At 59.7% G+C, this 54,625-nt stretch carries 58 protein-coding genes and 1 pseudogene (1 of these 59 cut by a window edge); 37 read left to right on the top strand and 22 right to left on the bottom strand.

Annotated features, from left to right (window positions below):
• The 9 genes from A7K61_RS12385 to A7K61_RS12345 all read left to right on the top strand — a co-directional run.
• A protein-coding gene (locus A7K61_RS12385; RefSeq protein ID WP_069557660.1) for an NAD(P)-dependent oxidoreductase crosses the window boundary here: on the top strand, window positions 1–587 show its 3' portion. Its footprint begins 412 nt before the window's first position; 587 of the gene's 999 nt are visible here — the last part of the coding sequence; its start codon lies off the left edge, out of view; the stop codon is at window positions 585–587.
• Window positions 588–714: 127 nt separating this feature from the next.
• Window positions 715–1,539 (top strand): ATPase, encoded by an 825-nt coding sequence (locus tag A7K61_RS12380; RefSeq protein ID WP_069557659.1) that lies wholly within the window; start codon window positions 715–717, stop codon window positions 1,537–1,539.
• Window positions 1,540–1,772: 233 nt separating this feature from the next.
• Window positions 1,773–3,032, top strand: coding sequence for an AGE family epimerase/isomerase (locus tag A7K61_RS12375; RefSeq protein WP_069557658.1), 1,260 nt, complete (start codon window positions 1,773–1,775; stop codon window positions 3,030–3,032).
• A 104-nt stretch (window positions 3,033–3,136) separates the two neighbouring features.
• Complete coding sequence (locus A7K61_RS12370; protein WP_003193767.1) at window positions 3,137–4,423, top strand: ABC transporter substrate-binding protein; 1,287 nt, start codon at window positions 3,137–3,139, stop codon at window positions 4,421–4,423.
• 167 nt (window positions 4,424–4,590) lie between these two features.
• Window positions 4,591–5,499: a carbohydrate ABC transporter permease gene (locus tag A7K61_RS12365; RefSeq protein WP_003193765.1), complete on the top strand. Its 909-nt coding sequence runs from the start codon at window positions 4,591–4,593 to the stop codon at window positions 5,497–5,499.
• A complete protein-coding gene (locus tag A7K61_RS12360; RefSeq protein WP_034128525.1) occupies window positions 5,492–6,337 on the top strand; it encodes a carbohydrate ABC transporter permease in 846 nt (281 codons plus the stop codon). The genes A7K61_RS12365 and A7K61_RS12360 overlap by 8 nt, the downstream gene beginning before the upstream one ends.
• A 2-nt stretch (window positions 6,338–6,339) precedes the next feature.
• A complete protein-coding gene (locus A7K61_RS12355; protein WP_044267736.1) occupies window positions 6,340–7,500 on the top strand; it encodes an ABC transporter ATP-binding protein in 1,161 nt (386 codons plus the stop codon).
• 204 nt (window positions 7,501–7,704) lie between these two features.
• A complete protein-coding gene (locus A7K61_RS12350; RefSeq protein WP_003193760.1) occupies window positions 7,705–9,051 on the top strand; it encodes a carbohydrate porin in 1,347 nt (448 codons plus the stop codon).
• A gap of 98 nt (window positions 9,052–9,149) precedes the next feature.
• Complete coding sequence (locus A7K61_RS12345) at window positions 9,150–9,995, top strand: D-hexose-6-phosphate mutarotase (RefSeq protein WP_047711647.1); 846 nt, start codon at window positions 9,150–9,152, stop codon at window positions 9,993–9,995.
• A gap of 113 nt (window positions 9,996–10,108) precedes the next feature.
• Here A7K61_RS12345 and A7K61_RS12340 read toward each other — a convergent pair whose 3' ends face one another.
• A complete protein-coding gene (locus tag A7K61_RS12340; protein ID WP_169856377.1) occupies window positions 10,109–10,969 on the bottom strand; it encodes a MurR/RpiR family transcriptional regulator in 861 nt (286 codons plus the stop codon).
• Between the two features lie 220 nt (window positions 10,970–11,189).
• Between A7K61_RS12340 and zwf the strand changes: the two genes are divergently transcribed.
• The 3 genes from zwf to A7K61_RS12325 are packed head-to-tail and all read left to right on the top strand — an operon-like array spanning window position 11,190 to window position 14,039.
• Window positions 11,190–12,656 (top strand): glucose-6-phosphate dehydrogenase, encoded by a 1,467-nt coding sequence (gene zwf, locus A7K61_RS12335; RefSeq protein ID WP_044267731.1) that lies wholly within the window; start codon window positions 11,190–11,192, stop codon window positions 12,654–12,656.
• Window positions 12,643–13,356, top strand: coding sequence for a 6-phosphogluconolactonase (pgl, locus tag A7K61_RS12330; RefSeq protein ID WP_032895576.1), 714 nt, complete (start codon window positions 12,643–12,645; stop codon window positions 13,354–13,356). Before zwf ends, pgl begins: the two co-directional genes overlap by 14 nt.
• A 17-nt stretch (window positions 13,357–13,373) precedes the next feature.
• Window positions 13,374–14,039 (top strand): bifunctional 4-hydroxy-2-oxoglutarate aldolase/2-dehydro-3-deoxy-phosphogluconate aldolase, encoded by a 666-nt coding sequence (locus A7K61_RS12325; RefSeq protein ID WP_026067364.1) that lies wholly within the window; start codon window positions 13,374–13,376, stop codon window positions 14,037–14,039.
• A gap of 203 nt (window positions 14,040–14,242) precedes the next feature.
• Here the strand turns inward: A7K61_RS12325 and A7K61_RS12320 are convergent, their stop codons facing one another.
• Entirely contained in the window at window positions 14,243–15,418 is a 1,176-nt protein-coding gene (locus A7K61_RS12320) for an aminotransferase class V-fold PLP-dependent enzyme (protein WP_069557657.1), read from the bottom strand.
• Between the two features lie 11 nt (window positions 15,419–15,429).
• Window positions 15,430–15,666, bottom strand: a complete 237-nt coding sequence (locus A7K61_RS12315) for a DUF3820 family protein (protein WP_008056784.1) — start codon at window positions 15,664–15,666, stop codon at window positions 15,430–15,432.
• A gap of 204 nt (window positions 15,667–15,870) precedes the next feature.
• On the opposite strand from A7K61_RS12315, the gene A7K61_RS12310 reads away from it, so the two are divergent.
• The gene (locus A7K61_RS12310) at window positions 15,871–16,338 is read left to right on the top strand and encodes a PA2169 family four-helix-bundle protein (RefSeq protein WP_034128518.1); all 468 of its coding nucleotides are present in this window, start codon (window positions 15,871–15,873) and stop codon (window positions 16,336–16,338) included.
• A 115-nt stretch (window positions 16,339–16,453) separates the two neighbouring features.
• Here the strand turns inward: A7K61_RS12310 and A7K61_RS12305 are convergent, their stop codons facing one another.
• Both A7K61_RS12305 and A7K61_RS12300 read right to left on the bottom strand, forming a co-directional pair.
• Complete coding sequence (locus tag A7K61_RS12305; protein WP_069557656.1) at window positions 16,454–16,924, bottom strand: MaoC family dehydratase; 471 nt, start codon at window positions 16,922–16,924, stop codon at window positions 16,454–16,456.
• 56 nt (window positions 16,925–16,980) lie between these two features.
• On the bottom strand, window positions 16,981–17,925 hold the full coding sequence (locus A7K61_RS12300; RefSeq protein ID WP_069557655.1) for an alpha/beta hydrolase: 945 nt from the start codon (window positions 17,923–17,925) through the stop codon (window positions 16,981–16,983).
• Between the two features lie 219 nt (window positions 17,926–18,144).
• Here A7K61_RS12300 and fadD2 point away from each other — a divergent pair, with 219 nt between their 5' ends.
• A complete protein-coding gene (gene fadD2 / locus A7K61_RS12295) occupies window positions 18,145–19,833 on the top strand; it encodes a long-chain-fatty-acid--CoA ligase FadD2 (protein WP_069557654.1) in 1,689 nt (562 codons plus the stop codon).
• Window positions 19,834–20,626: 793 nt separating this feature from the next.
• Complete coding sequence (fadD1, locus tag A7K61_RS12290; protein ID WP_032895580.1) at window positions 20,627–22,318, top strand: long-chain-fatty-acid--CoA ligase FadD1; 1,692 nt, start codon at window positions 20,627–20,629, stop codon at window positions 22,316–22,318.
• Between the two features lie 114 nt (window positions 22,319–22,432).
• Here fadD1 and A7K61_RS12285 read toward each other — a convergent pair whose 3' ends face one another.
• Window positions 22,433–22,810, bottom strand: coding sequence for a hypothetical protein (locus tag A7K61_RS12285; RefSeq protein WP_003193739.1), 378 nt, complete (start codon window positions 22,808–22,810; stop codon window positions 22,433–22,435).
• A gap of 201 nt (window positions 22,811–23,011) precedes the next feature.
• Between A7K61_RS12285 and A7K61_RS12280 the strand changes: the two genes are divergently transcribed.
• The 3 genes from A7K61_RS12280 to def all read left to right on the top strand — a co-directional run bounded on the left by A7K61_RS12280 (window position 23,012) and on the right by def (window position 24,867).
• Window positions 23,012–23,197: a CsbD family protein gene (locus tag A7K61_RS12280; protein WP_003193737.1), complete on the top strand. Its 186-nt coding sequence runs from the start codon at window positions 23,012–23,014 to the stop codon at window positions 23,195–23,197.
• A gap of 180 nt (window positions 23,198–23,377) precedes the next feature.
• The gene (locus tag A7K61_RS12275; protein WP_032895581.1) at window positions 23,378–24,331 is read left to right on the top strand and encodes a YihY/virulence factor BrkB family protein; all 954 of its coding nucleotides are present in this window, start codon (window positions 23,378–23,380) and stop codon (window positions 24,329–24,331) included.
• Window positions 24,328–24,867 (top strand): peptide deformylase, encoded by a 540-nt coding sequence (def, locus tag A7K61_RS12270; protein ID WP_044273159.1) that lies wholly within the window; start codon window positions 24,328–24,330, stop codon window positions 24,865–24,867. The genes A7K61_RS12275 and def overlap by 4 nt, the downstream gene beginning before the upstream one ends.
• 120 nt (window positions 24,868–24,987) lie before the next feature.
• Here def and A7K61_RS12265 read toward each other — a convergent pair whose 3' ends face one another.
• Window positions 24,988–25,410 (bottom strand): GNAT family N-acetyltransferase, encoded by a 423-nt coding sequence (locus A7K61_RS12265; protein WP_069557653.1) that lies wholly within the window; start codon window positions 25,408–25,410, stop codon window positions 24,988–24,990.
• A 302-nt stretch (window positions 25,411–25,712) separates the two neighbouring features.
• On the opposite strand from A7K61_RS12265, the gene A7K61_RS12260 reads away from it, so the two are divergent.
• The 6 genes and pseudogenes from A7K61_RS12260 (at window position 25,713) to A7K61_RS34210 (ending at window position 30,639) form a co-directional block, all read left to right on the top strand.
• A complete protein-coding gene (locus A7K61_RS12260) occupies window positions 25,713–26,642 on the top strand; it encodes a fatty acid desaturase (protein ID WP_069557652.1) in 930 nt (309 codons plus the stop codon).
• Window positions 26,643–26,651: 9 nt separating this feature from the next.
• Window positions 26,652–27,443, top strand: coding sequence for a phosphate/phosphite/phosphonate ABC transporter substrate-binding protein (locus A7K61_RS12255; RefSeq protein WP_047711640.1), 792 nt, complete (start codon window positions 26,652–26,654; stop codon window positions 27,441–27,443).
• Window positions 27,444–27,551: 108 nt separating this feature from the next.
• Window positions 27,552–28,073, top strand: coding sequence for a sigma-70 family RNA polymerase sigma factor (locus A7K61_RS12250; RefSeq protein ID WP_069557651.1), 522 nt, complete (start codon window positions 27,552–27,554; stop codon window positions 28,071–28,073).
• Window positions 28,074–28,183: 110 nt separating this feature from the next.
• The gene (locus A7K61_RS12245; protein ID WP_047711639.1) at window positions 28,184–29,134 is read left to right on the top strand and encodes an aliphatic sulfonate ABC transporter substrate-binding protein; all 951 of its coding nucleotides are present in this window, start codon (window positions 28,184–28,186) and stop codon (window positions 29,132–29,134) included.
• 185 nt (window positions 29,135–29,319) lie between these two features.
• Window positions 29,320–30,093 (top strand): annotated as a pseudogene (locus A7K61_RS34215) (PAS domain-containing protein); the annotation flags it as partial.
• Window positions 30,094–30,213: 120 nt separating this feature from the next.
• Window positions 30,214–30,639 (top strand): methyl-accepting chemotaxis protein, encoded by a 426-nt coding sequence (locus tag A7K61_RS34210; protein ID WP_371321886.1) that lies wholly within the window; start codon window positions 30,214–30,216, stop codon window positions 30,637–30,639.
• A gap of 146 nt (window positions 30,640–30,785) precedes the next feature.
• Here the strand turns inward: A7K61_RS34210 and A7K61_RS12235 are convergent, their stop codons facing one another.
• The 7 genes from A7K61_RS12235 to A7K61_RS12205 all read right to left on the bottom strand — a co-directional run bounded on the left by A7K61_RS12235 (window position 30,786) and on the right by A7K61_RS12205 (window position 36,985).
• Entirely contained in the window at window positions 30,786–31,247 is a 462-nt protein-coding gene (locus A7K61_RS12235) for a hypothetical protein (RefSeq protein ID WP_069557650.1), read from the bottom strand.
• Window positions 31,248–31,379: 132 nt separating this feature from the next.
• A complete protein-coding gene (locus A7K61_RS12230; protein WP_069557649.1) occupies window positions 31,380–32,786 on the bottom strand; it encodes an MFS transporter in 1,407 nt (468 codons plus the stop codon).
• An 84-nt stretch (window positions 32,787–32,870) separates the two neighbouring features.
• Window positions 32,871–33,503 carry a glutathione S-transferase family protein gene (locus tag A7K61_RS12225; protein ID WP_044273168.1) on the bottom strand — a complete coding sequence of 211 codons (633 nt, stop codon included), beginning with the start codon at window positions 33,501–33,503 and terminating at the stop codon, window positions 32,871–32,873.
• A gap of 164 nt (window positions 33,504–33,667) precedes the next feature.
• Window positions 33,668–34,084, bottom strand: a complete 417-nt coding sequence (locus tag A7K61_RS12220) for a hypothetical protein (RefSeq protein WP_044273169.1) — start codon at window positions 34,082–34,084, stop codon at window positions 33,668–33,670.
• 277 nt (window positions 34,085–34,361) lie between these two features.
• Window positions 34,362–34,601 (bottom strand): DUF6124 family protein, encoded by a 240-nt coding sequence (locus A7K61_RS12215; protein ID WP_044273170.1) that lies wholly within the window; start codon window positions 34,599–34,601, stop codon window positions 34,362–34,364.
• 655 nt (window positions 34,602–35,256) lie between these two features.
• Entirely contained in the window at window positions 35,257–35,667 is a 411-nt protein-coding gene (locus tag A7K61_RS12210) for a hypothetical protein (RefSeq protein WP_069557648.1), read from the bottom strand.
• A 286-nt stretch (window positions 35,668–35,953) separates the two neighbouring features.
• A complete protein-coding gene (locus A7K61_RS12205) occupies window positions 35,954–36,985 on the bottom strand; it encodes a LacI family DNA-binding transcriptional regulator (RefSeq protein ID WP_161793224.1) in 1,032 nt (343 codons plus the stop codon).
• A gap of 212 nt (window positions 36,986–37,197) precedes the next feature.
• Between A7K61_RS12205 and A7K61_RS12200 the strand changes: the two genes are divergently transcribed.
• Both A7K61_RS12200 and A7K61_RS12195 read left to right on the top strand, forming a co-directional pair.
• Window positions 37,198–37,731 (top strand): gluconokinase, encoded by a 534-nt coding sequence (locus tag A7K61_RS12200; protein ID WP_044273172.1) that lies wholly within the window; start codon window positions 37,198–37,200, stop codon window positions 37,729–37,731.
• Between the two features lie 83 nt (window positions 37,732–37,814).
• Window positions 37,815–39,167: a GntP family permease gene (locus tag A7K61_RS12195; protein ID WP_069557647.1), complete on the top strand. Its 1,353-nt coding sequence runs from the start codon at window positions 37,815–37,817 to the stop codon at window positions 39,165–39,167.
• Window positions 39,168–39,302: 135 nt separating this feature from the next.
• On the opposite strand, the gene alaC is transcribed toward A7K61_RS12195, so the two are convergent.
• Window positions 39,303–40,514, bottom strand: a complete 1,212-nt coding sequence (gene alaC, locus A7K61_RS12190) for an alanine transaminase (RefSeq protein ID WP_044273173.1) — start codon at window positions 40,512–40,514, stop codon at window positions 39,303–39,305.
• A 194-nt stretch (window positions 40,515–40,708) separates the two neighbouring features.
• On the opposite strand from alaC, the gene A7K61_RS12185 reads away from it, so the two are divergent.
• The gene (locus A7K61_RS12185; protein ID WP_069557646.1) at window positions 40,709–41,191 is read left to right on the top strand and encodes a GyrI-like domain-containing protein; all 483 of its coding nucleotides are present in this window, start codon (window positions 40,709–40,711) and stop codon (window positions 41,189–41,191) included.
• A 66-nt stretch (window positions 41,192–41,257) separates the two neighbouring features.
• Here the strand turns inward: A7K61_RS12185 and A7K61_RS12180 are convergent, their stop codons facing one another.
• On the bottom strand, window positions 41,258–41,749 hold the full coding sequence (locus tag A7K61_RS12180) for an N-acetyltransferase (RefSeq protein WP_069557645.1): 492 nt from the start codon (window positions 41,747–41,749) through the stop codon (window positions 41,258–41,260).
• A gap of 145 nt (window positions 41,750–41,894) precedes the next feature.
• Between A7K61_RS12180 and A7K61_RS12175 the strand changes: the two genes are divergently transcribed.
• From A7K61_RS12175 to A7K61_RS12165, 4 genes are read left to right on the top strand one after another with little or no spacing between them, the layout of a single operon-like run.
• Complete coding sequence (locus A7K61_RS12175) at window positions 41,895–42,314, top strand: nuclear transport factor 2 family protein (RefSeq protein WP_044273176.1); 420 nt, start codon at window positions 41,895–41,897, stop codon at window positions 42,312–42,314.
• Between the two features lie 42 nt (window positions 42,315–42,356).
• Window positions 42,357–42,710, top strand: a complete 354-nt coding sequence (locus A7K61_RS12170) for a YciI family protein (protein WP_003193695.1) — start codon at window positions 42,357–42,359, stop codon at window positions 42,708–42,710.
• 25 nt (window positions 42,711–42,735) lie between these two features.
• Window positions 42,736–42,861, top strand: a complete 126-nt coding sequence (locus tag A7K61_RS33700; protein ID WP_256557798.1) for a hypothetical protein — start codon at window positions 42,736–42,738, stop codon at window positions 42,859–42,861.
• Entirely contained in the window at window positions 42,858–44,081 is a 1,224-nt protein-coding gene (locus tag A7K61_RS12165; protein ID WP_069557644.1) for an RNA polymerase sigma factor, read from the top strand. Before A7K61_RS33700 ends, A7K61_RS12165 begins: the two co-directional genes overlap by 4 nt.
• Before the next feature lie 112 nt (window positions 44,082–44,193).
• On the opposite strand, the gene A7K61_RS12160 is transcribed toward A7K61_RS12165, so the two are convergent.
• Entirely contained in the window at window positions 44,194–45,048 is an 855-nt protein-coding gene (locus A7K61_RS12160; protein WP_047711630.1) for a LysR family transcriptional regulator, read from the bottom strand.
• Window positions 45,049–45,136: 88 nt separating this feature from the next.
• Between A7K61_RS12160 and A7K61_RS12155 the strand changes: the two genes are divergently transcribed.
• Window positions 45,137–45,574, top strand: coding sequence for a multidrug/biocide efflux PACE transporter (locus A7K61_RS12155; RefSeq protein WP_047711629.1), 438 nt, complete (start codon window positions 45,137–45,139; stop codon window positions 45,572–45,574).
• 108 nt (window positions 45,575–45,682) lie between these two features.
• Here A7K61_RS12155 and A7K61_RS12150 read toward each other — a convergent pair whose 3' ends face one another.
• Window positions 45,683–46,441: an SDR family NAD(P)-dependent oxidoreductase gene (locus tag A7K61_RS12150; RefSeq protein ID WP_044273181.1), complete on the bottom strand. Its 759-nt coding sequence runs from the start codon at window positions 46,439–46,441 to the stop codon at window positions 45,683–45,685.
• A 106-nt stretch (window positions 46,442–46,547) separates the two neighbouring features.
• Here A7K61_RS12150 and A7K61_RS12145 point away from each other — a divergent pair, with 106 nt between their 5' ends.
• Window positions 46,548–47,444, top strand: coding sequence for a LysR family transcriptional regulator (locus A7K61_RS12145; RefSeq protein WP_044273182.1), 897 nt, complete (start codon window positions 46,548–46,550; stop codon window positions 47,442–47,444).
• On the opposite strand, the gene A7K61_RS12140 is transcribed toward A7K61_RS12145, so the two are convergent.
• Entirely contained in the window at window positions 47,441–48,358 is a 918-nt protein-coding gene (locus tag A7K61_RS12140; protein WP_044273183.1) for a LysR family transcriptional regulator, read from the bottom strand. The two genes, A7K61_RS12145 and A7K61_RS12140, sit on opposite strands and share 4 nt — an antisense overlap.
• Window positions 48,359–48,463: 105 nt before the next feature.
• Here A7K61_RS12140 and A7K61_RS12135 point away from each other — a divergent pair, with 105 nt between their 5' ends.
• The 3 genes from A7K61_RS12135 to A7K61_RS12125 are packed head-to-tail and all read left to right on the top strand — an operon-like array spanning window position 48,464 to window position 51,128.
• Window positions 48,464–49,222 carry a 5-oxoprolinase subunit PxpA gene (locus tag A7K61_RS12135; protein WP_069557643.1) on the top strand — a complete coding sequence of 253 codons (759 nt, stop codon included), beginning with the start codon at window positions 48,464–48,466 and terminating at the stop codon, window positions 49,220–49,222.
• A gap of 56 nt (window positions 49,223–49,278) precedes the next feature.
• Window positions 49,279–50,157 (top strand): allophanate hydrolase subunit 1, encoded by an 879-nt coding sequence (locus A7K61_RS12130; RefSeq protein ID WP_069557642.1) that lies wholly within the window; start codon window positions 49,279–49,281, stop codon window positions 50,155–50,157.
• Window positions 50,154–51,128, top strand: coding sequence for a biotin-dependent carboxyltransferase family protein (locus A7K61_RS12125; protein WP_069557641.1), 975 nt, complete (start codon window positions 50,154–50,156; stop codon window positions 51,126–51,128). Before A7K61_RS12130 ends, A7K61_RS12125 begins: the two co-directional genes overlap by 4 nt.
• A 57-nt stretch (window positions 51,129–51,185) precedes the next feature.
• Here the strand turns inward: A7K61_RS12125 and A7K61_RS12120 are convergent, their stop codons facing one another.
• From A7K61_RS12120 to A7K61_RS12110, 3 genes are all read right to left on the bottom strand, one after another.
• A complete protein-coding gene (locus tag A7K61_RS12120) occupies window positions 51,186–52,205 on the bottom strand; it encodes a transporter (protein WP_069557640.1) in 1,020 nt (339 codons plus the stop codon).
• Window positions 52,206–52,350: 145 nt separating this feature from the next.
• Window positions 52,351–52,656, bottom strand: coding sequence for a PepSY domain-containing protein (locus tag A7K61_RS12115; RefSeq protein WP_014719623.1), 306 nt, complete (start codon window positions 52,654–52,656; stop codon window positions 52,351–52,353).
• 94 nt (window positions 52,657–52,750) lie between these two features.
• Window positions 52,751–53,878 (bottom strand): glycerophosphodiester phosphodiesterase family protein, encoded by a 1,128-nt coding sequence (locus A7K61_RS12110; RefSeq protein ID WP_044273186.1) that lies wholly within the window; start codon window positions 53,876–53,878, stop codon window positions 52,751–52,753.
• A gap of 232 nt (window positions 53,879–54,110) precedes the next feature.
• On the opposite strand from A7K61_RS12110, the gene A7K61_RS12105 reads away from it, so the two are divergent.
• The gene (locus A7K61_RS12105; protein ID WP_032895610.1) at window positions 54,111–54,434 is read left to right on the top strand and encodes a DUF2025 family protein; all 324 of its coding nucleotides are present in this window, start codon (window positions 54,111–54,113) and stop codon (window positions 54,432–54,434) included.
• The last annotated feature ends 191 nt before the right edge of the window (window positions 54,435–54,625 follow it).

Raw genomic sequence — 54,625 nt, 5'->3', positions numbered from 1 at the left:
ATGCCGCCACTAAATACCTGGCTGAGCAGAAGGTCTTTGGCGCCCAAGAGTTCGGCCTGCAAGTGATAGCCCTGCGCCCACGGTTTGTTACCGGGGCCGGCGATATGAGCATCTTCCCGCGCCTGCTGAAAATGCAGCGCAAGAACCGCCTGGCGATCGTCGGCGACGGCTTGAACAAAGTCGACTTCACCAGTGTGCACAACCTTAACGAGGCGCTGCTCAGCAGTTTGCTCGCCACCGGCTCGGCGCTGGGCAAAGCCTACAACATCAGCAACGGCGCACCGGTGCCGATCTGGGATGTGGTGAACTACGTGATGCGGCAAATGGAGCTGCCCCAGGTGACCCGTTACCGCTCCTACGGTGTGGCCTACAGCGTGGCGGCCTTGAATGAAGCCTTCTGCGCGATGTGGCCGGGGCGGCCGGAACCGGCATTGTCGCGCCTGGGCATGCAGGTGATGAACAAAGATTTCACCCTCGACATCAGCCGCGCCAGGCATTATCTCGACTACGAGCCCAAGGTCAGCCTGTGGGCCGCGCTCGACGAGTTCTGCAGCTGGTGGAAAGCCCAGGACCCGGGCCGCCAATAAGCTCATAACCAGCAACACTTCGGGAACCCAATTCCAGGTTCCGAGTCGATCCATGCGCCGGGAGTGCGGTTTATACTCCTGCCGCTCGGCTTTGCAGCCAGCCATCTCATTGATTCAGGGTAGATTCATGCGTAACGATGCTAAAGACGACTTCGACAACGTTCCCAGCCTGCGGGCCGATATTGGGGATGACGATGATTTCGTGCCGACCGCCGCGACGTCGGTGCGTTCGCGAACGACGCCCGTGGTCAAGGTCAAGAGCGCCAGCACCGGCCCGTTGTGGGCACTGGTCGGCGCGCTGTTGATCGCCTTCGCGGGCCTGGCCTGGTGGAGCTTCCAGCAGATCTCCCTGATGGGCCAGCAGTTGGTCGCCACCCAGGAGAGTTTTGCCCGCATCAGCGAAGAAGCGGCCGGGCGCCTGCAGGCGATTTCCGGCAAGGTCGTGGCCAGCGAAGCCAATGTGAACAACGGCAGCGAAGCCTTGAAACTTCAGATCAAGCAGCTGGAAGCCCAGTTGCAGGAGCAGGGCAAGCAACAGTTGGGCGTCGCGGGGCAGGCCACCGAACTGGACAGCCGCCTGGCGCAGATGAGTGCCAGCACCACCGAACTGACAGCGGCCAACACCAAGCTGCAAGGCCAGGTGCAGGCCCTCACTGACGCGGTCGCCAGCCTTACGGCAGCGCAGGCCGAGGTCAAGGGCCTGGCCACCGATGTGGCGGCCTTGAAGAAACAAGGCAACCCAAGCGCGGCCATCGCCCGTCTCGAGCAGGACCTGCTGGTACTCAAGAGCGCCCAGGAAAACCAGCCGGCCAACGTCGACGCACCGACCAACAAGGAATTCGACGTGTTCCGCATCCAGACCACGCGCAATATCACCACCTTGCAGAGCCAGGTGCAGAACTTGAATCAGCGCCTCAATGCGCCGGCTGCGGCCACACCGCTGGGCCAATGACCGCAAATCGTCCTCTGTAGGAGCGAGCTTGCTCGCGAAAAACGTTAACGATCACGCGGGTTTCCTGGATAAGCGTGGCGCTTGTTGGCTTTTCGCGAGCAAGCTCGCTCCTACATTAGGATTAGGGTGTTGATTGTCACCACTTGGTGACATTTGCCATCCCTTTCGTTACTTGCCCATCCCACGCCCTTGTTTAGACTCCGGTCATCCCAAAAAAACAATAAGGGCCACCCATGACCACCCATCCACTGCCTGCCAGCAGTTGGCTGAATGCACCTGCCCATCACGCTTGGCTCGCCGCCGAAGGCCAGCGGCTGCTGGCGTTCGCCAAGGCATCGCGCCTGCCGGACGGTTTCGGCAACCTTGACGATAAAGGCCAGTTGCCGGCCAATGCCCGCGCCGAAACCATGAACACCGCGCGCATGACCCACAGCTTTGCCATGGCCCATGCCATGGGGTTGCCGGGTTATGCCGAGTTGGTGGCGCACGGTGTGGCGGCGCTCAGCGGCCCGCTGCGCGACAGCGAGCACGGTGGCTGGTTCGCCGCGCCCCACGCGGCTGATGGCAACACCGGCAAGGCCGCCTACCTGCACGCCTTCGTGGCCCTCGCGGCCAGCTCTGCCGTGGTGGCCGGCGCGCCGGGTGCACAAACATTAATGAACGACGCCATCCATATCATCGAACAGTTCTTCTGGAGCGAAGAGGAGGGCGTCATGCTCGAATCCTTCGCCCAAGACTGGGGCGGCGTCGAAGCCTATCGTGGCGCCAACAGCAACATGCACGCCACCGAAGCCTTCCTGGCGTTGGCCGATGTCAGCGGTGATACACGCTGGCTGGACCGCGCGCTGTGCATTGTCGAGCGAGTGATCCACACCCACGCCGCCGGCAACCAGTTCATGGTGATCGAGCATTTCGACGCGCAGTGGAAGCCCTTGCTCGGTTACAACCAAGACAACCCCGCCGATGGCTTTCGCCCTTACGGCATCACACCCGGCCATGGTTTTGAATGGGCGCGGTTGCTGCTGCACCTGGAAGCTGCACGCCTCAAGGCCAAGCTGGCCACGCCGGACTGGCTGGTGAGCGACGCCAAAGGCCTGTTCGCCAGTGCCTGCGAGTACGCCTGGGCGGTGGATGGTGCGCCGGGCCTTGTCTACACTTTGGATTGGAACCAGCGCCCGGTGGTACGCGAGCGCCTGCACTGGACCCATGCTGAAGCCAGCGCCGCCGCTCAGGCGCTGCTCAAACGTAGCGGCGAGCTGCATTACGAAACCTGGTACCGGCGCTTCTGGGAATTTTGCGAAACCCACTTCATCGACCGGCTCCAGGGCAGTTGGCATCACGAACTCAGCCCGCACAACCAACCCAGCAGTAAAATCTGGGGCGGCAAACCTGACCTGTACCATGCCTGGCAAGCGGTCGTGCTGCCTGCATTGCCCTTGGCACCCAGCCTGGCCAGTGCATTGGGCAGCGGATGCTATGTCACCAAGTGGTGACATTTGTGCGTCCCTTTGTTACCTGCGCCCTGAAAATCCATGTTTAAACTCCGTGCAGCGCAAGCTCTAGACTTGCATGCATAACAACAAGAAAAGGTACTCAGATGAACGCGATTAATCGCCTCGCCGTCGCTATTTCCATTGCCTCGTTGTTCCCCCTCAGTGCATTTGCCGCCGACTCCAAAGGTACGGTGGAAGTGGTGCATTGGTGGACCTCCGGCGGTGAAAAAGCGGCTGTGGATGTCCTGAAGGCCCAAGTTGAGAAAGACGGCTTCACCTGGAAAGACGGTGCTGTAGCAGGCGGCGGTGGCGCCACTGCCATGACCGTGCTCAAAAGCCGCGCGGTCGCCGGCAACCCGCCAGGCGTTGCCCAGATCAAAGGCCCTGACATCCAGGAGTGGGCGTCGACTGGCCTGCTCGACACCGACGTGCTCAAAGACGTCGCCAAAGAAGAAAAATGGGATTCGCTGCTCGACAAGAAAGTCTCCGACACCGTGAAATACGACGGTGACTACGTCGCCGTGCCGGTGAATATCCACCGTGTGAACTGGCTGTGGATCAACCCGGAAGTCTTCAAGAAAGCCGGCATCACCAAGAACCCAACCACCCTCGAAGAATTCTACGCAGCGGGCGACAAGCTCAAGGCTGCAGGCTTCATTGCGCTCGCCCACGGCGGTCAGCCTTGGCAGGACAGCACCGTGTTCGAAGCGGTGGTGCTCTCCGTGATGGGCGCCGATGGCTACAAGAAAGCCCTGGTCGACCTGGATAACGGCGCATTGACTGGCCCGGAAATGGTCAAGGCCCTCACCGAGCTGAAGAAAGTCGCGACCTACATGGACGTCGACGGCAAGGGCCAGGACTGGAACCTGGAAGCGGGCAAGGTCATCAATGGCAAGGCCGGCATGCAGATCATGGGTGACTGGGCCAAGTCCGAATGGACCGCCGCCAAGAAAGTCGCCGGCAAGGATTATGAGTGCGTAGCGTTCCCGGGCACTGATAAAGCCTTCACCTACAACATCGACTCCCTGGCGGTGTTCAAGCAGAAAGACAAAGGCACTGCCGCGGGCCAGCAGGACATCGCCAAAGTGGTGCTGGGTGAAAACTTCCAGAAGGTGTTCAGCATCAACAAGGGCTCGATCCCTGTGCGTAACGACATGCTGACCAAGATGGAATCCTACGGTTTTGACTCCTGCGCCCAGACCGCCGCCAAGGACTTTTTGGCCGACGCCAAGACCGGTGGCCTGCAGCCAAGCATGGCCCACAACATGGCCACGACCCTGGCGGTACAGGGTGCGTTCTTTGATGTCGTGACCAACTTCATCAACGACCCGAAAGCCGACCCGGCCGACACGGCCAAGAAGCTTGGCGCGGCGATCAAGTCGGCCAAGTAACAGCTGTGGAGCGGGCTTGTGTGGGAGCGGGCTTGCTCGCGAAAGCGGTGTATCAGACAGCATGTTTGGTGACTGACCTGCTGCATTCGCGAGCAAGCCCGCTCCCACACGAGCCGCGTACCAGACGGTTCTGCTGCTAGTCCTTTTTCCCTGTACTGGATTTTCCCATGAGTTCTGTTGCTGTGTTCAGCAAGGCCTCGCCATTCGATGTGCTGCAGCGCTGGCTCCCTAAACTGGTGCTGGCGCCGAGCATGTTCATCGTGCTGGTGGGCTTTTATGGCTACATCCTGTGGACGTTCGTGCTGTCGTTCACCACCTCGACGTTCCTGCCCAGCTACAAATGGGCGGGCCTGGCGCAGTATCAGCGGCTGTTCGATAACGACCGCTGGTGGGTGGCGAGCAAGAACCTGGCCGTGTTCGGCGGCATGTTCATCGGCATCACCCTGGTGATCGGTGTGCTGCTGGCGATTTTCCTCGACCAGAAAATCCGCCGCGAAGGCTTTATCCGCACCATTTACCTGTACCCGATGGCGCTCTCCATGATCGTCACCGGTACCGCCTGGAAATGGCTGCTCAACCCGGGCATGGGCCTGGACAAACTCCTGCGGGACTGGGGCTGGGAAGGCTTTCGTCTCGACTGGCTGATCGACCCGGACCGCGTGGTCTACTGCCTGGTGATCGCTGCTGTGTGGCAAGCCTCGGGCTTTATCATGGCGATGTTCCTCGCCGGCCTGCGTGGCGTTGATCAGTCGATCATTCGTGCTGCGCAGATCGACGGCGCGAGCTTGCCGCGCATCTACTGGAGCGTGGTGCTGCCCAGCCTGCGTCCGGTGTTCTTCAGTGCGGTGATGATCCTGGCGCACATTGCGATCAAGAGCTTCGACCTGGTGGCGGCAATGACCGCAGGCGGCCCGGGCTACTCGTCCGACCTGCCGGCGATGTTCATGTACTCGTTTACCTTCAGTCGTGGCCAGATGGGCATGGGCTCGGCCAGTGCAATCCTGATGCTCGGTGCGATCCTCGCGATCATCGTGCCGTACCTGTATTCCGAGCTGAGGACCAAGCGCAATGACTAGTCTCGCCACCAAACCTGCCATCAGCCTGAGCCGCATCGCGATCTACGCGGTGCTGATCCTGGCGGTGCTGCTGTACCTGGTGCCGCTGGTGGTGATGCTGCTCACCAGCTTCAAAACCCCGGAAGACATCAGCACCGGTAACCTGCTGAGCTGGCCCACCGTGGTCAGCGGCATCGGCTGGGTCAAGGCCTGGGCCACCGTGGATGGCTACTTCTGGAACTCGATCAAGATCACCGTTCCTGCTGTGCTGATCTCTACCGCCATTGGCGCCTTGAACGGCTACGTGCTGTCGTTCTGGCGCTTTCGCGGTTCGCAGTTGTTCTTCGGCCTGCTGCTGTTCGGCTGCTTCCTGCCGTTCCAGACCGTGCTGCTGCCCGCGTCGTTCACCCTCGGCAAGATGGGCCTGGCCAGCACCACCACCGGCCTGGTGTTTATCCACGTGGTCTACGGCCTGGCGTTCACCACGCTTTTCTTCCGTAACTACTACGTGAGCATCCCGGATGCGCTGATCAAGGCCGCACGCCTGGACGGAGCGGGGTTCTTCACCATCTTCCGCCGGATCATCCTGCCGATGTCGACGCCGATCATCATGGTCTGCCTGATCTGGCAGTTCACCCAGATCTGGAACGACTTCCTGTTCGGTGTGGTGTTCTCCAGCGGCGACTCCCAGCCCATCACGGTAGCGCTGAACAACCTGGTCAACACCAGCACCGGGGCCAAGGAATATAACGTGGATATGGCGGCGGCGATGATCGCCGGGCTGCCGACCCTGCTGGTCTATGTGATCGCAGGCAAGTATTTCGTGCGCGGCCTCACGGCCGGCGCGGTCAAGGGGTAATCATGGCTACGCTTGAACTTCGCAATGTAAACAAGACCTATGGCGCCGGCCTGCCCGACACCTTGAAGAACATCGAACTGTCGATCAAGGAAGGCGAGTTCCTGATCCTGGTCGGCCCGTCGGGCTGCGGTAAATCCACGCTGATGAACTGCATCGCCGGCCTTGAGACCATCACTGGCGGCGCGATCATGATCGGTGATCAAGACGTGAGCGGCATGAGCCCCAAGGACCGTGACATCGCCATGGTGTTCCAGTCCTACGCGTTGTACCCGACCATGAGCGTGCGCGAGAACATCGAGTTCGGCCTCAAGATCCGCAAGATGCCGCAAGCCGACATCGACGCCGAAGTGGCTCGCGTGGCCAAGCTGCTGCAAATCGAGCACTTGCTCAACCGCAAGCCGGGCCAGTTGTCCGGTGGCCAGCAACAGCGTGTGGCCATGGGCCGTGCCTTGGCGCGTCGGCCGAAGATCTACCTGTTCGACGAACCACTGTCTAACCTTGACGCCAAGCTGCGCGTCGAGATGCGTACCGAAATGAAGCTGATGCACCAGCGTCTGAAAACCACCACCGTCTACGTGACCCACGACCAGATCGAAGCGATGACCCTGGGCGACAAAGTGGCGGTGATGAAGGACGGGATCATCCAGCAATTCGGCACGCCGAAGGAAATTTACAACGACCCTGCCAACCTGTTTGTGGCAAGCTTTATCGGTTCACCACCGATGAACTTCGTTCCCATGCGCCTAAAACGCCAGAACGGTGATCTGGTGGCGGTGCTCGACAGCGGCCAGGCCCGTTGCGAGTTGGCGCTGGGCATGAATGACGCCGGGCTGGAAGACCGCGATGTGATCCTGGGCCTGCGCCCGGAGCAGATCGTGCTGGCAGCGGGCGAGGGTAATGGCTCGTCGAGCATTCGTGCCGAAGTGCAGGTGACTGAGCCGACCGGCCCGGACACCCTGGTGTTTGTGCAGCTCAACGACACCAAGGTCTGCTGCCGTTTGGCGCCGGACGTGGCACCGCAAGTGGGCGAGACCCTGACCTTGCAGTTCGACCCGGCCAAGGTATTGCTGTTTGACGCCAAGACCGGCGAGCGATTGGGCACGGCGGCTTCATTGCCGGCACAGGGGCATGCCGACAATGTGACCCAGTTCAAGGGCCGCTAAAGCATCGTGTAGGAGCGAGCTTGCTCGCGAAGGTCGTTAACGATAACGCGGGCATCCTGGATGAGCGCAGTGACCTTGAGTTTTTCGCAAGCAAGCTCGCTCCTACAGTAATGTGGTTAATGGTTAACTCGTTGTTTTAGCTAAAAAAATGTAACCCGCGTTAGATAAAAACAGTTTAATAACAATAAAGACGAGGATGTAGGGATGAAAAAGCAACACAACAACACCCGGCTGATCTGCCAACTGTCAGCGGCAGCAGCCCTTGTATTGTCCGCCAATGCGATGGCGGCCGATGCATTCAGCGCCGATTCCAAGTGGATGACCGGCGATTGGGGCGGCGAGCGTACCAAGCTGATCGAGCAAGGTATCGACATCAAGGCCGACTACGTTGGGGAGATGGGCTACAACGCTCACGGTGGCTACAACGACGACAAGACCGGTCGCTACTCTGACCAGTTTGGTCTTGGCGTGGCACTGGACCTGCAAAAACTGTGGGGCTGGGATAACACCCAGGCCAAGATCCAGTTGACCAATCGTAATGGCCAGAACATTTCCAATGACCGCATTGGCGACCCGCGTGCCGGCACCTTGAGTTCCTCGCAAGAAGTGTATGGCCGTGGCCACATGGTGCGCCTGACCCAGTTCTGGATTCAGCACCAGATGTTCGACAACAAGTTGGACGTGAAGCTCGGTTACTTCGGTGAAGGCGAAGACTTCAACACCTTCCCTTGCGACTTCCAGAACCTGTCGTTCTGCGGTTCCCAGGTCGGTAACTACGTCAATACCTGGTACAACTGGCCGGTCGCCCAGGCCGCTATCCGCGTGAAGTACAACATCACGCCTGAGCTGTATGCGCAAATCGGTGCCTACAACCAGAACCCTTCGCAGCTGGAGCACGGCAACGGCTTCAAACTCAGCGGCAGTGGTACCAAGGGCACCGTGATCCCGGTGGAATTGGTCTGGTCGCCGAAGGTTAATAACCTGCCGGGCGAATACCGTGTGGGTTTCTATAAAAGTGCGGCCGATGCTCCGGATGTACGTGAAGACGTCAACGGTAACGATGCGGTCCTCAGCGGCGCCGACTTCCGTACCCGCAGCAGCAAGAAAGGTTACTGGTTCGTTGCGCAACAGCAACTCACCACCCATAACGGCGACGCTTCCCGTGGTCTGAACATCGCAGCCAACGCGACCTTCCATGACAAGGAAACCAACCTGGTCGACAACTACCAGTCGTTGATGCTGGTGTACAAAGGCCCATTCGATGCGCGTCCAAAAGATGACGTCGGCATTGGCGTCGCTCGCCTGCATGTCAACAATGATGTGAAGAAGAACTCTGAGCTGCTCAACGACGCCAGGGGCGTGAGCGACTACGACAATCCGCTGTACACGCCGATTCGTGAGACTGAGTACAACGTCGAACTCAACTACGGTTTCCACGTCACCAACTGGCTGACTGTGCGTCCGAACCTGCAGTACGTTGTCCAGCCTGGCGGCGTGGATAAAGTCGACAACGCGCTGGTAGCGGGCCTGAAAATTCAGTCTACGTTCTAACGCTGTTGCGATAAGCTCCTCTCTCTGTGCGCATTTGCGGGTAGCCATGGCTATCCGCTTTTTTTTGCGTGGCACTGTGATATTCGGGACCTGGGCACATGCACGAGCAACCGCTGCAACGCTTTTTCAAATCCCTGCGCGAGCGGCCTGTGTTCGCCTGGGAGCGCTTTCAGATGCGCGACGTGTTGGTGATCGATCATCCGCTGTGCCAGGCGGTGTTCAGTCGCCAGGGCGCACAACTGTTGCACTTTCAGCCCACCGGCCAGAAGCCCTGGCTGTGGTGCGCAGCCAAGTGGCCGCAGGTCGGCGCCATTCGTGGCGGCGTGCCGGTGTGCTGGCCGTGGTATGGCCGCCACCCCAGCGAAAATGCCTGGCCTTCCCACGGTTGGGCCCGCTTGATCGACTGGAAACTGCTCGACAGCAGCACCGATGACGACGGCGTGCGCTTGCACTGGCAATTGCAACTGTGCGACTGGCAGGTGGACTTGCACGCGCACCTGGGCGACACCCTGGAACTGCGCCTGAGCACCGAGCATCACGACGAGCTGCCGTGCCAGTTGAGCCATGCATTGCACGCTTACTGGCGTATTGGTCACGTTGATGAGGTAGCGCTGTCTGGGCTCGAAGGGGCGCAAGGTTATGACCAGCTCAATCGCCAGGTTTGCCAGCAGGAAGGCGAATTGCGGGTCGATGGTGGATGCCAGCGGGTGTTCCAGCATGAGGGTGAACTGCAGCTCAAGGACCACGCCTGGCAGCGTGAACTGTGCATCGACACGGGCGACACTGCCGACACCGTGGTGTGGCACCCGGGGAGCCGGCCGTTATTGGGCGTTAGCTTTAACGAAGCGTCGGGGTTTGTGTGTGTGGAGGCGGCGATGGCGGCGGCGAGTCTGGCGCCGGGGGAGAGGGCGCATTTGAGTTTGCAGGCGCGGGCTGGAGCTTAGCGGTGTGGCTGATGGCGCTATCGCAGGCAAGCCAGCTCCCACAGGGGAATGCATTCCAAATGTGGGAGCTGGCTTGCCTGCGATAAGGCCGGTACTGCTGGCAGGGCTGCCTGCTAGTTGAACTCATCCCCCACCGGATACCGGCTGTCATTCAAGCTCTCTTTGATCTTGCGCAAATGCGGCTGGAAATCCACCCCACGACGCAAGGTCATGCCGGTCGCCAGCACATCCAGCACGGTCAACTGAATGATCCGAGATGTCATCGGCATGTAGATATCGGTGTCTTCCGGCAACGGGATGTTCAGGCTCACCGTACTGGCCTTGGCCAGTGGCGAGTTCTCGGCGGTCACGCCCAGCACCGACGCACCGTTTTCCCGAGCGATACGCGCCACTTCCACCAGCTCGCGGGTACGGCCAGTGTAGGAAATGATCACGAACAACTCGCCGGTGTGCGCCACCGAGGCGATCATGCGTTGCATCAGCACGTCGGCGTGGGCGGTCACTGCCAGGTTGAAGCGGAAGAACTTGTGCAGCGCGTCCATGGCCACGGGAGCCGAAGCGCCCAGGCCAAAGAAGTGGATTTGCCGCGCCTGGATCAACAAGTCCACGGCCTTGCTGATCAGCGCCGGGTCCAGGGCCTGGCAGGCACTGTCCAGGGAGGCGATGGCGCTGCCAAAGATCTTCTGGGTGTAGGCCTCGGGGTTATCATCGGCCTCTACGGCGCGGCTGACATACGCGGCGCCACTGGCCAGGCTTTGCGCCAACTGCAATTTAAGTTCAGGGTAACCGCTGACACCGAACGAACGGCAGAAACGGTTGACCGTCGGTTCACTGACCGAGGCGGCCTGGGCGAGGGCGGCGATCGAGAAGCGTGTGGCCTGCTGCGGGTTGAGCAGGATCACTTCAGCGACTTTGCGCTCGGCCTTGTTCAATTCTTCGAGGCGGTTCCGGATCTGTTCCAGAAGATTTCGCACGCGGTCCATTCAGTCTTTCCTTCGGGCGACGATGCAAATAAAAAGGCGGTAACCAATCGATGAGTGGCTTTTCGCGGTGGCCTATCCTACTGAGGGTAGCTGAACACCACCACTCGCAATGCGTATTTCCGGAAAATGTTGTGGTTATTACTACATTTTTCCTTGAGTGATGCCTTGAAAAAAGGTATTTGTAGCTTAACTTGATAAAAGAACAAACATCATGCCTTCGATAACCGTGGAACCCTGCACCTTTGCCCTGTTTGGCGCCTTGGGTGATCTGGCGCTGCGCAAGTTATTTCCTGCCCTTTATCAACTCGATGGCGCCGGGTTGCTGCACGACGACACGCGCATCCTGGCCCTGGCCCGTGAAGCCGGCTCCGAGCAGCAACACCTGGCCCACATCGAAAAAGAATTGCGTAAATACGTCGGCAAAGAGCTCGACGAAGCCGTAGCCCAGCGTTTCCTCGCACGCCTGGCTTATGTGCATGTCGACTTCATGAAAGCCGACGACTACGTCGCCCTGGCCGAAAAAGCCGGCAGCGATCAACGCCTGATTGCCTACTTCGCCACCCCGGCGGCGGTGTACGGCGCGATCTGCGAAAACCTGTCAAAGGTCGGCCTGGCGGAAAATACGCGCGTGGTGCTGGAAAAACCCATCGGTTCGGACTTGGAGTCGTCGCGCAAGGTCAATGACGCCGTGGCGCAGTTTTTCCCGGAAAACCGCACCTACCGCATCGACCACTACCTGGGCAAAGAGACGGTGCAGAACCTGATCGCCCTGCGCTTCGCCAACAGCCTGTTTGAAACCCAGTGGAACCAGAACTACATCTCCCACGTGGAAATCACCGTGGCCGAGCAGGTTGGCATCGAAGGCCGTTGGGGCTATTTCGACAAGGCCGGCCAGCTGCGCGACATGATCCAGAACCACCTGTTGCAACTGCTTTGCCTGATTGCCATGGACCCGCCGGCCGACCTGTCCGCCGACAGCATCCGTGACGAGAAGGTCAAGGTGCTCAAGGCCCTGGCGCCAATCAGCCCCGAGGGCCTCACCACTCAAGTGGTGCGCGGTCAGTACATCGCCGGCTACAGCGCTGGTAAAGCCGTGCCGGGTTACCTGGAAGAAGACAATTCCAACACCCAGAGCGACACCGAGACGTTCGTTGCCCTGCGTGCCGATATCCGTAACTGGCGCTGGGCCGGCGTGCCGTTCTACCTGCGTACTGGCAAGCGCATGCCGCAAAAGCTGTCGCAGATTGTCATCCACTTCAAGGAACCGTCCCACTATATCTTCGCCCCCGAGCAGCGCCTGCAGATCAGCAACAAGCTGATCATCCGCCTGCAGCCGGACGAAGGCATTTCCTTGCGCGTGATGACCAAGGAGCAGGGCCTGGACAAAGGCATGCAACTGCGCAGCGGGCCACTGCAACTGAATTTTTCCGACACCTACCGCAGCGCACGCATCCCTGATGCCTACGAGCGGTTGTTGCTGGAAGTGATGCGCGGCAATCAGAACCTGTTTGTTCGCAAAGATGAAATCGAAGCCGCGTGGAAGTGGTGTGACCAGTTGATCGCCGGGTGGAAAAAATCCGGTGATGCGCCCAAGCCGTATGCGGCGGGGTCCTGGGGGCCGATGAGCTCCATTGCACTGATCACGCGGGATGGGAGGTCGTGGTATGGCGATATCTGAATTGAAACTGCCTCAGGGCGTCACTGCCCATGAGTACCGTACGCCTGCGCTGCTGGCCGATGGCCTGGCCAATGACGTGGCCGAGCAACTGCGCGGGGCCATCAGTGCCCGTGGCGAGGCGACGTTGGTGGTGTCCGGTGGCCGCAGCCCCGTGGCGTTTTTCCAGAACCTGGCCAAGCAGGGCCTGGACTGGTCCAAGGTCACCATCACCCTGGCCGATGAACGCTGGGTGCCGGTCGAACACGCCGACAGCAATGCTGGCCTGTTGAAGCAACACTTGCTACAAGGTCCGGCGGCCAAGGCGAAGTTCTTGAGCCTGTACAGCCCTGCCGCCAACCTAGAAGACGCTGCCGAGCAGGCCGATCGCCTGCTGGGCGAGTTGCCAGCCATTGATGTGCTGGTGCTGGGCATGGGCGATGACGGTCACACCGCATCGCTGTTCCCCAACAGCCCCAACCTGAGTGAAGCGCTGAAGGCCGACGGTACCCGCCGTTGCTGGCCGATGCTGGCGCCCACTGTGCCGCACCAGCGCCTGACCATGAGTCGTGCGTTGCTGGCCACGGCCGACTACACCGTGCTGTCGATTTCCGGCAGTTCGAAATTGACGACCTTGAGCGCCGCCCTGGCCAGCGACGATGTTGCTGCCATGCCGATTCGCGCGTTTTTGCAACCTACTCTAGAGATTTACTGGTGCCCATGAGCCAAGGATCAGCCGCTATGAAAAGCCCTCAACCGACCGTGTCCATGGCGGATAAAGTTGCCTTGATCGACAGCCTCTGCGCCAAGGCGCGGATCCTGCCGGTGATCACCATCGCCCGCGAGCAGGACATCCTGCCGTTGGCCGACGCCCTGGCAGCCGGCGGTTTGACCGCGCTGGAAGTGACCCTGCGTTCCGAGTTCGGCCTTAAAGCCATTCAGGTCTTGCGCGAGCAGCGCCCTGAGCTGTGCACCGGTGCCGGTACCGTGCTTGATCGTCACATGCTCGAAGCGGCAGAAGTGGCAGGCTCGCAATTTATCGTCACCCCCGGCATCACCCGTGACTTGCTGGAAGCCTCGGTGCACAGCCCGATCCCGCTGCTGCCGGGCATCAGCAACGCCTCCGGCATCATGGAAGGCTACGGCCTGGGTTATCGCCGCTTCAAACTGTTCCCGGCTGAAGTCAGCGGTGGCGTTGCGGCCATCAAGGCCCTTGGCGGCCCGTTCGGCGAAGTCAAATTCTGCCCGACTGGCGGCGTTGGCCCGGCCAATATCAAGAGCTACATGGCGTTGAAGAACGTGATGTGCGTGGGCGGCAGCTGGATGCTGGATCCGGAGTGGGTCAAGAACGGCGACTGGGCGCGTATCCAGGAAGTCACTGCCCAGGCGCTGGCGCTGCTGGACTGAACTGATTTATCGAATCGTTGTTGCTGTGCTTAACGGCATTTTTGCGGCGCACTTGGTCGGTGTGCCGCTTTTTTTTGCCTGTAAAAACCTCAAACACATCGCCGTTCTGAAGGTGGGAGCTGGCTTGCCTGCGATAGCTATTTATCAGTTAGCCCATCTTTGGCTGATACACCGCTATCGCAGGCAAGCCAGCTCCCACAGTTTTAAACGGTGTTTAGTTGGGTGATCGCGTGGACCAGCACATTGATGTCCGCCGCCGACGTCACCAGCCCCGGCGTCACCCGGATACAGGTGCCAAACGCCGCGCCCGTGCGTGTAGTGGTGAACAGACCATGCTCCTTGAGCAACCGGTCCACCATCACCTGCTGATCCCGCCCGATGAACTTGAAGGCCGTAATGCCGCAGTACAGTCGCGGATCATCCGGAGTCAGCACTTCAATCCCCGGCAACGGCCGCACCTGGTTCACCCACAGGTTGCGCAGGTGATTGACGCGTGCGCCCTTGGCCGCAGCGTCACCCAATTGTCGATGCTCTTCAAACACCAGGGGCAAAGTCATCAGTGCGGGGAAGTTCGGCGTGCTGTAGGACGTACGGGCTCGCACATCGGTGGCCGGGTAGTGGAATTCACCCATGTCCGGGTCGATATCGGCCAGGCGCTCCGGTGCGATGTACAAAAAGCCCAGGGTCAGCGGTGCGCCGATCCATTTGTGCAGGTTGAAGCCTGCGAACTGAATGCCCAGTTCGGCCAGGTTGAATTCGATCTGGCCCAATGCGTGGGCGCCGTCGAGGATCACGTCGATTGCGCGTTCGCGCGCGGCCTTGGCAATGGCCGCAACCGGCATGACCAGCCCGGTGCGGTGGGTTACATGGGTCAAGGCCATGAGCTTCAGGCGCGGGTACTGCGCGAAGGCCTCGTGATAAGTCTGTATCAGGCTGTCGAAACTGGCCGGGTGGGTGTGGGCCACCTCTATCACTTCCACGCCGCGAGTCGCTGCCAACCAGCGCATGGCGCCTTTGACCGTGTCGTACTCCAGGTCGCTGATCAGCACCTGGTCGCCCGGTTGCAGGCGGTTGTAGTTGCGGATCAGCGACTGCAAGGCTTCGGTGGCGTTACGGGTGAACGCGACCGACTCCGGGTCGACATCAATCAACCCGGCCAACTGGCGGCGTATCTCGATGTTTTCGCCCTGCTCAAAACGCTGGCGCACATGCACCGCGTTGCTGCGGTTGATAAAGCTGATGTGCTCAAGATATTGGGCCTGCACCGCCCGACTCATGCGCCCGAAGTAGCCGTTTTCCAGGTTGATCGGGCCGGGCTCGCACTCGTAACGCTGAGCGATGGCGTGCCAGTGCGGTTCGTTATCAGCATTCCTTGGCATGGCGAATCTCTTTAGTGGCGGGGGGCGGGTTTACCGTGTTTGGCGCGCAGCGGTTCGAGCAATTCGGACAGGCCGTTGTGATCGATTTCCTGCATCAAGGCCAGCAAACCACCCAGTTCACCGTGGGGGAAACCTTCACGGGCGAACCAATTCAGGTAGGGTCCAGGCAGGTCGGCAATGATCCGGCCTTTGTATTTGCCGAAGGGCATTTGGCGGGTGATGAGCAGTTCGAGTTTTTCGGGATTCATGAGCGTCGCAGGGTTGAGGCCAGGCTTTCGAAAATACAGGCATTCTGCATGAAGGCCAAATGACAGATCATGCAAATAACCAAGATACAGATGGTTCAATAATTCGTAACTTATTGAAATTAAACATAAAAATAATTTTTGAAAACCTGGCACGGGCGCTGCAATAACCAAGGCAACCTTCTAACCCGTACAAGGAATTGAAAAATGACTGATATCAACAAAGAATCGATCTCCGTACTGAACGACCTGATCGAGACCAGCATCGACGGCCAAAAGGGTTTCAAGGAATGCGCTGAAGACATCAAGCATCCAGAACTCAAGGCACTGTTTGCCAAGCGTGCCGTTGATTGCGGTACCGCTGCCGAAGAACTGAAAACGGCTGTGCGTGCCCTGGGCGGCGATCCAGAGAAGTCTGGCAGTGTTGCCGGCGCCCTGCACCGTGGCTGGGTCGACGTGAAGTCGATGGTCACCGGCAAGGACGAGGAGGCCGTGTTGAACGAAGCCGAGCGCGGTGAAGACCACGCCCTGAAGGCTTACAAGGAAGCGATCGAGAAGATCAACAAGCACAACTTGGTAGGCATTCGTGATTTGGTTGAGCGTCAGTACCACGGTGTACAACGCAACCACGACCAGGTAAAAGCCCTGCGTAACCAGGCTCGCGCTCAGTCGTAAGGCCTGTGGGAGCGGGCTTGCTCGCGAAAGCGGTGGATCAGTCACTGTTGTATTGACTGACACACCGCATTCGCGAGCAAGCCCGCTCCCACATTTGTTTTATGCAAAGGTTGGATCAGCCAATGCTGATCGGCGGAAGCTCGGTCAAGGTCACCACTTGCTGCTTACGTGGCGCCAGAATCTCCGCCTCGCCATCCACCACCAACTCGTCACGCTGGTTGAACACCCGAGTGGCAATGCGCACGCGAAACTTCGGCATTTTCTCGAGGATTTCCAAGCGCACGGTCAGGGTGTCGCCGATCTTCACTGGCTTCTGGAAGGTCATCTGCTGGCCGATGTAAATCGTGCCCGGCCCAGGCAGCTCGCAGGCCACCGCCGCGCTGATCAGCGCACCGCTGAACATGCCGTGGGCAATCCGCTCCTTGAACATGGTCGCCTTGGCGTATTCAGCGTCCAGGTGCACCGGGTTGTGGTCACCCGACATGGCGGCGAACAGCTGGATATCGCGCTCTTCGACGGTTTTGCTGAAGCTGGCAGTCTGGCCCACTTCAAGCGATTCGTACGGGGTGTTGGTTACCTGGGTCATCTGAAGGTGCATCCTGTGGCTTAACGGTAATTAATCGGCTGATTTTAAAGCAAAAACTATTCGCAGCGGGTGGGCCTGCGCAACGCCAGCGCCTGGTCGAGCCAGGCCAGCAGGTCGGCGGTGACTTCATCCCGGTTGGTTTCGTTGAACACCTCATGGCGCGCCTGCGGGTAGAGCGTCAATTGCACGTCCTGGCAGCCAGCTTCACGCAGGGCGTGGGCCAGATCCTTGAGACGCTTGCCTTCACTCACCGGATCACAATCGCCGCCCATCACCAGGATCGGCAGGCCGGGGTCGATCTGCGCCAGGTTGGAGACTTTGCTGATCTGCTGCAAGCCGCCCAACAGGTCGATCCACAATTGATTGGTGCAACGAAAGCCACAGAGTGGGTCGTTGATGTAGTTGTCCACTTCAACCGGGTCGCGGCTGAGCCAGTCAAAGGCGGTGCGATTGGGTTTGAAGGCTTTGTTGAATGAGCCGAACGACAGGAAGTCGATCAACGCACTGCGCCCTCGCAGGCCTTGGCGTGCTCGCTCGATGCGCGCAATGATTTGCGCTGCACGGTAGAGCGCCACCGGTTGGAAATTCGAGCCGCTGAGTATTGCGCCATGCAAGCTGGCGCTGTGATGCAGCAAGTACGCCTGGGAGATATAGCTGCCCATGCTGTGGCCCAGCAAGATGATCGGCAGCCCTGGATGCTGTTGGCCAATGTGCTGATTAAGGCTGGCCAGATCGCCCACTACTTTGTTCCAGCCATCCGTCTCAGCATACAGCCCAACGGTGCCGGCCTCTGCGGTACGGCCATGCCCACGCTGGTCCAGTGCATATACACCCAGGCCTGCCGCACACAATGCTTGCGCCAGGCGTGCATAACGGCCGCCGTGCTCGGCCATGCCATGGGAGATCATCACCACGGCCCTGGGCGGGCCGTCGGGCAGCCATTGATTGACGTACAGACGGGTGTGGTCGTTCGCGGTCAGCCAGAAGGTGCTGTGGTTCATGGCGGCTTCCTTTGCTCAGGGTGGTTGCATTGTATAGCTCATCCGCCGCTGGGCGGGGTATCTGCCTACGCCTTAGGTGCAAGATTCATACAATCAATGACACAGTTCAGCGTCTTGCCTGTTTGGCTATAGCTGCTAACTTCCCCAAAGCTCCGCTTCTTATTGCTGCACACCTGCATGGCAGCGGCCGGACACACTCAGGTATAGAGGACAAGAATAATGCAACCTGATTTCTGGAATGACAAACGCGCGGCGGGAGTCCCCAATGCCATCGACCTCAGCACCTACAAGTCGGTGATCGAGGTGTTCGAGCGTTCCTGCAAGACCTTCGCCGACCGTCCGGCATTCAGCAGCATGGGCATTACCCTCACCTACGCCGAGCTTGAACGCCAGAGTGCGGCGTTTGCCGGTTACCTGCAGCAGCACACCGACCTCAAGCCCGGCGAGCGCATCGCGGTGCAACTGCCCAACGTGCTGCATTACCCGGTGGCGGTATTCGGCGCACTGCGCGCGGGGCTGATCGTGGTCAACACCAACCCGCTGTATACCCCGCGCGAGATGCGCCACCAGTTCAAGGATGCCGGTGTGCGCGCGCTGGTCTATCTCAACCTGTTCGGTTCACGTGTGCAGGAGGTGTGCACCGACACGGAGATCGACTACCTGATCGAAGCCAGGATGGGCGATTTCATGCCCGCCGCCAAAGGCTGGCTGGTCAACACCGTGGTCGACAAAGTCAAGAAGATGGTTCCGGCCTACCACCTGCCGCGGGCAGTGTCGTTCAAGCGCGCCCTGCGCATGGGTGCGGGCCTTGGGGTGACGCGCCACCCGGTGACCCTGGACGATATCGCCGTGCTGCAATACACCGGCGGCACCACTGGGCTGGCCAAGGGCGCAATGCTCACCCACGGCAACCTGGTGGCGAATATGCAGCAGGTGCGGGCGTGCATGTCGCAACTGGGCGACGACGGCCATCCGCTGGTCAAGGAAGGGCAGGAGGTGATGATTGCACCGCTGCCGCTGTACCACATCTATGCATTCACGGCCAATTGCATGTGCATGATGGTCTCCGGCAACCACAACGTGCTGATCACGAACCCACGGGACATCGGCGGGTTTATCAAGGAACTCAAGCAGTGGCAGTTCTCCGGCCTGTTGGGCCTGAACACACTGTTTGTGGCGCTGATGGACCACCCGGATTTCAAAACTCTGGATTTCTCCCACCTGAAGATCACCAACTCCGGCGGCACTGCCCTGGTCAAGGCCACGGCGGAACGCTGGAAGGCGCTGACCGGCTGCGCGATCGGCGAAGGCTATGGCCTTACCGAAACCTCGCCGGTGGCCAGCACCAACCCCTACGGCGGCCTGTCGCGCCTGGGCACCGTGGGCATCCCGGTACCGGGTACGGCGATGAAAGTCGTGGATGACCTGGGGCAAGAACTGCCGTTGGGCGAGCGTGGCGAGTTGTGCATCCAGGGCCCGCAAGTGATGAAGGGCTACTGGCAGCAACCGGCCGCCACCGCCGAAACCTTGGACGCCGATGGCTGGTTGAAGACCGGTGACATTGCGGTGATCGACACCGATGGCTACATCAGCATTGTGGATCGCAAGAAGGATTTGATCATCGTCTCGGGTTTCAACGTGTACCCCAACGAAATCGAAGACGTGATCATGGCCCACCCGGCCGTGGCCAACTGCGCCGTGATCGGCGTGCCGGACGAGCGCACGGGGGAGGCGGTGAAGCTGTTCGTGGTGGCACGGGCCCAGGGGGTGAGCCTTGAGGAACTGAAAGCGTACTGCAAGGCCAACTTCACCGGGTACAAGGTGCCCAAGCATATTGTGTTGAGGGAGTCGTTGCCGATGACACCGGTGGGCAAGATCCTGCGCCGGGAACTGCGCGACATCGCTTGAATTGAAACCGGGTACAAAAAATGTGGGAGCTGGTTTGCCTGCGAAGGCGGCCTAATAGTCAACACAGTTGGACCGGGTACATATCCGTTATTTAGGTAACGGCCACTTAGGGTTCCGCCCTGACGGCGGCTCACTTTCGAAAAGCCGGAATGCCGGCCCAGGCGAAAGTAAGCAAAGCGCTCTTGCCCCACCACTCGGCACCTCGCTTAGGCTCGGTGTGCCCGTAATCCGCCAGTGATTTGGGGGGCCGCCGCCACGCGCCATCCATGGCGCGGGGCGGCTAAACCGGCATCCCTGCCGGTTTACCCCCCAAATCGCTGTCGAATTACGGCCAGCGTGGTTTGACGGGGCGCCTAAGATCACAAGCAGATCAAGATCAAGAGCGGCTCGCTTCGCATCGTGGTTACCGTTGGCTGCTACAGCCTACAAAGTTATGTAGATACCTATGCTGCGATAGCAGTGTTTCAGTCACATGTTGAATTGACTGAGCCACCGCTATCGCAGGCAAGCCAGCTCCCACATCGTCATTCTGCACCCTTGAGAGCTTGTTCTAGAGCCATTCCTGGTGTTATAGAATTTTTGCTCTAAAAGTGACCATTGGATATTCTTGAGTCATGTTTATGACTGTAGGGCCCTCTTTTGGCTCTAGGCGGCCCTTGGCAAAGCTGCTACTCTCGGCGCGCTTTGTGACTTCTAGGCCTGCTTGAAAGCGCCAGACTCACCTAAAAACATACACCAATAATAATCGCATCAAATGCGATGATGAATTCGCGTCGCTGAGGAGTGGGCTTCCATGAATGAAGACTTTTGGAAGGATAAGTACCCCGCCGGGATTGCTGCACAGATCAATCCAGACGAGTATCCGAATATTCAGGCGGTACTGAAGCAGTCCTGCCAGCGCTTCGCTAACAAACCGGCTTTCAGCAACCTGGGCAAGACCATCACCTACGGTGAACTGTACGAATTGTCCGGCGCATTCGCCGCCTATCTGCAACAGCATACCGACTTGAAGCCTGGCGATCGAATCGCCGTGCAACTGCCCAACGTTCTGCAATACCCGGTCGCTGTATTCGGTGCGATCCGCGCCGGCCTGATCGTGGTCAACACCAACCCGCTGTACACCGCGCGGGAAATGGAACACCAATTCAATGATTCTGGGGCCAAGGCCCTGGTTTGCCTGGCCAACATGGCGCACCTGGCTGAAAAAGTCGTGCCCAAGACCGCCGTCAAGCACGTGATCGTCACCGAAGTTGCCGACCTGCTCTCGCCGTTCAAGCGCGTGCTGATCAACAGCGTGATCAAGTACGTGAAGAAAATGGTCCCGGCCTATCACTTGCCTCAGGCCATCAAGTTCAACGACGTGCTCGCCAAGGGCCATGGCCAGCCGGTCAACGATGCCAGCCCGGCCAGCGGCGATGTGGCCGTGCTGCAATACACCGGCGGTACCACCGGCGTGGCCAAGGGCGCGATGCTGACCCACCGCAATCTCGTGGCCAACATGCTGCAATGCAAGGCGCTGATGGGCTCCAACCTCAACGAAGGCTGCGAGATCCTGATCACGCCGCTGCCGCTGTACCACATCTATGCCTTCACCTTTCATTGCATGGCGATGATGCTGATCGGCAACCACAACATCCTGATCAGCAACCCGCGCGACCTGCCGGCGATGGTCAAGGAACTGTCGAAGTGGAAGTTCAGCGGCTTCGTCGGCCTCAACACCCTGTTTGTGGCGCTGTGCAACAACGAAGGTTTCCGCAAGCTGGACTTCTCTGCGCTGAAGGTCACCCTGTCGGGGGGCATGGCGTTGCAACTGGCAGCGGCGGAGCGTTGGAAGGCGGTGACCGGCTGCGCGATCTGCGAAGGCTACGGCATGACCGAAACCAGCCCGGTGGCCACGGTCAACCCGATCCAGCATATCCAGATCGGCACCATTGGCATTCCGGTGCCTTCCACCGCGTGTAAAGTCATCGCCGACGACGGCACCGAGCTTGCACTGGGTGAAACCGGCGAGCTGTGTGTGAAAGGTCCGCAAGTGATGAAGGGCTACTGGCAGCGCCAGGACGCCACCGACGAGATGCTCGACAGCGAAGGCTGGCTGAAAACCGGCGACATCGCGATCATCCAGCCAGACGGCTACATGCGTATCGTCGACCGCAAGAAGGACATGATTCTGGTCTCCGGTTTCAACGTCTACCCCAACGAGCTGGAAGACGTGCTCGCGGGCCTGCCGGGCGTGCTGCAGTGTGCGGCCATCGGCGTACCGGATGAAAAATCCGGTGAGCACATCAAGTTGTTCATCGTGGTCAAGCCAGGGGCTACGCTCACCAAGGACCAGGTGATGGAACACATGCGCGCCAACGTCACCGGCTACAAGGTGCCCAAGGCCGTGGAGTTCCGTGATGCGTTGCCGACTACCAACGTGGGCAAGATCTTGCGGCGTGAATTGCGGGATGAAGAGCTGAAGAAACTCGGTCTTAAAAAGTAACCCATAAAAAACCCCGCTGATGCGGGGTTTTTTATGTGGGCGCGGTCGTCACCTTCTGTAGGAGCGAGCTTGCTCGCTCCTACAAAAGGCCTGTCAGGGCAGCCCGCACGGTTTTTACAGGGCGAACTGGGCGAAGCTCACACCCGCACCGGCGGGGCGTACGTCCTTCAAGAACGAATCCTTGTCGGCACTCAGCTCCAGGGTAATCTCCGGCTTGCGCTTGCCCGCATTGCGCACCACCAGCCCTTCGAGCTTTTCACGTAGGAACACGGTCGGCACCTTCAGGTGCAGCAACTGGTCGGTGTCGGCGTTGTGCATCAACAGGTGGATCCACTCGTACTGGCCCACAGCAATGCGCCCCACCGGCAGGTCGAACCACCAGATGTTGCGTTTGCGGTCCAGGTCGGTGAAGTGGCAGTTGTTGACGCCGAGTACGGCACCGCCCAGTTCCTGGTTTCTGCGGGCAATGGCCTGTGCTTTATTGAGTTTCATAACCTTCCTACGGGATCTGTTATTCAGCGTTGCAGCCTGAATGTGCCGGGCATTCTCGTGGGTTGGCTGCAAAACATAAAGCCAAACCTGCCGCTTTCGATGAAATGCTTGCGCAAAAATAATTGAAACTCTGCCGTTGCGCTTCAGGTCAACCGCTACGTAGTGACCAAAAACCATTTGATTGTTATCAGGAGTAATACCATGAGCAGCACTTCCGATAAGGTAAAGGGCTTGGCGAACGAAGCTGTGGGTAACATCAAGCAAGGCGTCGGTAAAGTCACAGACAACGACAAACTGCGTGCTGAAGGCGTGATTCAAGAGAAAAAAGGCGAAGCGCAGCAGGCAGTGGGCAAGACCAAGGACGCAGTGAAAAAAGCCACTGAGTAACACGTCCTGGCTGGCTGAACCCAGCAGCCCGACGGCCATCCACGGATGGCCGTTTTTGTATCCGGTGGTGCAACTAAACTTTCGAAATTGTTTCAAAGTCGCCAAATGGGCTACTTTGATGTAGAAAACGGCCCCTGAGTCGCCCACGAACTCAACCTCTTTGCGGCGAAAGGAGACGCTATGCTTTTTCCGGTACTCGATGGTCTCAAGCTGCACAAGGTGCTGGTACGCACCATCAAGGAATTCGTCGATGACGAAATGCCTACCTACGCCTCGGCACTGGCCTACCAGATGCTGTTCTCGTTGTTTCCGTTCCTGCTGTTTCTCATTGCCCTGATCGGCTTCCTGCACCTGCCGGACTTCTTCAGTTGGCTGCGCCTGCAATCGGAGCTGGTATTGCCCCCCCAGGCGCTGGAGCAGGTCAACCCGGTGATCGATCAGTTGCAGCAGTCCAAGGGCGGCTTGCTCTCGGTGGGTATCGTCATCGCGCTGTGGACGGCCTCTGCGGGCGTGCGCCTGATGATGAGCGCCATGAACGCCGCCTACGACGTGGTTGAAGGGCGGCCGATCTGGAAACGTTTCCCGCTGTCGATCTTCTACACCGTGGGCATCGCCGGCATGCTGCTGGCCGCCGCCGCGCTGATGGTGCTGGGCCCGCAGGTCATGGAGTGGCTGGCCGGGCAGATCGGCATGCAGGAATTCGTGGTCACGCTGTGGACTATCCTGCGCTGGCCGCTGATTGTGATCTTGCTGATGTTCGCCGTGGCTCTCATGTACTACGTGATGCCGGACGTCGAGCAGGAATTTCGCTTTATCACCCCCGGCTCCGTCTTGGCCGTGGTGGTATGGATCGTCGCCTCACTGGGCTTTGGCTACTACGTCAAGACCTTCGCGGACTACAACGCCATGTATGGCAGCATCGGCGCGATCATTGTCTTGCTCCTGTATTTCTACATCTCTGCCGCCGTACTGCTGCTGGGCGCAGAGATGAATGCCGTGATCGAACACATGTCCGCCGAGGGCAAAGACCCTGGTGAGAAGGAAATAGGCGAGCCGGGCCACACTGATGAAAAACAACACGTCTCTGGCCTAGGCCGGGACCACTCCAAGCCCATGACCGAGCCTGAGCAATGATCCGTGAAATCCTGAAAATGGGCGACGAGCGCCTGCTGCGTATCGCCCCGCCGGTACCGCCGGAAATGTTCGACAGCCCGCAGCTGTGGCAACTGATCGACGATATGTTCCAGACCATGGAGCACGTGGGCGGCGTTGGCCTGGCCGCGCCGCAGATTGGCGTGGACCTGCAACTGGTGATCTTCGGTTTCGAAGCCAGCGAACGCTACCCGGACGCGCCGCCGGTGCCGCAGACCATCCTGATCAACCCGCTGATCACACCGCTCAGCCCAGTACTGGAAGAGGGCTATGAAGGTTGCCTGTCGGTGCCCGGCCTGCGCGGCGCCGTGAACCGTTACCAGCAGATTCGCTACGAAGGATTCGACCCCAAAGGCGAGCCGATCGTACGCTTTGCCGACGGTTTCCATGCGCGGGTGGTGCAGCATGAGTGCGACCATTTGATCGGCCGGCTGTACCCCTCGCGGATCACCGATTTCAGCAAATTCGGGTTTATTGAAGTGATGTTCCCGGAGCTGGACCCAACGGCTGACGAATAGCCCTTCTGACACACTCACAGTTCAACTGTGGGAGCTGGCTTGCCTGCGATAGCGGTTTATCTGTCACAGATAGATTGGCTGGCCCACCGCCATCGCAGGCAAGCCAGCTCCCACATGGGTTCAGCGTTTATCCAGGGCATTGAGCCCCATCGCAATCATCGGCTTATTGCGCTTGTAGCGCACCAGCCGTTCACTCAACGATTGCGGCAAAACCGTGTCCTGGCTGAACCCCATCCCCTGATACAACCGTTCCAGGTCCGGATGGCACAGCAACCAAACCGTCCCCTCAATCCCCGCCACGGCCTCGCCGATCAATCGAGCCGCCAGCCCCTGGCCACGATAAGTCGGCGCCACAAACACCCCCGTCAGCCACTGCCCGCCCACCACCGGGCTCAAGCACAAGCCGGCCACGATCTCGCCATCTCGCACTACCCACAAACGGCCGCCCTTGAGCGCCTTCATCGATGAATTGTGGCTGCGGTAAAACTTGTTCAGCAGTGGCCACAGAGGCTCGGCCAGCGGTTCGATGTGCAATGGGGGCATGGGGTTCAGACAAGCGTTATCCAGGGCAGGGGATTATAAGCGCCTTCTGCCGGGCAATAGGTGGTATACCCAGTGCTACGTCCCCTGTTAGTGGAGCACGCATCATGGCCAAAGGTATGGATTCAAAGAAAGCCGCGAAGAAAAAACCGGCAAAGACTGCGGATGAAAAACGCGCGGACAAGAAGACCAAAAAATCCGAAGCAGGCCTGTTCGGTCACTGAGTTACAAGCTTAGAACCCAACGATCTGCAAGATTTTCCCGCCTCATTGCACAGAGCAGGAAACACCTGCTCTGAGCTGCCGATGACCCATTACCTTGATCCGACCCAGCGCCGGGAAATCGAAGCCCTGGCGACGACCTTTGTGGCAAGAACCGAGTGGCCGACCTGGCTGCTGTTGATCGGCGTATATGCGGGCTGGTTCGCGGTGATCCTTGGCAGCTGGTGGCTGGGCCTGTGGCTGAGCATATTGCTGCTGATTCCGCTGGTGACCCTGTGGCTATCGGTGCAGCACGAATTGCTCCACGGCCACCCGACTCGTTCGTTATGGCTGAATAAACTCCTCGGCTATGCCCCGTTCGCGGTGTGGTATCCCTACACGCTGTACCGCGACAGCCACCTGTTGCACCATAACGACCACGACCTGACTCTACCGGGCATCGACCCGGAAAGCCGCTACCTCAATCAGCAGCAATGGAACAACAGCTCGCTGTTCGAACGTGGCCTGCATTGGCTGACCAAGACCTTGCTTGGCCGCTTCCTGCTGGCAGCGCCGTTGGCGATTGGCCGGTTGGCACGTCACGAATTTCAACGCCTGCCCCAGGTATGGCCGATGTGGCTGGCCCACGGCGCCGTCACTGTGTTGATGCTGAGTTTCATCGCCTACTACAGCGCGCTTGCGGTGTGGCATTACCTGCTGCTGGTCAGCGTGCCAGCATTGTCCCTGGCCTCGGTCCGTTCCTACTATGAGCACCGCCCCCATCCCCGGCCGGAACAGCGCACAGTGCTCAACGAAGCGTCCTGGCCCTGGGCCTGGCTGTTTCTCAACAACAATCTGCACCTGGTACACCACGATCTGCCAAAGTTGCCGTGGTACCTGCTGCCCAGGGTGTACCGTGCCCGGCGCGAGCAGTGGTTGGCGCGCAGCGGTGGTTTCCTGGTGCAGGGCTACGGCCAGTTGATCAGCCGTCACGGACTCAAGGCCATCGACAGTCCCCGGCACCCGTTTGCCTGAGAGGCGACCATGAGTGAGCATTACGCCGACCTGCGCATGTACGTTGCGCCCCAGCCCATCCAGCAGGCCAATCAACGCTGGCTGGCGCGCATCCTTGAGCGACTGAAGCTGCATCGTCTTGACGCCGACCACCTCGACTTGCCCGGCCTGTGGCTTTCGCCGCAATTGCTCGTCAGCCAAACCTGCGGCTACCCGCTGATGACCCAATTGCGCGGCCAGGTACGCATCATTGGGCGCCCCCGTTACGAGTTGGTCCACAGCAGCCACGGCGAACATTGCAGCCTGCTGTTGACCCGCGCTGACAACCCGCGTAACCGCCTGGCGCAGTTCTACCAGAGCCGCGGCGTGATCAACGGTCACGACTCCAACAGCGGCATGAGCCTGCTGCGTCACTGCGTGGCGCCGTTGCAGCGCGACGGGCGGTTCTTCGCCAGCGTTGGCATCAGCGGCGCCCACCGCGAGAGCTTGCGCTGGCTGCGTGAAGACCGCGCCGACCTCGCTGCCATCGACAGCGTCACCTACGACTACCTCGCACGATTCGCCCCCGAAGAGGTCGCGGGCCTGCGTGTCATCACTCGCAGCGCGCCGAGCCCGACTTTGCCCTACATAGGCGCGCTGGGCTTGAGCGACGTGCAGGTGGCGCAGATTCGTGAGGCGATGAACCTGGCGTTGCAGGACCTGCCGCAGGTGACGCAAACCTTGGGTGTGCAAACCGTGCTCCCTGCCAGCGAAGACGACTATCAGGTGGTGTTGGATTACCAACGGCAGGCCACCAGCGCCGGCTACCCGAAACTTCAATAGGGTTATATAAAAATGCATTTTAAATATTATTAAAGCATAAGCAGCCTTGCTAGGATGGCTCCACCGGAACACCGGACATACCGCGCAACCTACTCAGAAGGAGCCACTATGTCCGGCGCCGATAGTGCTCACAGCGATTACGTGGGCTCACTGTTTCGCATTCATTACCCTTGGCTGTGCAGCCGCTTGCACCGCTACCTCAACTCCCGTGCCCACGCCGAAGACATCGCCGTCGACGCGTTTGTCCAGCTTCTGAGTGCACCTCAGGTAGCGCCGATACGACAGCCCCGCGCATTGCTTACCACCATTGCCCAGCGCCTGGTGTACCAGGTGTGGCGTCGGCGTGATCTGGAGCGTACCTACCTCGCTGCGCTGGATGACGATGCAGCCTGCGCCGAGGACCGCGCCCAGGTACTCGAAGCCCTGCAAGCCATCGATCTATTGCTCGAGCGCTTGCCGGCCAAGGTCAAGACGACGTTCCTGTTGTCCCGCGTCAACGGCCTGACGTACCCCCAGATCGCCGCCGAACTGGGGATTTCCCAGCGCTCGGTCAGTGACTATATGGCCCGCGCTGTTACCGGCCTTGAATCCCACACCGATCAAATGTGGGAGCTGGCTTGCCTGCGATAGCGGTGAGCCAGCCAACACTTCTGACCCTGACAGGCCGCCATCGCAGGCACGCCAGCTTCCACGCTTACTGTGCTCACTTTGAATCTGATCGAACCACCAAGAGGCAACTTATGAAAGCAATCAAACACCTGCTGGGCAGTTCGCTGCTGGCATTGGCGGTATTGGCGCAGCCCACCTCAGCGGCCGAACCTTCCACGTTGCGCATTGGCTACCAGAAAAGCTCGGTCAGCATGGTGCTCGCCCGTGAGCACAAGCTTTTTGAAGCGGCGCTGCCCGGCACCCAGGTGCAGTGGACCGAATTTCTCGGCGGCCCGCCGCTGATCGAAGCGCTTAACGCCGGCAGCCTGGACATCGGCAATATTGGCGACATCCCGCCGATCTTCGCCCAGGCGGCCGGGATCGACTTGCAGTATTTCGCCGTCGAGCCTAACGAAGGCAAGGCCGAAGCAGTGCTGGTGCCCAAGGCCAGTACGGTGCAGACCGTGGCCGAACTCAAGGGCAAACGCGTGGCGTTGCTCAAAGGCTCCAGTGCGCACAACTTGTTCCTCAAGAGCCTGCTGCGCGCCGGGTTGCAGTGGAAGGATGTGAACGTGGTGTACCTGTCGCCTTCCGACGGCCGTGCCGCGTTCGAACAAGGCAAGGTGGATGCCTGGGTGGTGTGGGACCCGTACTACTCGGCCGCCGTGATCGACGGCTCGGCACGCGTGCTGGGGGATGGGCAAGGGTTGAACTCTGCGGGCAGTTTTTTCGTGGTCAACCACCCGTTTGCCAAGCAGCACCCCGAGGCCATCGCCACGATTATCCAGACACTAGGCAAGGCCCAGCGCCTGTCGCTGGATCAGCCCGACGCGAGCATCGCGCTGATGGCCGGCACTTTGGGGCTGCAACCGGCGGTGGTCAAAAGCTACTTCGAACATCGCTCCCCTGAACCGATCCGTCCCTTGGAGGCCATCGACATTGCCAACCAGCAACGCACCGCCGACCTGTTTTTTGCCAACGGCCTGATCCCGAAAAAAGTCGATGTGCAGCAGGCTGTCTTTAAGCCCCTTGGTCATCCCTAAGCAATGCTGGCGGATTAGTGGCCTTGCAGAGTGCCAAGGCCTGTCTATGCTCACCCAGAACCGTTAACGACGCTTGGCCGATAAAGCGTTTCCAATGGTTATTTCCCCATGCAGGTGTACCAGAAATATCCAACGTATGAATGGAATGCGCCCTCCAGGCGCCGGGAATCTAGGGTGATCTGACCATGTTCAACCGCCAGCACAAATCCGACCTGCAAGAAATCCAGCGTTTTTCCTGTGCCCTCACCGAAGCCAACGCCAAGCTTGCCGCTATCAGCCGCTCCATGGCGATGATCGAGTTCGACCGCACGGGAGTGATCCTTAATGCCAACGAACGTTTTTGCCAAACCATGGGCTACGGCGTCGAGGAGATCCGTGGCAAACATCACCGTCTGTTTTGCGAGGAGGCGTATACCCACACCGATGCCTACCACCAGTTGTGGCGCGACCTGGCGCGAGGCGAGGCGCTCAGCGGCACCTTCATGCGCCTTAACAAGCGCGGTGAGCAAGTGTGGCTGCAAGCCAGCTACTTGCCAGTGCTGGACAGCGACCATCAGGTACGCAGTGTGATCAAGGTGGCGGCGGATATTTCCGCACGGGTCCATCACGAACACGAAAACCAAAGTCTGATCGACGCCATCAGCCGTTCCATGGCGGTGATCGAATTCACGCCACAGGGCCAGATCCTCAATGCCAACGAAAACTTCCTGCGCACAGTGCAGTACACGCGCGAAGAAATCATCGGCCAGCATCACAGCATGTTTTGCCACCGCAGCGAAGTGGAGTCCCCGGCGTATAAGGCGTTTTGGGCTTCACTCAATCGCGGTGAGTTTCACTCCCACCGCTTCGAACGTAAAAACAAATACGGCAAGACCCTGTTTCTGGAAGCCTCTTACAACCCCATCTTCGATACGCATGGGCGCTTGTACAAAGTGGTGAAGTTCGCCAGCGATATCACCGAGCAAGTCAGTACCCTGCGCACGGCCGCCGACTCGGCCCACGCCACTTCGGTACAGAACGATGCCTGCGCCCGCAAGGGCTCGCAGGTGGTGCAGCAAACGGTGCAGATCATTGAAGCCATGTCCCACGACCTTAACCAGGCGGCGCAGAGCATCGATGCGGTGAGCAAGCAGTCGGACATCATCGGTGCCATCGTGCAAACCATCCGCAGCATTGCCGAACAAACCAACATGCTGGCCCTGAATGCGGCAATTGAAGCCGCGCGCGCGGGCGAGCACGGGCGTGGGTTTGCGGTGGTGGCCGATGAAGTGCGCAGCCTCGCCGCACGCACCAGCCAGGCCACCGTTGAGATCGTGGACGTGGTACGCAAGAACCACGACCTGTCGTTGAGCGCAGTGTCGAGCATGCAGTCGAGTTTGAGCCGCACGGGCCTGGGCGTGGAGTTGGCGAACGAGGCGGGGCAGGTGATCCTGGAGATCCAGGAAGGCTCACGGCATGTGGTGGATGCGATCAGTCAGTTCAATTCGACGCTGCAATTGCAATAACTGAACACTGCGCTGATCCCATGTAAAAAATGGTCCAACGGTGGGAGCGGGCTTGCTCGCGAATGCGGTGCTTCAGCCAACTTATCAGTGACTGACACTCTGCTTTCGCGAGCAAGCCCGCTCCCACCGTTGCTCTGCTGTGTGGCTCAGATCGCGGCCAAGGTTTCTTTGAGTGTATGGGCTGGCGAAGCAGTGGCCTTCGCCGCAACCTGCTGCTGTTGCTGCTCTTTCAAGCGCTCGGCCACTTGTTTGGCGATGGCGTCTTGTTTTTCCTGGGGCAGCGCCTGCACTTGCTCTTCGGTCAGCCCTTGTTCCTTGAGCAACTGTTCACGAATACGTTCGGCCGGGGATTTGCTCATGTATTCGGTGAACTCGGTACGTGCCCCGTTAGTCGTGGCCTGTAACTGCACGCGGGTCTTGGCGAAGGCTTCGTCGATGCGATCGCTGGCCTTGTCCAATTCCCTCTGCGCGGCCGGCACGGTGACGCTGTGTTGCGCAGCCTGCAAAGCGCCGCTGTACAGCGCACTGGCGGCGGCGTTGGCGGGGTCCATGTCGGGTCGCGTGATCTGTTGCACGTTCGACGCCGCTTGAGTGTTGTTAACCAGCATGATCGGTCACCTATGAAAACAGACGGTGCGACAGCTGGAGCAAATACTGTGCCGGGTGCCGTACCCCAGTGTTTACTGGGGCGGGAGTTGTCGGCGCGGCAAGCCTTCTCCTTGTGCGGCCAACCGTTGCCGTCAGTGAGCGATGTTCTCCAGCGCCAGGTTGCGCGTGCGTGGCCCGAACCAACTGATGGTAATCATCACGATCAACATGCTGCTGGCGATAAACGCCAACACACCCGGCGTGCCCAGGTGTTCGAGGATAAAACCGATCAACAAACTGCTGAACACCGTGGATAAACGGCTGAACGAATAACAGAACCCCACCGCCCGTGCACGGATATTGGTGGGGAACAATTCGCTCTGGTAGGAGTGATAACTGAAGCTCAGCCAGGCGTTGCAGAAGGTGATCATCACCCCGCAGAAAATCAGCCCTAACGCGGTGGTTTGCAGGGCAAACAGGCTGCCGAAGATCACCGCCCCCATGGCCGAGCCGACAATCTGCCATTTGTTCTCAAAGCGGTTGGCCACTTTGACGAACAACAGCGGGCCCAGCGGGTAGGCGAGGGTGATGATGAAGGCGTAGAGCAGGCTGTGGGTCACGCTGACCCCCTGGCCCGAGAGCAAGGCCGGCAGCCAGTTGCCAAAGCCGAAGAAGCCGATGGCCTGGAATACATGAAACACGATCAGCATCAAGGCGCGGCGACGGTAGGGCGGCTGCCAGATATCGGCGAAACGGCCACTGCCTTGCACGCTGATCGCTTCGGGCTCCGGCATGTCCAGCGGCTTGCCGTGATCCTTTTGGCAGCGTGCCTCCAGGTTGTTCAGGATCGTGTCGGCTTCTTCGAAGCGGCCCTGTTGTGCAAGCCAGCGCGGTGACTCCGGCAGGCGCTTGCGCAGTTGCCAGATAAACAGCGCAAACACCGCACTTGAGAGCACCACCCAGCGCCAGCCCGCGATACCGAACGGCGCCTGTGGCACCAACCACCACGACATCAAGGCCACGGCCGGCACCGACAGAAACTGGATAAAAAACGCAAAGGCAAACGCCGAACTGCGCATGCGCTTGGGCACCAGTTCCGAAAGGTAGGCGTCGATGGTCACCAGTTCGATACCTAGGCCAATGCCCACCAGAAAGCGCATGCAAATGATGCCCACGGCCGAGGTTTGAATGCCCATCAACACCGTGGCCACGGTGTACCAGACCAACGCAAAGGTGAAAATCGCGCGGCGCCCGAAGCGGTCGGCGATGGGGCTGAGCAGGCTGGCCCCGAGAAACAGGCCCAGGAATGTGGCCGAGGCGAAAGCGGCCTGGTCCGAGAAGCCGAACACACCTTCGCTGCCGGTATGAAAAATCCCGTCGCTGATCAGACCAGGGCTGATATAGGCGGTCTGGAACAGGTCATACAGCTCGAAAAAACCGCCGATGGAAAGCAACGCCACCAGGCGCCAAATAGTGGCGACGGCGGGCAGGCGGTCGATGCGGGCGCTGATGTGGGCGGCACGGGTGGGGTCTGAAACGCAGGCGGCGAGTGTGGGCATGAATGACCTTCAGTTGGCGGTAAGTTGTAGGCTTTAAGCCACACCGCTTTTGTTTGGGAGTGCTTAAAGCGCGCAACTGCTTTTCTAATTATGGCCGTCGAGAGCGAAGGTCTTGAAACCGGCGTGTTGGCTGAGGCGTTGGTAATACGCCGCGATGGCGGGGTAGGGTGGCCGCTCCATGGGGGTCATCTGCCATCGATGCACAGAAAGGCCTATCAAGATGTCTGCGAGGGTGAACTCTTCGCCGGCGACGTAGGCGCAGGTTTTGGTCAACTGTTGTTCAAGCAAGGCCATCTTGTCATTCCAGGCCTGCACACCCGCCTGGATGCGTTGCGGGTCCTGATAGTCCGGGTTTTGACGCACCAGTGCGTGGAACGCATAGCCCCACGAAGGGTTGAGTTCGGTGGCTTGCCAGTCCATCCACTGTTCGACCCGTGCACGCAAGGCAGGCTCAACGGGTAGCAAGTCATGGCGCTGATAGAGGCCGACAAGGTAGCGGCAAATGGTATTGGACTCCCACAGCACGCCATGGTCGTCGATCAGCACCGGCACCTGGGCGTTGGGGTTCAAGGCGAGGAAATCGGGGGATTGGGTGGGCTTGAAACCGATGCCCCAGTCTTCGCGCACATAGTCGATGCCCAGCTCTTGGCAGGTCCAGAGTACTTTGCGCACGTTGATGGAGGAGGTGCGGCCCAGGATTTTCAGTGAATGGCCCATGGTGCTTCCCTGAAGATGAAGAGATGACAAGGGCAATTTAGCAGGCGTCGCGGGCTACGACGAGTGTTTGGGCGGTTAGGATTAACGTATCGCTCGCGGGAGTCGAGAAGGCGTTTCAAGAACGTGCAGGCTTTGAATGTTAAAGCCCGCACGTAGCAGCAGGATCATTCTTCACTAAAGTTGTTCACGTTGAAAGTACCCACAAATTCACTTCCCCGAGAGATGAAGGAGAAGTTTCCTGTGAGGTGCTGGGCTTGTCTTATAAGTGTAATGTTGAAGGTTCCGCTTTCGGCATCATAATAGATACCTTCATCACCTATGTAATGGTCGAAATAGGCGAAAGGAATTTTTCCGGGTATAGGGCCAAGTTCCCCTGTGCTCTCGCCATCCGGTGCTGGCAGTACCAGTCCGACCTGCAGAATTTCATTTTCCTTGTCCTTGATAGAGCAACGGCCCATCACGAGAAGGGTTTGTGTTCTATCGTACAAAAAGATTTGGGTGGCAGCGAACTCGCCATAGGGAGATTTGCTAAGAGTGAAGCTCGCTGTTGATCTGTGACGTTTTCTTTTTTTAGCGTCCATAGTGCAGGCCTCTTTTGACGTAGTAAGGACCACTGTTGAGTGCAAGCGGTCATTCGATTAAATGACAGCCTTTCAAAGGCGTCTACTGGTAGATCTCACAGTGGTTATGCTGTATTTCAAGGAATAGGGTGAAGGGTTTTGACGCTGCGAGCCGTGATGGCTAACGCGTTAAATTAAGAAGGCTTGCTGCCGATTTCGTAGTCTCAGTCACTGGAAACATCGACTGACGGACGGCTATCGGGAGCAAGCCCCTCCCACTCCATGGCCGATTGAGGTCTTAACAGCGTGGTGTGTGTTGGTCCATGGCCTTGCCCACCAGCAATACGCTCAGCTCGCTCAATTGATGAATGGCCAGGGCTACATCGCGGTGTTTGCCAGTGAGGTCATCGGATAGGTCGAGCAGGAGGGTGCTGACAGAGCAGACGGTTTCGTAGCTGTTGGCCAGTAGGGTTTCGGTGGAGATATCGGGTATGAGCGTGAAGAGGGTGGTTGGCGGCGTATCGATTTGTTTGATCATTAGAGCATCCTGGAATGGGCTGCCGCCGCATCGCTACTAAACGATGGAGGCAACTGTACGCAGGTTAGTAGACCGGTGGACACTCAAAGCCGGCGCACCCGAAAGTGCCCTACGCACAGCCGCCATTAACGCGGGCAGACTTATGCACTTAGAGTGACCGAACTCGGGCTACTAAACCCGATCACCGAGAAATTCAGCGACCGTCAAACTTTAGAGACCGCCACCGAGGCGCACAAGCCGGCGGATTCTGACGTAAGCGTAGGCAGCGGAGCAAGGCGCTTGCTGCAATGTCAGGCACTTCCTACAGGCGTCCCACAGCGCTCTGACTGCTCTTACACGATTACGTAGGAATTCTGAGTTTCAGGTGGTTCAGTTAAAGATTGATTGACTGACCCACCGCCTTCGCGAGCAAGCCCGCCCCCACATTGATTGGGTTTCTTCAGGTGAATCAGGTCAGGCGCCCTGAACATCCCGCGCATCTCGCGCCCGGAACCGTGCGAGCGAATTCGGCCACTGCGGTGGCCTGCGGGGCAGACGACAGGGGCAATTTACCAGACGTTTGGGAGCTGTAGCGAGGTTGGGCAGAGATCAGAAAAGGCAAGCACTTGCCTGACCAGGCGCAGTGCTGCCTTCAGGTGGATGGTTGTGTGAGCGCTTATTGAGGAGCATTGAAATTATTGATGTAGTACACGCCACGTTCGACGGTAATAATATCGTTTGGGTCGTCGGTTTTGGCGGCTACGAAGGCAAATTTTGCATCAAGGATATTGTTTTCGTTGTTGACGATTTCAAATGTCCCCGAGGTGGCCGGGTATTGATAAGAACCCCCATTAGGATTAGGCACGTTATAAATAACTTGAACATTCCCCTCCTGTTTTGAATCAAGTTTATAGGTGCCTACTGCGAAGTTCTTATCTATTTCAAAAGCAATAAAATGGCTGTCCTGTATGAACGCCAGTGTGGTGTTTTTTGTGCCAGGGAAGGTATTCAAGTGGAGAATGTTGTGAGAATCAAAACTCTGGTTAGCCTCTTTTAAGAAACCAGTGATTTTGTTGGGCGAATTCATGATGAGTCTCCTTGAGAATTAATGAGCATGCCGGGGGGCTGCGCCTAATATTTAGGCCGCGTACACAGTTCGCGTCTACTGTCATTTATGACAGTTTTCTGCGTCGGCCGATGAGTGGTTGCGTACATTGACAACCGCCTGTTGAAAGGGAAATGGCGATTTCAGGTGGTTTAGTTAAAGATTGATTAACTGACCCACCGCCTTCGCGAGCAAGCCCGCTCCCACAGGGAATCTGTGCCAGGCGCTGATTCTGCGGACACTACATTGATTGTGTTTGGCTCGACGATCAGGTGCTCTCGCGCACCTGCAACTCAAACCCCATATCCACCACCGGCTTGGCCACCTTGTTGCCCGCCATGATCGTCAGCAGATGCTCCGCCGCTCGGCGCCCGATGGCTTCCCGTGGCGTGCTGATGCTGCTCAGGCGCGGCACCATGAAGGACGAGGCGGGCAGGTCGTTGAAGCCCAGCACAGCTACACGTTCCGGTACCTTGATGCCGTGGCGCAGGGCTTCGAGCAGGGCGCCCTGAGCCAGGTCGTCGTTGCCGAAGAAGATCGCGTCCACATCCGGGTGGGCGGCCAGCAGTTGTAAAAACAGTTCGCCACCCAGGCCCACGGAGGAAGGGCGTGGTGTCAGCAGCTCTAGCGCCGGGTCGTACATGCCTGCTTGCTGCAAGGCGCGGCGGAAGCCTTCGCCACGCAGCAAAGTACGTTGGTCCAGTTGTGCGCCGATATAGGCCAGGCGCTTGCGACCCCGGGACAGCAAGTGCGCGGCCGCGGTCTCGCCGGCGGCCAGTTGCGAGAAGCCCACGCAGTTCACCCCGGCATTGGGGTCCAGATCCATCATGTACACGCAGGGCACATTGCTGGCCTCGACCATTCGTCGCGCGCTTTCGGTGCGGTCAAAGCCGGTCAGCAACAACCCTCGTGGCTGGTAGGCCATGTAGTTGCGCAACAGGTCTTCTTCTTCATCGCGTGAATAATGGGAGTTGCCGATCAGTACTTCAAAGCCCTTGGGCCGCAGTACCTGATGGATAGCTTCCAGGGTTTCGATAAACAGCAGGTTGGACAGTGACGGCACCAGCACCACCACCGAATGGCTCTGCGCCGAGGCCAGGGCGCGGGCGGCGGGGTTGACCACGTAGCTCAGTTCGGCGGCGGCCTGTTGCACTTTTTCCACCAGTTCGGTGGCCACCGTGCTGATACCGCGCAGGGCGCGGGAGGCGGTGATCGGGCTGACGCCAGCAAGGCGCGCCACTTCATTGAGGGTAGGGCGGCCCGTTGTGCGGGTATTTTTATCGTTCTTGGAGGTCATCAGGCGGCTTGCCAAACAAAAATCGAGGCACTAAGGTAGCGCTGTCTCCAAAGGGCTGCAAATTATTGAACCTAGGGTTGCCTGATCCGGTTCGAATGATTGGAGCGGATGCACGCGTCACTCCATAAAAATGACAAGTCGGCGCGGGAAAAGCCTGTTTTTGCACTAGCCTTACGCTATGCAAAGGTAGCGCTATCTGCGTCCTGAGGTGTTTCATGAGTCAACCTGTTACCGCCCTGGTCATCATGGGTGTTTCCGGCTGTGGCAAGTCCAGCGTCAGCCAAGCCCTGTGCGCCCTCAACGGCGCCACTGCCATTGAAGGCGACAGCTTTCACCCTGCCGCGAACATCGAAAAGATGAGCGCCGGCCACCCCCTCAACGACGACGACCGCGCCGGCTGGCTCGACATCCTGTGCGATGAACTGCGCCGCGCGTTGAAAGCCGGCGAGCATCCCGTACTGACCTGTTCGGCCCTGAAGAAAAAATACCGTGACCACCTGCGCGAAGCCGCGCCGGGTCTGGGGTTTGTCTTCTTGGAGCTGACCCGCGAAGTCGCCGCCGACCGCGTGTCTCACCGCCCCGGCCATTTCATGCCGGCCAGCCTGATCGACAGCCAGTTCGCCACCCTTGAATCGCCCAAGGGCGAGCCGCTGACCCTGGCCTTGAACGCCAGTGAAGACAGCGTGAAGGAGCTGGCCGAGCAGACCGATACCTGGTGGCGCAAGCACGGCTTTGAACCTACTCATTAATTTTTTGCCGGAAAGATAGCGCTATCCCCGGCAGGAAGTTCAACACCCGCTTTAATAACAACAACAAACAGGAGAGACCCCCCATGTTTGGCATGTCCCACGAGTCCTACCTGCTGCTAGATGCAGTAGTCACTATCATCGGGTTGATCGTACTGATCACCAAGTTCAAGGTGCACCCGTTCATTGCACTGATCATCGCGGCCGGCTTCCTCGGCCTGACCTCGGGCATGCCCGTGGACAAGATCATCAAGGCGTTCCAGGACGGTTTCGGCGGGGTGCTCGGCTTTGTCGGCATCATCCTCGCGCTGGGCACGATGCTCGGCAAGATGATGGCCGAGTCCGGCGGTGCCGATCAGATCGCCCAGACCCTGATCCGCGCCTTCGGCAAGGAAAAGGTCCAGTGGGCGATGATGTTCGCCGCGTTCCTGGTGGGCATCCCGCTGTTCTTCGAGATCGGCTTTGTGTTGCTGATCCCGCTGGTGTTTATCGTCGCCCGGCGTACCGGCGTGTCGCTGATCAAGATCGGTATTCCGCTGCTCGCTGGCCTCTCGGCGGTGCACGGCCTGGTGCCACCGCACCCAGGCCCGCTGCTGGCCATCGGCGTGTTCGGTGCCGATATCGGCAAGACCATCCTGTACGGCCTGATCGTCGCCCTGCCGACCGCCATCATCGCCGGCCCGATCTTCGGTACGTTCATCGCCAAGTATATCCCCGGTAACCCGTCCCAGGAACTGGTGGACCAACTGGCCCGTGAGACCGGCAACAAGTCGCTGCCAAGCTTCAGCATCACCCTGATCACCGTGCTGCTGCCGGTGTTTCTGATGCTGCTCAAAACCTTTGCCGACATCGCGTTTGCCGAAGGCAACGTGGTGCGCAACTGGATGGACATGATCGGCCACCCGATCACTGCGCTGTTGCTGGCCTTGCTGTTGTCGCTGTACACCTTTGGCCATCGCCAGGGCATCCACTCCAAGCAGATCCTCAAGCTGCTCGACGCCAGCCTGGCGCCGACCGCCGCGATCATCCTGATCATCGGTGCCGGTGGTGGCTTCAAGCAGATGCTGGTGACCAGCGGTGTGGGTGACGTGATCGGCCATATGGCGGTGAACGCGCAGATCAACCCGATCCTGCTGGCGTGGCTGGTGGCGGCGGTGATTCGGATTGCCACCGGTTCCGCCACGGTCGCGACCATTACTGGCGCAGGCATTGTGGTGCCGGTGGTGGGCATGATCCCTGGGGTTAACCGTGAGTTGTTGGTGCTGGCGACGGGCGCAGGTTCGTTGATCCTGTCTCACGTCAACGATGCGGGGTTCTGGCTGGTCAAGCAGTACTTCAACATGACCGTGGCCGAGACGTTCAAGACCTGGACGGCGATGGAGACCATTCTGTCGATCGTGGCGCTGATCTTCATCATGTTGCTGTCGTTGGTGGTGTAAGCCACACCCCAAAGCAAGAGTGGGAACTGATCAAGTGTGGGAGCTGGCTTGCCTGCGATAGCGGTAGTGAATCCAACACTGCCATCGCAGGCAAGCCAGCTCCCACATTGATTGGGTTTCTTCAGGTGGATCAGGTCAGGCCTTGCTGACCAACCCATCCGCCCTGAACATCCCGCGAATCCCGCGCACGGCCTGGCGAATCCGGTCCTGGTTCTCGATCAGCGCAAAGCGCACATGATCGTCGCCATACTCACCAAAGCCGATCCCCGGCGACACACACACCTTCGCTTCCAATAGCAGTTTCTTGGCAAACTCCAGCGAGCCCATGGCCGCGTACTGCTCGGGAATCTTGGCCCAGACATACATCGACGCCTTCGGGTTCTCCACCATCCAGCCCAGCTCATGCAGGCCTTTGACCAGCACATTGCGGCGCTGGCGGTACTGCTCGGCGATGTCTTTGACGCACTGTTGGTCGCCTTCCAGCGCCGCAATTGCCGCCACTTGCAGCGGGGTGAAGGTGCCGTAGTCGTGGTAGCTCTTGATGCGCGCCAGGGCATTGACCAGTTCCGGGTTACCCACCATGAAGCCGATGCGCCAGCCGGCCATGTTGTAGCTCTTGGACAGGGTGAAAAACTCCACCGCAATGTCCTTGGCGCCGGGTACTTGCATGATCGACGGGGCTTTCCAGCCGTCGTAGACGATGTCGGCGTAGGCCAGGTCGTGCACCACCAGTACGTCGTACTGCTTGGCCAGGGCGATCACCCGTTCGAAGAAGTCCAGTTCCACGCACTGCGCGGTGGGGTTGGACGGGAAGCCGAGGATCATCATCTTCGGCTTGGGGATCGAGCCGCGAATCGCGCGCTCCAGCTCAGCGAAGAAGTCCACGCCGGGTATCAGTGGCACCGAACGCACCTGGGCGCCGGCAATCACTGCGCCGTAGATATGAATCGGGTAGCTGGGGTTGGGGACCAGCACGGTATCGCCTTGGTCCAGGGTGGCCAGCATCAAGTGCGCCAGGCCTTCCTTGGAACCGATGGTCACGATGGCTTCGGACTCGGGGTCGATATCCACCGCGTAACGGTCCTTGTACCAGCGCGAGATTGCCCGACGCAGGCGCGGAATGCCTTTTGAGGTGGAGTAGCCGTGGGTGTCGTCGCGCTGGGCGACGGTGACCATTTTCTCCACGATATGAGCAGGCGTGGCGCCGTCAGGGTTACCCATGCTCAAGTCGATGATGTCTTCGCCGCGCCGACGCGCAGCCATCTTCAGCTCGGCAGTGATATTGAAAACATAGGGGGGGAGTCGATCTATGCGCGCAAAGCGGCGCGGCGAACCTTGGTCTGCCATTGTTGCCTCGAGGTACGTAAGCGCCCGGAACCGTCCGAGCGACGTCGGCCACTGCGGTGGCCTGCGGGGCAGACAATACGGGCGATGATGGCCCGTTGTCCAGATGCGTAGGAAATTTTCTACATGGAGTGCAACGCAGATATGCCCCTATACTCGATGCGGGTTTGTTCCCTCATAAGAAGGAGACTGTTCGTATGGATCAGCAGACAAAACAACCGTTGGAGCCACGCCTGGAAGCCGGCAAAGCCTTGGTGATCGCCGGGGTGCAAGGGCGATATTCGAAAGCCACCGTGGGCGATATCCCACGGCTGTGGGAGTTGTTCGATACCTGCATCAAGGACATCAAGAAGCGCATTGGCGGTGTGACCTACGGGGTGTGCCATAACCCGCATCACGGCGAATTCGATTACCTGGCAGGTGTTGAAGTCCCGGCCAAGAAGGACGTGCCGAGCAATTTCGAGGTGATCGAAATTCCGCCACTCAACTATGCCGTGTTCCCCCACTACGGGCCGGTGCAGGCGCTTGAGCAAACCTACGAACGCATCATGTTCGAATGGCTGCCGCATTCGGGCTACAAGGTCATGGGCGCGGATTTTGAGCGCTACAGCGCGGATTTCGATGCCAGGAAGGGCACGGGGACGGTGGAGATCTGGCTGCCGATCGGGGAGCGGGGCTGACACGGCGCCTGATGTCACGTAAACACGACATGCACGCTTAAAAGTCATGTTTACGTGACATTGCCGCTATGGATCAAACCTGAAACTCAACCGGCGCTCATACCCTACGCGGCCCTTGTACGCCTCACCGCGATCCACCCATCCCGCCCTTAGGTACAACCCCATCGCCGCCAGGTTGTGGGCATCCACCGACAACTCCAACCCCTTGATCTGCGGCCATGCCTCGCGCGCCACGGCGGGCAACGCCCGCAAACACACCTTGCCGTATCCACGCCCCTGCTGATGCCGGTCTACCTGTAGTGCGTGGAGGGTGGCGCTGTGTTCATCGGCCCAATGAGGCAGGCACGGCGGGCGCTTGAGCAGCAGGAACGCCACGGGAAGGTCGTTGGCCAACAGCGCGAAGCCCTTGACCCCAGGGCTCGGGTTGGCGAGCAGGGTATTGAGGGCGCAATACATATCACCGCAAAACGGCAGTTGTTCAGGGTGAACTTCGATGGCGCCGACTTGCTGTTGTTGCACAGCGTTCAGCGCCTCGTAGGCAACGAGGCGGGTTTGCATGGGGCTGTCCGAACGGCTGCAAGGGAAGTGGCAGTTTATCGGGTTTGGGCCATGGGAAATTATTTTTCAGGGGTATGTCGATTTCCCTTCGGGCCATTCGACTAAGGGTGTCTTCCGTGATTTTTCACCCCAAGGAGTCATCGCCATGAGCACTGCAATCAAGAGCCTGATCGAGCAATGGAAACACGCCGTTGTCAGCCGCGATATCGACCAGATTGTCAGCTTTTACGCCGACGATATCGTCTCGTTCGACGCCGTAACCGCCCTGCAATTCAAAGGCAAGGCGGCCTACCGCGCACACTGGGAAGCGTGCATGGAGCACTGCCCCGGGCCCGGCATCTTCGAGTTTCATGAACTGCATGTCGTCGAAGCGCCAGACAGCGCATTCGCCCATTGGCTGGCCCACTGCGGCGGCGCCGGGCCGGACGGTGAGGTGAAGGCTTGCTGGATGCGCGTAACCGCCGGCTACCAGCGCATCGATGGCCAATGGAAGGTGGTGCACGAGCACTGGTCGGCACCGTTTGATATGCACAGCGGCACGGCGTTGTTCGACCTGAAACCTTGAGCATCGCGAACTATAGTCAGTAGTCCGAAAACGGAGAACGCCATGAAATACCTGTGCCTTATCTACAGCGACGAACAGGTGTTGCACACCTCGCCCGACAGCCCCCATGACTCGGAATGTCTGGCCTACGCCGAGTCCATCCAGGCCAGCGGGCGCATGCTGGCCGCCGAGCCGCTGGAGTCGGTGACCACCGCCACTACCGTGCGCATGCGCAACGGCAAGCTGTCGATCACCGACGGGCCGTTTGCCGAAACCAAGGAGCAGCTCGCCGGGTTCTACCTGATCGATGCCAAGGACCTCAATGAAGCGCTCCAGGTGGCGGGCGGCATTCCGGCGGCTCGGGTCGGCAGTGTGGAAGTGCGCCCCGTGCGCCAATTGGATCTCTCAACACAATAATCAAAAGCCTTGAGGAGGTTTCCCAGTGAACACTCAACCCGCTGAATTTGAACTGTCCAGCAGGCCCACCAGGCCATGGGGCTTTCATGATGGCTGGGGCCGGAGCCTGGAGCGCCTGGTGAAGTGGGTGACCGAGGACATGGCCGATTGACCGCGCAGATCGACGCCATTTACCGCAGCGAATCACGCCGCGTGCTCGCGACGTTGATTCGCGTGCTGGGGGATTTCGACCTGGCCGAGGAGGCGCTGCACGAAGCATTTTTTGTCGCCGTGCAGCGCTGGCCCGAGGATGGCGTGCCGGATAATCCTCGTGCGTGGCTGGTGTCCACCGGCCGCTTCAAGGCCATCGACCGCTTGCGGCGCCAGTCGCGGTTCACCCCGTTATTGGAGGCGCAGGCCGACGCGCTGGAGGCCGCGCCGTGGAGTGATGAAGACGTGGAAGACGACCGCCTGCGCCTGGTATTCACGTGCTGCCACCCAGCGTTGGCAGCCGACGCCCAGGTTGCGCTGACCTTGCGCGAGATCTGCGACCTGAGCACCGAGGCCATCGCTCACGCTTTTCTTGTCACACCCACCACCATTGCCCAACGCATCGTGCGCGCCAAGGGCAAGATCCGTGAGGCGAAAATCCCCTATCAAGTGCCGTCCCGAGCCGAATTGCCCGAGCGGTTGGACAGTGTGCTGCGGGTGATTTACCTGGTGTTCAACGAGGGCTATTCGGCCTCAGCGGGTGCCGATCTCACCCGTGAAGAGCTGATCCTGGAGGCGATTCGCCTGGGCCGTTTGCTGCTGGAGCTGCTGCCCGAGCCGGAAGTCATGGGCTTGCTGGCGTTGATGCTGCTGCACGAGTCGCGCCGGCCCGCCCGTACTTCTGCCAGCGGCGAACTGGTGCTGTTGGACGCTCAGGATCGTACGCTTTGGGACAGCGCCTTGATCGCTGAAGGCTGCGCACTGGTGGAGCAGGCGCTCACCACGCGGCGCTTTGGACCGTATTGCCTGCAGGCGGCGATTGCCGCCGTACACGCCGAGGCGCCCAGCGCGGGGCAAACCGATTGGCGGCAGATTGTCGGGCTCTACGATGTATTGCTCAGGGCTGTGCCGTCGCCGGTGATCGAGTTGAACCGTGCGGTGGCGGTAGCGATGGAGCAGGGGCCGTTGGCGGGGTTGGCGCTGGTAGACAACCTTTTGCAGCGCGGTGAGTTGCAGGACTACCACTTGGCGCATTCGGCGCGTGGGGAGTTTTGCCGGCAGTTGGGGCGGTTTGACGAAGCCCGCAGCGCGTACGAAAAAGCTTTGGCCCGGACCCAACAGGCGCCAGAAAAACGCTTCATCACGGGACGCCTCGCCGAACTCAATTCCCCCAGACAGTGACGATCCAACTGTAGGAGCGAGCTTGCTCGCGAAAAACTCACCGACGCCGCGTTTCTTCAGGAAGCACGCGTTATCGTTGACGTTCTTCGCGAGCAAGCTCGCTCCTACAGGCTCATTCCAGCATCTTCTCCAGCAACCAGCTCCCCGCAGGCCCCGGCGGCTGTTGCCGCGACCAAAGCGCATCCACCGCCACTGAACGCGGCCAACTGCGCACCTTGAGTTCAACCAACTGGTTGCCGCCAAAGCGCTCCACCAGCCAGCGCGGTATGGGTGCCCAACCAAAACCCAGCTGCGCCATTTCCATCAGCATCAGGTAACTGGGCGCCGACCAGACGCGTTGCGTGCCGCGGTTTTCATTGGGGCTGATGATGCTCGCCAAGCGCAACTCCCGGTGTTGTTGCAGGGTGTGCGGGGCAACCTTTTCCAGGCTCGCCAACGGGTGTTTAGGCGAGACGAACAGCGCGATCTCCGTGCGTTCCTCCACGGGGGAAAACGTCAGGTCCGGCGGGTAGACTTCCTGTTGCTCGATAAACGCGATCTGCGCCCGGCCACTTTGCACCAGCGCGATCAGGTCTTCGCATTCCGCGATCAGGCATTCCAGCTCAAGGTCCGGGTAGCGTTGTTCGAAGGCGGTGAGGGCGACCTCGAACCGATCGGATTGGTAAGTATCGGACATGGCGATACTCAGCTTCGGCTCCAGGCCTTGCGATAACTGACTGGCCGCCAGCTCCAGGCGGCTACTGGCTTCCAGCACTTGCTCAGCCCGTTGCAGCAAAACATGCCCCGCGGGCGTGAGGGTCGGTTTGCGGCTGCTGCGGTCAAACAGCACCACGTCCAGGTCGATCTCAAGGCTGGCCACCGCCGCGCTTACGGTGGACTGGCTCTTGCCCAGCTTGCGCGCCGCCGCGGAAAACGAGCCTTGGGTGGCCGCCTGGACAAACGCCTGAAGCACTTCATGGGAGGCCATGACTATCGCCTTGATCGATGGTTATTGGTTATGAAGTATCGAGACAAAGCCTGATCATGGCAACCATCGTCACTCACGGAGCCGGGTCATGACCCCTACCAAATCCCTTACTGAACGCGTTTTTCAAGCCCTTGGTTTCGAAGGGTTGGCCTTGTTGATCTGCACGCCACTGCTGGTGTGGATCACCGGCCGGCCGGCGCTGGAGATGGGCGCAGTGACCTTGGGCATCAGCCTGTTGGCACTGAGCTGGAACGTGGTGTTCAACAGCCTGTTCGACCGCCTTAAAACCCGCCTGCAACTGGCCAACGGCGGTTGGACCCGTGTGCTGCATGCGCTGCTGTTTGAAGGCGGCCTGATTGTGCTGGCGGTGCCGTTGATTGCCGCCTTGATGAAGATCAGCCTGCTGGAAGCCTTCATCCTCGACATTGGCGTGTTGCTGTTCTTCCTGCCGTACACCTACGTGTACCACTGGGGTTATGACGTGTTGCGCGAGAAATTCGCCGGTAAAACCCCAGTTACCCTGTAGGAGCGAGCTTGCTCGCGAAGATCGCCAACGATAACGCGGGACCTCTGGAAACACGCGGCGCTCTTGAGTTTTTCGCGAGCAAGCTCGCTCCTACAGAGGGGAAGCCGTTTAGAGGAACATCCCGCCCGACGCCTCGATCCGCTGGCCGGTGATCCAGTGGCTGCCCTCGGCCAGCAAGATCGAAATCGCGCCGCCAATGTCGTCCGGCAAGCCAGCGCGGCCCAGGGCGGTGTTGTTGGCCACCATCGTATTTACGTCGGTGTTATCGCGTACCGCGCCGCCGCCGAAGTCGGTGGCAATCGCACCCGGTGCCAGGGTGTTCACGGTAATCCCCCGTGGGCCGAGCTCTTTAGCCTGGTAGCGCGACAACACTTCCACCGCGCCTTTCATGGACGCGTAGGCCGCATAACCCGGCAGGCTGAAGCGTGCCAGGCCGCTGGAAATATTGATGATGCGCCCGCCGTCGTTGATCAACGGCAGCAGTTTTTGCGTGAGAAAAAACGGCGCCTTCACGTGGATCGCCACCAACTGGTCGAACTGGGCTTCGGTGGTCTCGACAAAGCTTGCGTGGGTGCCGACTCCAGCGTTGTTGATCAGGAAATCGAAGCGATCCACGGCGAACACATCCTTGAGCAACGTACCGATCTGGCCAACGAACGCATCGAAGGTCGCGCTCTGGCTTACATCCAATTGCAGCATGGCTGCGCGGCCGCCCAAGGCCTCTACTTGAGCAACCACGGCTTGGGCTTCGGCCGCTGCGCTGTGGTAGGTGCCGATGATGTCGATGCCTTGCGCAGCCAGGTGCAGGGCAGCGCTTTTGCCCAGGCCACGGCTGGCGCCGGTGATGAGTGCGATTTTACGGGTCATGGGGCAGTCCTCGAATGGGGTTAGTGGGACTGAGTGTATTTGTCCGGCCATTACGTGATAAACAGCGCTATAACGGAATCACTGGCCGGATAAGGCGAACAATCTAATGAACAAGCTTGAGCTGCTGCGCACCTTTGTGCGGGTGACGGAATTGTCGAGTTTCACAAAGGCCGGTGAAAGCCTCGGCCTGCCGCGCTCCACCGTGTCCGAGCATGTGCAGGCGCTGGAAGAACTGCTGGGTGCGCGGCTGTTGCAACGCACCACACGCAAGGTGCAAGCGACCCAGGATGGTCGTGTGCTGTACGAACGCAGCAAGGACCTGCTGGCGCACATGGAGGAATTGGAGGGCTTGTTTCGCCAGGATGAAACCCAACTGGCCGGGCGCATACGGGTGGACATGCCCAATGTCATGGCGCGAGGTTTGATTTTGCCGAACCTGCCCACCTTCATGGCGCGCCACCCGCTGATCGACATGGAGATCAGTTGTTCGGACCGCCAAGTGGACCTGATTGCCGAAGGGTTCGACTGCGTGGTGCGCGTCGGCGCCCAGCCCGATCAAACCGTGGTAGCGCGACGGGTGTGCAGCATGCCGATGGTCAACTGCGCGAGCGCGGCGTACCTGCAACGGTATGGCGTGCCCAAAACCCTGGCAGACCTGGCGCATCACCAGTTGGTGCATTACGTGCGGCCACTGGGCGCACGCTCGGCCGGGTTCGAGTACCTGGTGGGCAACAAGGTGCAGCGGTTACCGATGGCAGGCCGGGTGACGGTCAACAGCACCGACGCCTATCAGTCGGCATGCCTGGGCGGGTTTGGCATCACCCAGGTGCCGCAGCTCGGCATACGCGACTTGTTGGCCAGCGGCGAGTTGGTGGCGGTGTTGCCCGACTACCAGGCGCCGCCCCTGGATGTGTCGTTGCTGTACGCCGGCCAGCGGCATTTGCCATTACGAGTGCGGGTGTTCATGGACTGGTTGGCCGCCACCCTGCACGCCCATCTCTAGCGGCGTGCCGACAACTGCTGCGGTGCCAGGAACGCGTCGTGGAAGTAATCCCGGAACGCTTGCATCGCCGGGGTAAAGGCGCGCTCGCGGTGCCAGGCCAGGCCGACGCTCATGGGCGTGACCGGGTCGGTGACGGTCAGGGTTTCGATGCGCTTGCCTTCCAGGGACCAGGGCCGGTGCACCAGGTCTGACAGGATCGCCACGCCGCTGCCGTTGGCAACCATGCTGCGCACCGCTTCCACCGAACTGGTGCGCAGCCGCACCTTGGGCGTTTGCCCGGCCTGTTCCCAGTAGCGCATGGCGCTGTGTTCGGCTTCATCGACGGTGAGCAAAATGTAGGGTTCTTGGGCCACGTCGGCCAGGCTCACGGCATCGCGTTCGCACAACGGGTGATGGCTGGGCAACCACAGGCGGCGCTCGGAGTTGAATAGAATTTCCGAGACGATATCTGCGTGGGTGAGGTTGGCGGTGAGCACCACGGCCATGTCGAACTGGCCATCGAGCAGGCCCTGTTCGATGGCCTGGCGTTCCTGCTCGAACACCTCAATGGTCACGTCCGGATGCCAATGTTCCATGCGCTGCAAATGGTGCGGCAGGAAATAACCCAACACCGTGTAGCTGGCCGCCACCCGCAACACGCCGCTGGCGCGGTAGTCCGGCAGCGGGCTGTTCAGGGCGTCTTCCACGCTGCGCACAATCACATAGGCACGGTTGAGAAAATGCCGCCCGGCGTCGGTGAGGTTCATGCCCTGGGCCGAGCGCACGAACAACTGCACGCCGAGCATGGCTTCCAGCTCCTTGATCGCCGTAGTCACCGCCGATTGGGAAATATTCAAGTGAATCGCCGCCTGAGAAATCTGGCCGATTTCAGCGGTGGCGACGAAGTAGCGCACCTGGCGCAAGGTAAGGGACATGGGCGATATCTGATTTTCAGAAGATGGGCCATCTGATAATAGATCTTCCCAAGGGGTCAAGCCCCGGCCTACTTTGCGGACATCACCTTTGGCGGAGCGACCTCGATGCAGGCAGTGGATTTCAATTCAGACATGGGCGAAGGCTTTGGCCCCTGGACCATCGGCGACGGCGTCGACGCAGAGCTGATGGCCTACATCAGCTCGGCCAATATCGCCACCGGCTTTCACGCCGGCGACCCCGGCACCATGCGCCGCACCGTCGAGCGCGCCAAGCAACTGGGTGTGGCGATTGGCGCGCACCCAGGCTTTCGTGACCTGGTGGGTTTCGGTCGCCGGCATATCAACGCACCGGCCCAGGAGCTGGTGGACGACATGCTCTACCAACTCGGTGCCCTGCGTGAAATGGCCCGTGCCCAAGGCATGAGCCTGCAACACATCAAGCCTCACGGCGCGCTGTACATGCACCTGGCCCGCGATGAAGAAGCTGCGCGGCTGTTGGTGCAAAACCTGCAAATCATCGAGCCCACGCTGTTGCTGTACTGCATGCCCAACTCGGTGATCTGGCGCATTGCCAAGGAACTGGGGCAGCCGGTGGTGCGCGAGTTCTATGCCGACCGTGAATACGACCTGAGCGGCTCCATCGTGTTTACTCGCAACGTGCGGGCGCTGGACCCCGCCACGGTTGCCGCGCGGGTCTTGCGTGCCTGCCAGACCGGCCTGGTACGGACCGTCGAAGGCGAAGACCTGGCGATTGAATTCGATTCCATCTGCCTGCACAGCGACACCCCCGGCGCCCTGGAACTGGTGGAGGCCACCCGTGCAGCCCTGGACCAGGCGGGCATCGACGTCAGAACACCCCAATAAGATCCAACCCTTACTTTTTTGCCTGCCTTTCTACAATGATTCCAAGAGGAACAGACATGGCTGAAACGTCCCCCATGCGCTACAGCTTCGGCGGTGATGAACACCTGTTTGCCGAGGTCAGCGACAGCATGTCCCTGGAGGCTTTTTTCAAGGGCATGGCGGTGACCCGCGCCGTGGAGCGCCTGGCGCTGGAAGGCGTACTGGATGTGTGCCTGGCCAATGCATCGTTCCAGATTCGCTTCGACCCCGACCGCATCGCGCCCCATGTACTGCTCGACGCCGTGCAAAGCGCCGAAGCCCAGGCCGTGGCCGAGCGCACCTTGCGCACGCGCATCATCGAAATCCCGGTGCTCTATAACGACCCCTGGACTCACGAAACCCTGATGCGCTTTCGTGACCGCCACCAAGACCCCAGCGGCACCGACCTGGAATACGCCGCACGCATCAATGGCCTGGCCGACGTAAACGCGTTCATCGCCGCCCACAGTGGCGCGCCGTGGTTTGTGTCGATGGTCGGCTTTGTCGCGGGCTTGCCGTTCATGTTCCAGATGGTCGAACGCGAGCGGCAATTGCAGGTACCCAAATACCTGCGGCCACGCACCGACACACCGAAACTGACCCTGGGCCATGGCGGCTGCTTTGGTTGTATCTACTCAGTGCGAGGGGCGGGCGGTTACCAGATGTTCGGCGTTACCCCGGCACCGATCTACGACCCGGCGCAGCAGTTGGCGTACCTCAAGGCGCACATGGTGTTCTTCCGCCCTGGGGATATCGTGCAGTTCAAGCCGATAGACCGCGAGGCTTATGACCGGGCCGTCGCCGAGGTGGACGCCGGGCGTTTCGATTTACGCATTCGCCCGGTGGAATTTTCCCTGGATGCCTTTCTCGCCGACCCCATCGGCTATCCGAAAACCCTGCAGGAGGTGCTGGCATGATCAAGGTCCTCAAACCTGGCCTCGCCACCTCCGTGCAGGACCTGGGCCGTGAAGGCTATTACCACTTGGGCATCCCACCGTCGGGGGCGCTGGACCAATACGCGTTGAGTGCGGCCAACCACCTGGTGGGCAATCCCGTGGGTGCGGCGGGCCTGGAATGCACGTTGATCGGGCCGCAGTTGGAGTTCCAGCAGGACGCGCTGGTGGCCTTGAGCGGCGCCTTGATGTCGCCGCGCCTGGACGGCGAAGTGGTGCACCAGGACACCGCCTTTGCCGTGCGCGCCGGGCAGGTGCTGCGGTTCGAGTTTCCCAAGGCCGGCGCACGTACTTATCTTGCCGTCGCCGGCGGTATCGATGTGCCGTTGGTGCTCGGCAGCCGCTCCACCTACACCCTCGGCGCCCTCGGCGGGTTTAATGGCCGGCGCTTGCAGGAGGGCGATCAATTGCCGATCGGCACCGCCAGCGGTGCGGGGCGTGCGGGCAACAGCTTGCCGATGGCGTTGCGGCGTTCGGTCGGCGGCGACGTGACGTTGCGGGTGGTGCCGGGGCTGTATTACGAGCGCTTGACTGACGAAGCCAAAAGCAGCTTTTTTGCCGAACCGTGGACGGTGGGCTCCGAGGCCGATCGCATTGGCTATCGCTTCAAGGGCGGCAGCGCGTTGAGCTTCCAGCCACGGGAACAGCCGTTTGGCGCGGGCTCCGATCCGTCCAACATCGTCGACAGTTGCTACCCGATTGGCTCGATTCAAGTACCGGCGGGGCTGGAGCCGATTGTGCTGCACCGCGATGCGGTATCGGGCGGTGGCTACGCGATGATTGGCACGGTGATCAGCGCCGACCTGGACTTGATTGGGCAAATGCAGCCTAACCAGCGGGCGGGGTTTGTGGCGGTGAGTCTGGAGGAAGCTTTGGAGGCGCGGCGGGTGTACAAGAAGCGGCTCAAAGCGATGGCTGGACTCTTCAATCACTGAACATACGCATAACCCCTGTGGGAGCAGGCAAGCCAGCTCCCACAATTGGGGCTTATTTCAATTTGAGAATTTGCGAAAGGCCCAACGCCCGGCGATCAGGGTAAAGGTTGCGACCAAGGCCACCAATATCCAGAAGCCTTCCGGGTCTTGAGACAGGGGCACCCCACCCACATTCATGCCAAAAAAACCGGCAATGATGTTGATCGGCAGCGCCAGCACTGTCACCACCGTGAGGGTAAACAGCGTGCGGTTGCTCTGTTCATTAAGGTTGGCGGCGATCTCTTCCTGCAACAGCTTGATGCGCTCGCCCAAGGCGGTCAGGTCGTTGATGATCAGCGCAAATTCCTCGGTGGATTTGCGTAACTCCTTCACGTCTTCCTTTTGCAGCCATTGCGGCGGGCGATTGAGCAGGCGCAGCAGCGAGCCCGGTTCCAGCGCCAGCAGGCGTTGCAGGCGCACCAGCACGCGGCGGGCGGCACCCAGTTCGGCGCGGTTAATGGACAGTCGCGAAGACAACAGCTGATCTTCGATATGGTCGACGCTGATACTGGTCTTGCGCACGATCTGCGTCAGCACTTCGCCCTGGTCGCGCAGCAGGTGCACCAACAGCTCCAAGGGGGAGCGAAAGTGTTCGCCGGCCTTCACCGACGAGCGCAATTTATCCACCGAGTGCAACGGCTGCAGGCGCGCGCTCACCAGCAAGCGGCTGCGGGCGCACACCCACAGCGTGGAAATATCCGACGACACCATGCTGCTGAAGTTGAACACCACATCGTTGACCACCGCCAGCAAGGCCGAGTCCACATGCTCGATGCGTGTGGAGCGCGAGCCCTCGTGCAGGGCTTCAAAAAATTCTTCCGGCAGCGACAAATGCGCCTGCATCCAGCGCTCGCAGGCGGCGTGGGCCAGGTTCAGGTGCAGCCACAGGAATTCTTCCGGGTCTGGCGGTTGCTGCAAGGCGGCGAGGGCGGTGGCGGAATCAATTTGTTGGCCTTTTTCGCCGGGGCGAAAGCGGAAACCGTAAAGCAGGCCAAACAGATCGGAATCCTGGTGGGCGTGGTCGATGCTGTGGTTCATGGCGACTCGCAGAGAAAGGGCCTGTAGGACGTTTCACAGGTTCCTAGGCGAATCATTGCAAGGCGGTATGACGGTTATGTGACGGTTTGAGGCGCGCATAAAAAAACGCGCCACCCGAAGGTGGCGCGTTTTTTCAAGGTTCAACTCAGGTGTCTTGCTTGTTTTCCAGCACGGCACCGGTCTTGGCGTCGAGCTTCACATCCCATTTTTTGCCGGTAGTGTCGGTCAGGTCCACTTCGTAGACCAGCTTGCCCGCTTCGTGATCCAACTCGGTATCGTTGATGGTCGCGCCGGCATGTTGGGCGACGGCGGCGGCGTTGAGCTTTTCGAACGCCATCACTTCACCGGACTTGAGCAGGCTAGGAATCTGGTCCGGACGGACATCAGCCTGGGCCAGGCCGGCGGTCAAGGTCAGGGCAGTAGCAGCGAACAGGGCAGTCAAAGTTTTCATGGTGTGTGTCCTTCTTAGGTTGAGCTGTTTAAGTGGCGCCAGATTAACCGGCGCAACTTAACTCATCCTTAATGGCTCACTGACACCAACGCTTTTAGTACTTATGGTCGTTGAGCAGGTCTTGCACGCTGGACGAGGGCCAGCGCTTGTAGAACTTCAACAGCTCGGCGGCGCGGTTGGTGAAGATGCCATCGACGCCGGCCTTCATCACCTTCTCGAAGTCCACCGGCTCATCCACGGTATACACATGCACCAGCAGGCCCTTGTCGTGGGTCAGCTTGTTCATTTCAGGCTTCACCAGGTCGGTGTAGCTCTGGTCGCCGTGGTCGGTCAACTCTGCCGAGGGGCCGGTGCCGATGGCGCCGAGGCTTTTGGCTTCATCGACCCACTTTTCGAATTCGGCGGCGTCTTTGGGCTCTTGCTTGGCGTAGTAGGCGGCCTTGGTGGTTTCGCCAGACTCGGCGAAGGTCACTTTGGATTTGGGCTCGATACTGCCTTCACCCACCCACAACAGCAGGATTTTCGGGGTATTGGGCATTTCCTTCTGCAGCTCTTTGAGGCTGGCGGTTTCGAAGGTTTGCAGCACCACGCGGCCTTTGCCCTGGCCGACACCGGTGTTGCTCTTGCCCAGCTTGGAACCGGCGGAGCTCAGCCAGCCTTTGTCCAGCAGCTTGTTTTTCAGGTCGGCTTCGATACCCGGGAACTGCTTGGGCTCCTTGGTCTCGATGTACAGGCCGGGTTTGTGCGAGGGGTTGCCTTCGGCGATCTTGATGATGTCGTCCAGGCTCTGAATCTTCAGGCCAACGAAACCAGGGCGCGCGCGGTCCGGGTAGGCGGCGTTGAACCAGCTGCCGGCGTCGAGGGTTTGCAGTTCTTTCCAGGTGAACTCGTTGGCGGGCGCGTCTTTGCGCTCGGGGAACTTGGTGGCGACGTCGGTGGTGCGCTGCAGGTTGTTGTCGTGCAGGGCGAACAGCACGCCATCTTTGCTGCGTTGCAGGTCCAGTTCCAGGTAGTCGGCGCCCAAGTCGCGTGCAACCTTGTAGGCCGCGGCGGTGGATTCAGGCGCGTCGTAGGAAGCGCCACGGTGAGCGATCACGGCAGGATAGGGGATGCCTTCGTTTGTCGCCAATTCGGCCGGGCTGACCGGCTCGGCAGCCTGTGCCTGGCCAAGGCCGAGCATCAGCGCCAGCAGCAAGGCGCTTTTGGAAAACGTGACAGGCATATGCGAAGTCCTTTCGTGGAGGTAACTTTGAGAAGGTGTCCTTTTTAACAATTGATTGCGAACGGCGCTATCACCAAACCGACATTAACGTGCGCACCGGCCAATTTTGTGAACTTTTTTGCAGGGCGTTGCAGTATTCTTACGGGTAGCTGCCCCGTCAGAGGGCGGTATTTTTTGCCACGCGTGTAAACCATCTTTCCAGTCCCTGTGGGACTTTTCAGTGAGGTTTACCATGCGCATCACTTCCGAGCTTATCTGCCAGGCCGCCGACCAACTCCAGGGATTTGTCGGCCTCAACCGCAAGACCGGCCAGTACATCGTACGTTTCAGCGAAGACTCATTCGGCATGGACGTGGCTGATGACGGCATCATCCCTACAGCCGAGTTCGTCTGGCTGCCGGCCGCCGACCACACCATGACCCTGTGCCGAGCGCGCCTGCAGTTGTTGCTCGACCAGAATATCGACGACCGCATCAACATCACCGAGCCGCTACGCGTGTATATGCGCCGGGTAGAGATCCCGCAGATCAGCGCGTTGCGTAGTTTGGTGAGCTAGTCGTCCGTCATTTTGCAAGCGATGACGAGCAAATGTGGGAGCTGGCTTGCCTGCGATGGCGGCCTGCCAGCCGACACTTATCTACCTGACACCCCGCGGTCAAAACTGTGGGAGCGGGCTTGCTCGCGAAGGCGGTCTGGCAGTCAACACAGTTGGACCGGGTACATATCCGTTATTTAGGCAACGGCCAC

The organism is Pseudomonas sp. AP42, assembly GCF_001728935.1.
GTDB classification, from domain to species: domain Bacteria; phylum Pseudomonadota; class Gammaproteobacteria; order Pseudomonadales; family Pseudomonadaceae; genus Aquipseudomonas; species Aquipseudomonas lactis.
This window is presented reverse-complemented; position numbering and strand designations above follow the sequence as displayed.

What these genes read in the sequence shown, in the direction of transcription:
- A7K61_RS12365 (WP_003193765.1), top strand. Translation starts at nt 4,591, where the DNA reads ATGAGTTCTGTTGCTGTGTTCAGCAAGGCCTCGCCATTCGATGTGCTG.
- A7K61_RS12195 (WP_069557647.1), top strand. Translation starts at nt 37,815, where the DNA reads ATGTTTGGCATGTCCCACGAGTCCTACCTGCTGCTAGATGCAGTAGTC.
- A7K61_RS12145 (WP_044273182.1), top strand. Translation starts at nt 46,548, where the DNA reads ATGAACAAGCTTGAGCTGCTGCGCACCTTTGTGCGGGTGACGGAATTG.
- fadD2 (WP_069557654.1), top strand. Translation starts at nt 18,145, where the DNA reads ATGCAACCTGATTTCTGGAATGACAAACGCGCGGCGGGAGTCCCCAAT.
- A7K61_RS12185 (WP_069557646.1), top strand. Translation starts at nt 40,709, where the DNA reads ATGGATCAGCAGACAAAACAACCGTTGGAGCCACGCCTGGAAGCCGGC.
- A7K61_RS12280 (WP_003193737.1), top strand. Translation starts at nt 23,012, where the DNA reads ATGAGCAGCACTTCCGATAAGGTAAAGGGCTTGGCGAACGAAGCTGTG.
- A7K61_RS12300 (WP_069557655.1), bottom strand. Translation starts at nt 17,925, where the DNA reads ATGAACCACAGCACCTTCTGGCTGACCGCGAACGACCACACCCGTCTG.
- A7K61_RS12235 (WP_069557650.1), bottom strand. Translation starts at nt 31,247, where the DNA reads ATGCTGGTTAACAACACTCAAGCGGCGTCGAACGTGCAACAGATCACG.
- A7K61_RS12200 (WP_044273172.1), top strand. Translation starts at nt 37,198, where the DNA reads ATGAGTCAACCTGTTACCGCCCTGGTCATCATGGGTGTTTCCGGCTGT.
- A7K61_RS34210 (WP_371321886.1), top strand. Translation starts at nt 30,214, where the DNA reads ATGTCCCACGACCTTAACCAGGCGGCGCAGAGCATCGATGCGGTGAGC.
- A7K61_RS12150 (WP_044273181.1), bottom strand. Translation starts at nt 46,441, where the DNA reads ATGACCCGTAAAATCGCACTCATCACCGGCGCCAGCCGTGGCCTGGGC.
- A7K61_RS12285 (WP_003193739.1), bottom strand. Translation starts at nt 22,810, where the DNA reads ATGAAACTCAATAAAGCACAGGCCATTGCCCGCAGAAACCAGGAACTG.
- A7K61_RS12260 (WP_069557652.1), top strand. Translation starts at nt 25,713, where the DNA reads ATGACCCATTACCTTGATCCGACCCAGCGCCGGGAAATCGAAGCCCTG.
- A7K61_RS12380 (WP_069557659.1), top strand. Translation starts at nt 715, where the DNA reads ATGCGTAACGATGCTAAAGACGACTTCGACAACGTTCCCAGCCTGCGG.
- A7K61_RS12230 (WP_069557649.1), bottom strand. Translation starts at nt 32,786, where the DNA reads ATGCCCACACTCGCCGCCTGCGTTTCAGACCCCACCCGTGCCGCCCAC.
- pgl (WP_032895576.1), top strand. Translation starts at nt 12,643, where the DNA reads ATGGCGATATCTGAATTGAAACTGCCTCAGGGCGTCACTGCCCATGAG.
- A7K61_RS12220 (WP_044273169.1), bottom strand. Translation starts at nt 34,084, where the DNA reads ATGGACGCTAAAAAAAGAAAACGTCACAGATCAACAGCGAGCTTCACT.
- A7K61_RS12155 (WP_047711629.1), top strand. Translation starts at nt 45,137, where the DNA reads ATGACCCCTACCAAATCCCTTACTGAACGCGTTTTTCAAGCCCTTGGT.
- A7K61_RS12325 (WP_026067364.1), top strand. Translation starts at nt 13,374, where the DNA reads ATGAAAAGCCCTCAACCGACCGTGTCCATGGCGGATAAAGTTGCCTTG.
- A7K61_RS12130 (WP_069557642.1), top strand. Translation starts at nt 49,279, where the DNA reads ATGGCTGAAACGTCCCCCATGCGCTACAGCTTCGGCGGTGATGAACAC.
- A7K61_RS12180 (WP_069557645.1), bottom strand. Translation starts at nt 41,749, where the DNA reads ATGCAAACCCGCCTCGTTGCCTACGAGGCGCTGAACGCTGTGCAACAA.
- A7K61_RS12345 (WP_047711647.1), top strand. Translation starts at nt 9,150, where the DNA reads ATGCACGAGCAACCGCTGCAACGCTTTTTCAAATCCCTGCGCGAGCGG.
- A7K61_RS12135 (WP_069557643.1), top strand. Translation starts at nt 48,464, where the DNA reads ATGCAGGCAGTGGATTTCAATTCAGACATGGGCGAAGGCTTTGGCCCC.
- A7K61_RS12105 (WP_032895610.1), top strand. Translation starts at nt 54,111, where the DNA reads ATGCGCATCACTTCCGAGCTTATCTGCCAGGCCGCCGACCAACTCCAG.
- A7K61_RS12255 (WP_047711640.1), top strand. Translation starts at nt 26,652, where the DNA reads ATGAGTGAGCATTACGCCGACCTGCGCATGTACGTTGCGCCCCAGCCC.
- A7K61_RS12175 (WP_044273176.1), top strand. Translation starts at nt 41,895, where the DNA reads ATGAGCACTGCAATCAAGAGCCTGATCGAGCAATGGAAACACGCCGTT.
- A7K61_RS12305 (WP_069557656.1), bottom strand. Translation starts at nt 16,924, where the DNA reads ATGACCCAGGTAACCAACACCCCGTACGAATCGCTTGAAGTGGGCCAG.
- A7K61_RS12115 (WP_014719623.1), bottom strand. Translation starts at nt 52,656, where the DNA reads ATGAAAACTTTGACTGCCCTGTTCGCTGCTACTGCCCTGACCTTGACC.
- A7K61_RS12350 (WP_003193760.1), top strand. Translation starts at nt 7,705, where the DNA reads ATGAAAAAGCAACACAACAACACCCGGCTGATCTGCCAACTGTCAGCG.
- A7K61_RS12310 (WP_034128518.1), top strand. Translation starts at nt 15,871, where the DNA reads ATGACTGATATCAACAAAGAATCGATCTCCGTACTGAACGACCTGATC.
- A7K61_RS12160 (WP_047711630.1), bottom strand. Translation starts at nt 45,048, where the DNA reads ATGGCCTCCCATGAAGTGCTTCAGGCGTTTGTCCAGGCGGCCACCCAA.
- A7K61_RS12140 (WP_044273183.1), bottom strand. Translation starts at nt 48,358, where the DNA reads ATGTCCCTTACCTTGCGCCAGGTGCGCTACTTCGTCGCCACCGCTGAA.
- A7K61_RS12225 (WP_044273168.1), bottom strand. Translation starts at nt 33,503, where the DNA reads ATGGGCCATTCACTGAAAATCCTGGGCCGCACCTCCTCCATCAACGTG.
- A7K61_RS12245 (WP_047711639.1), top strand. Translation starts at nt 28,184, where the DNA reads ATGAAAGCAATCAAACACCTGCTGGGCAGTTCGCTGCTGGCATTGGCG.
- A7K61_RS12375 (WP_069557658.1), top strand. Translation starts at nt 1,773, where the DNA reads ATGACCACCCATCCACTGCCTGCCAGCAGTTGGCTGAATGCACCTGCC.
- A7K61_RS12210 (WP_069557648.1), bottom strand. Translation starts at nt 35,667, where the DNA reads ATGAATTCGCCCAACAAAATCACTGGTTTCTTAAAAGAGGCTAACCAG.
- A7K61_RS12315 (WP_008056784.1), bottom strand. Translation starts at nt 15,666, where the DNA reads ATGAATCCCGAAAAACTCGAACTGCTCATCACCCGCCAAATGCCCTTC.
- zwf (WP_044267731.1), top strand. Translation starts at nt 11,190, where the DNA reads ATGCCTTCGATAACCGTGGAACCCTGCACCTTTGCCCTGTTTGGCGCC.
- A7K61_RS12215 (WP_044273170.1), bottom strand. Translation starts at nt 34,601, where the DNA reads ATGATCAAACAAATCGATACGCCGCCAACCACCCTCTTCACGCTCATA.
- A7K61_RS12110 (WP_044273186.1), bottom strand. Translation starts at nt 53,878, where the DNA reads ATGCCTGTCACGTTTTCCAAAAGCGCCTTGCTGCTGGCGCTGATGCTC.
- alaC (WP_044273173.1), bottom strand. Translation starts at nt 40,514, where the DNA reads ATGGCAGACCAAGGTTCGCCGCGCCGCTTTGCGCGCATAGATCGACTC.
- A7K61_RS12265 (WP_069557653.1), bottom strand. Translation starts at nt 25,410, where the DNA reads ATGCCCCCATTGCACATCGAACCGCTGGCCGAGCCTCTGTGGCCACTG.
- A7K61_RS12120 (WP_069557640.1), bottom strand. Translation starts at nt 52,205, where the DNA reads ATGAACCACAGCATCGACCACGCCCACCAGGATTCCGATCTGTTTGGC.
- def (WP_044273159.1), top strand. Translation starts at nt 24,328, where the DNA reads ATGATCCGTGAAATCCTGAAAATGGGCGACGAGCGCCTGCTGCGTATC.
- A7K61_RS12320 (WP_069557657.1), bottom strand. Translation starts at nt 15,418, where the DNA reads ATGCCAAGGAATGCTGATAACGAACCGCACTGGCACGCCATCGCTCAG.
- A7K61_RS12125 (WP_069557641.1), top strand. Translation starts at nt 50,154, where the DNA reads ATGATCAAGGTCCTCAAACCTGGCCTCGCCACCTCCGTGCAGGACCTG.
- A7K61_RS12170 (WP_003193695.1), top strand. Translation starts at nt 42,357, where the DNA reads ATGAAATACCTGTGCCTTATCTACAGCGACGAACAGGTGTTGCACACC.
- A7K61_RS12370 (WP_003193767.1), top strand. Translation starts at nt 3,137, where the DNA reads ATGAACGCGATTAATCGCCTCGCCGTCGCTATTTCCATTGCCTCGTTG.
- A7K61_RS12250 (WP_069557651.1), top strand. Translation starts at nt 27,552, where the DNA reads ATGTCCGGCGCCGATAGTGCTCACAGCGATTACGTGGGCTCACTGTTT.
- A7K61_RS12355 (WP_044267736.1), top strand. Translation starts at nt 6,340, where the DNA reads ATGGCTACGCTTGAACTTCGCAATGTAAACAAGACCTATGGCGCCGGC.
- A7K61_RS12275 (WP_032895581.1), top strand. Translation starts at nt 23,378, where the DNA reads ATGCTTTTTCCGGTACTCGATGGTCTCAAGCTGCACAAGGTGCTGGTA.
- A7K61_RS12360 (WP_034128525.1), top strand. Translation starts at nt 5,492, where the DNA reads ATGACTAGTCTCGCCACCAAACCTGCCATCAGCCTGAGCCGCATCGCG.
- fadD1 (WP_032895580.1), top strand. Translation starts at nt 20,627, where the DNA reads ATGAATGAAGACTTTTGGAAGGATAAGTACCCCGCCGGGATTGCTGCA.